Origin of the sequence: Aquibium sp. A9E412, from assembly GCF_030398335.1 — a bacterium.
GTDB lineage: Bacteria > Pseudomonadota > Alphaproteobacteria > Rhizobiales > Rhizobiaceae > A9E412.
The window spans coordinates 1-57,113 of record NZ_JAOAOP010000007.1 but is presented as its reverse complement, the minus strand read 5'-3'; the positions used below and the strand labels follow the sequence as shown (position 1 = coordinate 57,113).

The 57,113-nt window shown below is 72.6% G+C and carries 50 protein-coding genes (1 of these 50 running past the window's edge); 30 read left to right on the top strand and 20 right to left on the bottom strand.

Annotated elements, in window-relative coordinates:
• Both N1F89_RS05100 and speB read left to right on the top strand, forming a co-directional pair.
• On the top strand, positions 1-1,143 hold the 3' portion of the coding sequence (locus N1F89_RS05100) for a CoA transferase (protein WP_290082157.1). 123 nt of this gene lie to the left of the window's left edge; only the last 1,143 of its 1,266 coding nucleotides appear in the window; its start codon lies beyond the left edge, outside the window; it ends in the stop codon at positions 1,141-1,143.
• A 123-nt stretch (positions 1,144-1,266) separates the two neighbouring features.
• A complete protein-coding gene (speB, locus tag N1F89_RS05095; protein ID WP_290082154.1) occupies positions 1,267-2,211 on the top strand; it encodes an agmatinase in 945 nt (314 codons plus the stop codon).
• Positions 2,212-2,351: 140 nt separating this feature from the next.
• Here speB and N1F89_RS05090 read toward each other — a convergent pair whose 3' ends face one another.
• The 6 genes from N1F89_RS05090 to N1F89_RS05065 form a co-directional block, all read right to left on the bottom strand.
• The gene (locus N1F89_RS05090) at positions 2,352-3,338 is read right to left on the bottom strand and encodes an ABC transporter ATP-binding protein (protein ID WP_290082153.1); all 987 of its coding nucleotides are present in this window, start codon (positions 3,336-3,338) and stop codon (positions 2,352-2,354) included.
• Positions 3,335-4,345: an ABC transporter ATP-binding protein gene (locus N1F89_RS05085; RefSeq protein ID WP_290082152.1), complete on the bottom strand. Its 1,011-nt coding sequence runs from the start codon at positions 4,343-4,345 to the stop codon at positions 3,335-3,337. The genes N1F89_RS05090 and N1F89_RS05085 overlap by 4 nt, the downstream gene beginning before the upstream one ends.
• Complete coding sequence (locus N1F89_RS05080) at positions 4,342-5,229, bottom strand: ABC transporter permease (protein ID WP_290082150.1); 888 nt, start codon at positions 5,227-5,229, stop codon at positions 4,342-4,344. The genes N1F89_RS05085 and N1F89_RS05080 overlap by 4 nt, the downstream gene beginning before the upstream one ends.
• Complete coding sequence (locus N1F89_RS05075; RefSeq protein ID WP_290082148.1) at positions 5,226-6,203, bottom strand: ABC transporter permease; 978 nt, start codon at positions 6,201-6,203, stop codon at positions 5,226-5,228. The genes N1F89_RS05080 and N1F89_RS05075 overlap by 4 nt, the downstream gene beginning before the upstream one ends.
• 88 nt (positions 6,204-6,291) lie before the next feature.
• Complete coding sequence (locus N1F89_RS05070) at positions 6,292-7,899, bottom strand: ABC transporter substrate-binding protein (protein ID WP_290082146.1); 1,608 nt, start codon at positions 7,897-7,899, stop codon at positions 6,292-6,294.
• A gap of 249 nt (positions 7,900-8,148) precedes the next feature.
• Positions 8,149-9,090 carry a LysR family transcriptional regulator gene (locus tag N1F89_RS05065; protein WP_290082143.1) on the bottom strand — a complete coding sequence of 314 codons (942 nt, stop codon included), beginning with the start codon at positions 9,088-9,090 and terminating at the stop codon, positions 8,149-8,151.
• A 114-nt stretch (positions 9,091-9,204) separates the two neighbouring features.
• Here N1F89_RS05065 and N1F89_RS05060 point away from each other — a divergent pair, with 114 nt between their 5' ends.
• Positions 9,205-10,833 (top strand): amidohydrolase, encoded by a 1,629-nt coding sequence (locus N1F89_RS05060; RefSeq protein ID WP_290082142.1) that lies wholly within the window; start codon positions 9,205-9,207, stop codon positions 10,831-10,833.
• Positions 10,830-11,828, top strand: coding sequence for a GTP-binding protein (locus N1F89_RS05055; protein WP_290082140.1), 999 nt, complete (start codon positions 10,830-10,832; stop codon positions 11,826-11,828). Before N1F89_RS05060 ends, N1F89_RS05055 begins: the two co-directional genes overlap by 4 nt.
• Here the strand turns inward: N1F89_RS05055 and N1F89_RS05050 are convergent.
• The gene (locus N1F89_RS05050; RefSeq protein WP_290082137.1) at positions 11,756-13,222 is read right to left on the bottom strand and encodes a PLP-dependent aminotransferase family protein; all 1,467 of its coding nucleotides are present in this window, start codon (positions 13,220-13,222) and stop codon (positions 11,756-11,758) included. The two genes, N1F89_RS05055 and N1F89_RS05050, sit on opposite strands and share 73 nt — an antisense overlap.
• Before the next feature lie 242 nt (positions 13,223-13,464).
• On the opposite strand from N1F89_RS05050, the gene N1F89_RS05045 reads away from it, so the two are divergent.
• The 5 genes from N1F89_RS05045 (at position 13,465) to pta (ending at position 19,204) form a co-directional block, all read left to right on the top strand.
• Complete coding sequence (locus tag N1F89_RS05045; RefSeq protein ID WP_290082270.1) at positions 13,465-13,839, top strand: nuclear transport factor 2 family protein; 375 nt, start codon at positions 13,465-13,467, stop codon at positions 13,837-13,839.
• A 30-nt stretch (positions 13,840-13,869) separates the two neighbouring features.
• Positions 13,870-15,252 (top strand): FAD-binding oxidoreductase, encoded by a 1,383-nt coding sequence (locus N1F89_RS05040; RefSeq protein ID WP_290082134.1) that lies wholly within the window; start codon positions 13,870-13,872, stop codon positions 15,250-15,252.
• 46 nt (positions 15,253-15,298) lie between these two features.
• Positions 15,299-17,074 (top strand): sulfoacetaldehyde acetyltransferase, encoded by a 1,776-nt coding sequence (gene xsc, locus N1F89_RS05035; protein ID WP_290082133.1) that lies wholly within the window; start codon positions 15,299-15,301, stop codon positions 17,072-17,074.
• Between the two features lie 71 nt (positions 17,075-17,145).
• Entirely contained in the window at positions 17,146-18,177 is a 1,032-nt protein-coding gene (locus tag N1F89_RS05030; protein ID WP_290082130.1) for a putative sulfate exporter family transporter, read from the top strand.
• A gap of 16 nt (positions 18,178-18,193) precedes the next feature.
• Positions 18,194-19,204: a phosphate acetyltransferase gene (pta, locus tag N1F89_RS05025; protein ID WP_290082128.1), complete on the top strand. Its 1,011-nt coding sequence runs from the start codon at positions 18,194-18,196 to the stop codon at positions 19,202-19,204.
• Between the two features lie 4 nt (positions 19,205-19,208).
• Here pta and N1F89_RS05020 read toward each other — a convergent pair whose 3' ends face one another.
• The 9 genes from N1F89_RS05020 to N1F89_RS04980 all read right to left on the bottom strand — a co-directional run bounded on the left by N1F89_RS05020 (position 19,209) and on the right by N1F89_RS04980 (position 26,854).
• Positions 19,209-20,483: an MFS transporter gene (locus N1F89_RS05020; RefSeq protein WP_290082125.1), complete on the bottom strand. Its 1,275-nt coding sequence runs from the start codon at positions 20,481-20,483 to the stop codon at positions 19,209-19,211.
• Positions 20,484-20,699: 216 nt separating this feature from the next.
• Positions 20,700-21,392 (bottom strand): hypothetical protein, encoded by a 693-nt coding sequence (locus N1F89_RS05015; RefSeq protein ID WP_290082123.1) that lies wholly within the window; start codon positions 21,390-21,392, stop codon positions 20,700-20,702.
• Between the two features lie 195 nt (positions 21,393-21,587).
• Positions 21,588-22,397 carry a PRC-barrel domain-containing protein gene (locus N1F89_RS05010; RefSeq protein WP_290082120.1) on the bottom strand — a complete coding sequence of 270 codons (810 nt, stop codon included), beginning with the start codon at positions 22,395-22,397 and terminating at the stop codon, positions 21,588-21,590.
• A 114-nt stretch (positions 22,398-22,511) separates the two neighbouring features.
• Positions 22,512-23,120, bottom strand: a complete 609-nt coding sequence (locus tag N1F89_RS05005; RefSeq protein WP_290082117.1) for a Spy/CpxP family protein refolding chaperone — start codon at positions 23,118-23,120, stop codon at positions 22,512-22,514.
• A 94-nt stretch (positions 23,121-23,214) separates the two neighbouring features.
• The gene (locus N1F89_RS05000) at positions 23,215-23,868 is read right to left on the bottom strand and encodes an isoprenylcysteine carboxylmethyltransferase family protein (protein ID WP_290082115.1); all 654 of its coding nucleotides are present in this window, start codon (positions 23,866-23,868) and stop codon (positions 23,215-23,217) included.
• The gene (locus tag N1F89_RS04995) at positions 23,865-24,113 is read right to left on the bottom strand and encodes a DUF2933 domain-containing protein (RefSeq protein ID WP_290082113.1); all 249 of its coding nucleotides are present in this window, start codon (positions 24,111-24,113) and stop codon (positions 23,865-23,867) included. The genes N1F89_RS05000 and N1F89_RS04995 overlap by 4 nt, the downstream gene beginning before the upstream one ends.
• Positions 24,110-26,290, bottom strand: coding sequence for a copper-translocating P-type ATPase (locus tag N1F89_RS04990; protein WP_290082111.1), 2,181 nt, complete (start codon positions 26,288-26,290; stop codon positions 24,110-24,112). The genes N1F89_RS04995 and N1F89_RS04990 overlap by 4 nt, the downstream gene beginning before the upstream one ends.
• Positions 26,291-26,295: 5 nt before the next feature.
• On the bottom strand, positions 26,296-26,589 hold the full coding sequence (locus N1F89_RS04985; protein WP_290082109.1) for a DUF5676 family membrane protein: 294 nt from the start codon (positions 26,587-26,589) through the stop codon (positions 26,296-26,298).
• Between the two features lie 52 nt (positions 26,590-26,641).
• A complete protein-coding gene (locus N1F89_RS04980) occupies positions 26,642-26,854 on the bottom strand; it encodes a hypothetical protein (protein WP_290082108.1) in 213 nt (70 codons plus the stop codon).
• 248 nt (positions 26,855-27,102) lie between these two features.
• On the opposite strand from N1F89_RS04980, the gene arcD reads away from it, so the two are divergent.
• From arcD to arcC, 4 genes are read left to right on the top strand one after another with little or no spacing between them, the layout of a single operon-like run.
• Positions 27,103-28,581 (top strand): arginine-ornithine antiporter, encoded by a 1,479-nt coding sequence (gene arcD, locus N1F89_RS04975; protein WP_290082105.1) that lies wholly within the window; start codon positions 27,103-27,105, stop codon positions 28,579-28,581.
• Positions 28,582-28,607: 26 nt separating this feature from the next.
• Positions 28,608-29,834: an arginine deiminase gene (gene arcA, locus N1F89_RS04970; protein ID WP_290082101.1), complete on the top strand. Its 1,227-nt coding sequence runs from the start codon at positions 28,608-28,610 to the stop codon at positions 29,832-29,834.
• Between the two features lie 25 nt (positions 29,835-29,859).
• A complete protein-coding gene (gene argF, locus N1F89_RS04965) occupies positions 29,860-30,861 on the top strand; it encodes an ornithine carbamoyltransferase (protein ID WP_290082098.1) in 1,002 nt (333 codons plus the stop codon).
• A 2-nt stretch (positions 30,862-30,863) separates the two neighbouring features.
• Positions 30,864-31,796, top strand: coding sequence for a carbamate kinase (arcC, locus tag N1F89_RS04960; RefSeq protein WP_290082094.1), 933 nt, complete (start codon positions 30,864-30,866; stop codon positions 31,794-31,796).
• Between the two features lie 36 nt (positions 31,797-31,832).
• Here arcC and N1F89_RS04955 read toward each other — a convergent pair whose 3' ends face one another.
• Together N1F89_RS04955 and N1F89_RS04950 are read right to left on the bottom strand one after the other, a co-directional pair.
• A complete protein-coding gene (locus tag N1F89_RS04955; protein ID WP_290082092.1) occupies positions 31,833-32,654 on the bottom strand; it encodes a Crp/Fnr family transcriptional regulator in 822 nt (273 codons plus the stop codon).
• A gap of 174 nt (positions 32,655-32,828) precedes the next feature.
• Positions 32,829-33,164 carry a hypothetical protein gene (locus tag N1F89_RS04950; protein WP_290082090.1) on the bottom strand — a complete coding sequence of 112 codons (336 nt, stop codon included), beginning with the start codon at positions 33,162-33,164 and terminating at the stop codon, positions 32,829-32,831.
• 218 nt (positions 33,165-33,382) lie between these two features.
• Between N1F89_RS04950 and N1F89_RS04945 the strand changes: the two genes are divergently transcribed.
• Positions 33,383-33,727 carry a hypothetical protein gene (locus N1F89_RS04945; protein WP_290082087.1) on the top strand — a complete coding sequence of 115 codons (345 nt, stop codon included), beginning with the start codon at positions 33,383-33,385 and terminating at the stop codon, positions 33,725-33,727.
• A gap of 18 nt (positions 33,728-33,745) precedes the next feature.
• On the opposite strand, the gene N1F89_RS04940 is transcribed toward N1F89_RS04945, so the two are convergent.
• Positions 33,746-33,898 (bottom strand): hypothetical protein, encoded by a 153-nt coding sequence (locus tag N1F89_RS04940; RefSeq protein WP_290082084.1) that lies wholly within the window; start codon positions 33,896-33,898, stop codon positions 33,746-33,748.
• Between the two features lie 212 nt (positions 33,899-34,110).
• On the opposite strand from N1F89_RS04940, the gene N1F89_RS04935 reads away from it, so the two are divergent.
• The 12 genes from N1F89_RS04935 to N1F89_RS04880 all read left to right on the top strand — a co-directional run bounded on the left by N1F89_RS04935 (position 34,111) and on the right by N1F89_RS04880 (position 49,701).
• On the top strand, positions 34,111-34,824 hold the full coding sequence (locus N1F89_RS04935) for a CBS domain-containing protein (protein ID WP_290082082.1): 714 nt from the start codon (positions 34,111-34,113) through the stop codon (positions 34,822-34,824).
• A 79-nt stretch (positions 34,825-34,903) separates the two neighbouring features.
• A complete protein-coding gene (locus N1F89_RS04930) occupies positions 34,904-35,434 on the top strand; it encodes a c-type cytochrome (RefSeq protein WP_290082080.1) in 531 nt (176 codons plus the stop codon).
• Entirely contained in the window at positions 35,412-35,978 is a 567-nt protein-coding gene (petA, locus tag N1F89_RS04925) for a ubiquinol-cytochrome c reductase iron-sulfur subunit (protein WP_290082078.1), read from the top strand. The genes N1F89_RS04930 and petA overlap by 23 nt, the downstream gene beginning before the upstream one ends.
• Before the next feature lie 177 nt (positions 35,979-36,155).
• Positions 36,156-37,640, top strand: coding sequence for a trehalose-6-phosphate synthase (locus N1F89_RS04920; RefSeq protein ID WP_290082077.1), 1,485 nt, complete (start codon positions 36,156-36,158; stop codon positions 37,638-37,640).
• Between the two features lie 260 nt (positions 37,641-37,900).
• A complete protein-coding gene (ppsA, locus tag N1F89_RS04915; RefSeq protein WP_290082075.1) occupies positions 37,901-40,330 on the top strand; it encodes a phosphoenolpyruvate synthase in 2,430 nt (809 codons plus the stop codon).
• Positions 40,323-41,957, top strand: coding sequence for a trehalose-phosphatase (otsB, locus tag N1F89_RS04910; protein ID WP_290082072.1), 1,635 nt, complete (start codon positions 40,323-40,325; stop codon positions 41,955-41,957). The genes ppsA and otsB overlap by 8 nt, the downstream gene beginning before the upstream one ends.
• Positions 41,950-44,448 (top strand): glycosyl hydrolase family 65 protein, encoded by a 2,499-nt coding sequence (locus N1F89_RS04905; protein ID WP_290082070.1) that lies wholly within the window; start codon positions 41,950-41,952, stop codon positions 44,446-44,448. The genes otsB and N1F89_RS04905 overlap by 8 nt, the downstream gene beginning before the upstream one ends.
• Positions 44,445-45,473 (top strand): hydroxyacid dehydrogenase, encoded by a 1,029-nt coding sequence (locus N1F89_RS04900; protein ID WP_290082067.1) that lies wholly within the window; start codon positions 44,445-44,447, stop codon positions 45,471-45,473. Before N1F89_RS04905 ends, N1F89_RS04900 begins: the two co-directional genes overlap by 4 nt.
• 25 nt (positions 45,474-45,498) lie before the next feature.
• Positions 45,499-46,536, top strand: a complete 1,038-nt coding sequence (locus N1F89_RS04895) for a type II glyceraldehyde-3-phosphate dehydrogenase (protein ID WP_290082065.1) — start codon at positions 45,499-45,501, stop codon at positions 46,534-46,536.
• A 94-nt stretch (positions 46,537-46,630) separates the two neighbouring features.
• The gene (locus tag N1F89_RS04890) at positions 46,631-47,590 is read left to right on the top strand and encodes a 1-phosphofructokinase family hexose kinase (RefSeq protein WP_290082063.1); all 960 of its coding nucleotides are present in this window, start codon (positions 46,631-46,633) and stop codon (positions 47,588-47,590) included.
• Between the two features lie 34 nt (positions 47,591-47,624).
• Positions 47,625-48,560, top strand: a complete 936-nt coding sequence (locus tag N1F89_RS04885; RefSeq protein WP_290082060.1) for a DMT family transporter — start codon at positions 47,625-47,627, stop codon at positions 48,558-48,560.
• Between the two features lie 178 nt (positions 48,561-48,738).
• Complete coding sequence (locus N1F89_RS04880; RefSeq protein WP_290082058.1) at positions 48,739-49,701, top strand: M23 family metallopeptidase; 963 nt, start codon at positions 48,739-48,741, stop codon at positions 49,699-49,701.
• Positions 49,702-49,747: 46 nt separating this feature from the next.
• Here the strand turns inward: N1F89_RS04880 and N1F89_RS04875 are convergent, their stop codons facing one another.
• Complete coding sequence (locus N1F89_RS04875; protein WP_290082056.1) at positions 49,748-50,635, bottom strand: LysR family transcriptional regulator; 888 nt, start codon at positions 50,633-50,635, stop codon at positions 49,748-49,750.
• A gap of 107 nt (positions 50,636-50,742) precedes the next feature.
• Here N1F89_RS04875 and N1F89_RS04870 point away from each other — a divergent pair, with 107 nt between their 5' ends.
• From N1F89_RS04870 to N1F89_RS04855, 4 genes are all read left to right on the top strand, one after another.
• Entirely contained in the window at positions 50,743-52,317 is a 1,575-nt protein-coding gene (locus N1F89_RS04870; RefSeq protein WP_290082053.1) for an NADH-quinone oxidoreductase subunit L, read from the top strand.
• An 11-nt stretch (positions 52,318-52,328) separates the two neighbouring features.
• A complete protein-coding gene (locus N1F89_RS04865; protein ID WP_290082051.1) occupies positions 52,329-54,845 on the top strand; it encodes a DUF2309 domain-containing protein in 2,517 nt (838 codons plus the stop codon).
• 216 nt (positions 54,846-55,061) lie between these two features.
• Positions 55,062-56,165, top strand: coding sequence for an AbrB family transcriptional regulator (locus tag N1F89_RS04860; RefSeq protein WP_290082049.1), 1,104 nt, complete (start codon positions 55,062-55,064; stop codon positions 56,163-56,165).
• Between the two features lie 109 nt (positions 56,166-56,274).
• Positions 56,275-57,113, top strand: an 839-nt coding sequence (locus N1F89_RS04855) for a hypothetical protein (protein ID WP_290082047.1), incomplete at its 3' end; no start/stop codon positions are given.

The window sequence follows — 57,113 nt, the reverse complement described above, 5'->3', positions numbered from 1 at the left end:
GAGCGGCTGCCCGGCGGCGACGACACGCGCCGCGACGTCGTGCCCGGCGAGCCGGACAGCGAGGATTCCTTCGCCTTCATGATGATGAACCGCAACAAGCGGGGCATCGCGCTCGACCTGAAGACCGAGGGCGGCCGCGAGACGCTGCACCGGATGCTCGCCGGGGCCGACGTGATGGTGGAGAACTACCGCCACGACACGCTGAAGAAGCTCGGCTTCGACTACGAGACGCTGCGCCGGCGCTATCCGCGGCTGATCTACTGCGCGGTCTCCGGCTTCGGCCGCACCGGACCCTATGCCAGTCGCGGCGGCTTCGACCTGATCGCCCAGGGCATGTCCGGGCTGATGAGCATCACCGGCGAGGGCGAGGGCCGGCCGCCGGTCAAGGTGGGACCGCCGATCACCGACATCGCCGCCGGCATCCTGGCGGCGATGGGGGTGTGCGCGGCGCTGCACGAGCGCGGCCGCACCGGCCGGGGCCAGCTCGTCGAGACCTCGCTGTTCGAGGCCGGCATCGTGTTCACCTACTGGCACGCGGCGATCTGCTTCGCCACCGGCGACAATCCCGGCGCGCTCGGCTCGGCGCATCCGCTGAGCGCGCCCTACCAAGCCTACGAGACCGCCGACGGCTGGATCAACATCGGCGGCGCCAGCCAGGCCAACTGGCAGCGCCTGGTCGCGGTGCTCGGCGACGCGCGGCTGCGCGACGATCCGCGCTTTGCCAGCAATGTCGGGCGCATGGCCAACAAGGCGGCGCTCGACGAGATCCTCGTGCCGCTGCTGCGGGGCCGGCCGTCGGCCGCGTGGCTCGCCGCGCTCGAGGAGGCGGGCGTGCCGGCCGGGCCCATCCTGTCGGTGGCCGAGATGCTGCGGGACCCGCAGACGCTGGCGCGCGACATGGTGCGCCGGGTCGACCACCCGCTGCACGGCGCGGTCGACACGATCGGCTTTCCCGTCAAGTTCTCCGAGACGCCGGCCGCCATCGAGCGCGCCGCGCCGCTCTACGGCGAGCACACGCGCGAGGTGCTGGCCGCCTGCGGCTATACGGCGAAGCAGATCGAGGCGATGATCGCGGCGGGACACGCCGCCGCGTCGGAGCCGGACGCGGCGCAAGCGCGCGGCAAGGCAGCCGGCGGACGATAGCCGTCGCAGGCGAGGCGGGAACCGGTTCGCCGGTTACAAGACGGGTCGAAGACAATGCGCCGGCGCCGGTCGGCGACGCCGCGACAGGCGGAACGGCGCCAGCCCCCAAGGCGGAGACAGCCCATGCAGACGCGCTTCAACCAGCCGCTCGGCGGCAACGACATGCCCCGCTTCGCCGGCCCGGCGACGATGATGCGGCTTCCCGCGCAGGACACGGCGGCCGGTCTCGACGCCTGCTTCGTCGGCGTGCCGATGGACATCGGCGCGTCGAACCGCTCGGGCACGCGGCACGGGCCGCGCCAGATCCGCGCCGAATCGTGCATGCTGCGGCCCTACAACATGGCGACCGGCGCGGCGCCGTTCGAGCGGCTGCAGGTCGCCGACATCGGCGACGTGCCGGTCAACACCTTCGACCTGAAGAAGACGGTCGGCATCATCGAGCGCGCCTATGACGCGATCCTCGCGCATGGCGCGGTGCCGCTGACGATGGGCGGCGACCACACGCTGACCTATCCGATCCTCAAGGCGATGGCCAAGGTGCACGGGCCGCTCGCGCTCGTCCACGTCGACGCCCATGCCGACATCAACGAGGCGATGTTCGGCGAGGCGATCGCGCACGGCACGCCGTTCCGCCGGGCGCTGGAGGATGGCTGCCTCGACGCCGAGCGGGTCTACCAGATCGGCCTGCGCGGCACCGGCTATGCGCCCGACGATTTCGACTGGTCGCGCCGGCAGGGCTTCACCGTGGTGCCGGCCGAGGAGTGCTGGCACCGCTCGCTGGCGCCGCTGATGCAGACGGTGCGTGAGCGGCTCGGCGACCGGCCGGTCTATGTCAGCTTCGACATCGATTCGCTCGATCCCGCCTTCGCGCCGGGCACCGGCACGGTGGAGATCGGCGGGCTGACCACCTGGCAGGCGCTCGAGATCGTGCGCGGCTGCCGCGGCCTCAACGTCGTCGGCGGCGATCTCGTCGAGGTCTCGCCGCCCTACGACCCGAGCGGCAACACGGCGCTGATCGGCGCCAGCCTGCTCTACGAGATGCTGTGCGTGCTGCCCGGCGTCGCCTGACCCCGCGGGCGCGGGACGCGGCGCGCCGGAAGAAAAGCGAGAGCGTTTCCGGGCGAGGTGGAAACCGGGTCGCCGTCCGCAAGCGCGGCAAGACAACACGTTGGAGCCGGTCTGCGATTCCGTGAAGAAGCAGATGGGCCCTATAGCGGAAAGTGGCAGGCGACCTGGCTGTCGCCGACCGGGCGCAGCTCCGGTGCCGTGTCGCGGCAAGGCGCCGCCGCGCGCGGGCAGCGCGCGGCGAAGGCGCAGCCGGGCGGGATCGCCACCGGGCTCGGCGGGTCGCCGCGCACCACCGCATCGCGCCGGTAGCCGGCACTCTTGCGTCGCGCCAGCGACGGCGCGGCGGCCAGCAGAGCGGCGGTGTAGGGATGGCGCGGCGTGCGAAACAGCGCCGCGCGGCCGGCATGCTCGACGATCCGCCCGAGATACATCACCGCGATGTCGTCGCACAGGAACTGCACGACGCCGAGATCGTGCGAGATGAACAGGTAGGACAGGCCGAGCTCGTCCTGCAGGCGGCGCAGCAGGTTGAGGATCTGCGCCTGGATCGCCACGTCGAGCGCCGACACCGGCTCGTCGCACACGACCAGCCGCGGATGGGTGGCGAGCGCCCGGGCGATCGACACGCGCTGCCGCTGGCCGCCGGAAAACTGGTGCGGGAACAGCGCCATCTGGTCGTCGCGCAGGCCCACCAGGCGGAACAGCTCGCGCACCCGCTCGTCGCGCTCGCGGCTGGCCGCGCCGACCGCCATCAGGTCGAGCGGCTCGCGCACGATGGCGCCGACCCGCTCGCGCGGGTTGAGCGAGGAGTAGGGATCCTGGAAGACGATCTGCAGATGGCGGCGGGCCCGGCGCATCGCCTCGGGCGGCAGGGTGAGCAGGTCGGTGCCGTCGAACAGCACCCGGCCGCCGGCCGCGCGCGTCAGGCGGATGGCGGCCATCGCCGTCGTCGTCTTGCCGGAACCCGATTCGCCGACCAGGCCGAGCGTGCGGCCCGGCGCCAGCGCGAAGGAGACGCCGCGCACCGCCTCCAGATGCGGCCGCGGCGCGAACAGGCGCGGCCGCGGCAGCGCGAAGCGCACCGCCAGGTCGCGCACGTCGAGGATCGGCTGCACGGTCGCACTCATGTCGCCTGCGCCGCGGTCACGTGGCAGGCGACGCCGTGCCGCCGGCCGGTCAGCGGCGGCCGCTCGCGGCGGCAACGCGGCTCGGCCAGGGAGCAGCGGTCGGCGAAGGCGCAGCCGTCGCCGATCAGGTGCAGCGGCGGCACGACGCCGGGGATCTCGCTGAGCGCCGGCGGCCGGCCGTCGGGCGCCGCCTTGCCGAGCACGGGAATGCAGTCGATCAGGCCGCGCGTGTAGGGATGCAGCGGCCGGTCGAGCACGTCGTCGGCCAGGCCCTGCTCGACGATGCGCCCGGCATACATCACCGCCACCCGGTCGGCCATCTCGGCGATGGCGCCCATGTCGTGCGTGATCAGCATCAGCGCCACGCCGAACTCGTCCTGGATGCGGCGCATCAGCTCGAAGATCTGCGCCTGCACGGTGACGTCGAGCGCCGTCGTCGGCTCGTCGGCGATCAGCACCTTGGGCCGGCACGAGATCGCCATGGCGATCATGACGCGCTGGCGCATGCCGCCCGACAGCTCGTGCGGATAGGCCGTCGCGCGCCGCTCGGCATCGGGAATGCCGACGGTCCTGAGCAGCGCCACCGCCTCCCGGCGCGCCGCCTGGCGGTCGATCTCGCGGTGCAGCAGGATCGCCTCGGCGATCTGCGCGCCGACGGGAAACACCGGGTTGAGGCTCGTCATCGGTTCCTGGAAGATCATCGCGATGTCGCGGCCGCGCAGCCGGCGCAGCTCGGATTCGGCAAGCCGCGCGATATCGCGGCCGGCAAAGTCGATCCGCCCGCCGGTCAGCCGTCCCGGCGGCGCGGGGATCAGCCCCATCAGCGCCAGCGCCGTGATCGACTTGCCGCAGCCCGACTCGCCGACGATGCCGAGCGTCTCGCCGGCGGCAAGCGAGAAGCTGACGCCGTCGAGCGCGGTCACCGCGCCCTGGCGGGTGTCGAAGGCGACGTGCAGGTCCTCGACCTGGAGCAGCGGCGTCGCGCCGTCCGGCGAAACCGCGCTCATCGCTGCCTCAGCTTCGGGTTGAAGGCGTCGTTGAGGCCGTCGCCGACCAGGCTGACGGCGAGCACGGTGAGGAAGATCGCCAGGCCGGGAAAGGTGACCGGCCACCAGGCCTCGAGGATGTAGGCGCGGTTGGCGCCGATCATCAGGCCCCAGGACATGGTGTTGGGATCGCCGAGGCCGAGAAACGACAGTCCCGCCTCGAACAGGATCGCCACGCCGACCGTCAGCGTCGCCGAGACGATCAGCGGCGGCAGCGCGTTGGGCAGGATGACGCGGCCGATGATGCGGCCGTTGCGGGCGCCGACCGCGCGCGCGGCGGTGACGTATTCGAGCTCGCGGATGCGCAGGAACTCCGCCCGCGTCAGGCGCGCCGTCTGCGGCCAGGAGACGACGCCGATCGCCACCGCGATGGTCGTCAGGCTGGGCGAGAACAGGGTGACCAGAACCATGGCGAACAGCAGCGCCGGCAGCACCTGGAAGAACTCGGTCAGCCGCATCAGCAGGTTGTCGATCCAGCCGCCGAAGAAACCGGCCAGGGCGCCGACCGTGATGCCGATGGCCACCGTGATGAGCGCGGCCGCGGCGCCGACGGCGAGCGTCGGGCCGCCGCCCTTGAGCAGGCCGGCGAGGATGTCGCGGCCGATATAGTCGGTGCCGAGCGGCACGCCCTCGGCCTCGCCGGGGGCGGCGAGCGGCGCCCAGACGATCTCGTAGGGATCGGCCGGGTGGAAGAGCGTGCCGTAGCCCACCGCGGCGACGATCGCTCCGAGCAGCACCAGGCCGAACAGCGCCGGCCGGTTGCTGCGGAACATGCGCCAGGCCTCGCCGAACGGGCTGACGGGACGGGCCGGCGCGGCGGCCGGGCGTTCGGTCACGGCGCTCATGCGCGGCGGCCCTCCTGGTCGATGCGCGGATCGGCGAGCCGATAGGACAGGTCGGTCAGCAGGTTGGCGACGATCACCATCAGGGCGGAGAAGAACAGCACGCCGAGCAGCAGCGGATAGTCGCGCCGCAGGATCGATTCGAAGGCGAGCCGCCCCATGCCCGGCCAGTTGAACACCGTCTCGACCAGAAGCGCGCCCGAGATCAGGTTGCCGAACTGCAGGCCGGCCACTGTCAGGATCGGCAGGACGGCGTTGCGCAGGGCGTGCTTGAAGACCACGCTGCGCTCGCGCACGCCCTTGGCGCGCGCGGTGCGCACATAGTCGGCGCCCAGCACCTCGATCATCGCGGCGCGCGACAGCCGCGCATACTGCGCCAGGAAGATGATGCCGAGCGTGAGCGCCGGCAGCACCAGGTGATGGGCGACGTCGAGCGCGTAGTCGAACGCGTTGCCGTCGAAGCGGGCGCTGACCATGCCCTCGACGGGAAACAGCGGCAGCATCGAGGCGAACAGGATGGTCAGCATGATGCCGGTCCAGAACACCGGCGCAGCGTAGCCGACCGTCGACAGCACCGCCACGGTGGCCGACAGCCAGCCCTGCGGCCGGCGCGCCGCCAGCACGCCCATGAAGACGCCGAGGCCGATGGCGAAGAGCTGCGCGGTCAGCACCAGCAGGATGGTCGGGCCGATGCGCGCGGCGATCAGCGCCGTGACCGGCTGGTTGAAGTAGTAGGACTGGCCGAGGTCGCCGCGCAGCACGTCGGCCAGATAGATGCCGAGCTGCACCAGGATCGGCTTGTCGAGGCCGTACTCGCTGCGGATGCGGGCGAGGATCTCCTCGCTGGCGCCGCCCATCTCGCCGGCGATCACCGCCGCGGCGTCGCCCGGCGCCAGGCGAATGAGCAGGAAGTTGAGCACCACGACGCCGACGAGCAGCGCCAGGCCGAACAGGAGACGCTTCAGGACAAACAGCACGGCGGCCTCGTCTGGCGGTCGGCTGGCGGGCGCGCGGCGGCGCGTGACGGCCGCCGCCCGGGCGGCGCGGCCGTCATCGTCCGGCCGCTCAGGGCGCTTCCTTCCAGTAGAGCTCGTCCATCGACTGGATGACGCCCCAGATGCTGTCCGGCATGTTGCCGAGCCGCGTGTCGTAGGCGGTGTGATAGGGGATCACGTTGATCGGGTAGAGCGGCAGCTCCTCGGCCACGATCATCTGGAACTCGTCGTAGAGCGCCTTGCGCTTCTCCGGGTCCTGCTCGAGCGCGGCGCGCGCCAGGATGTCGTCCACCGTCTGGTTGGCGTATTGCTGGGTGTTCGACCAGATGACGCCCTCGCGGATGTTCGAGGACAGGTAGGTGCGGTGCACGCCGATCACCGGGTCGCCCCAGTTGAACACGCTGTCGAGGGTGAGGTCGAAGTCGTAGGTCGACACGCGCTGCGCCCAGGTGGGGAAGTCGGGCGAGGCGCGCACCTCGATGCCGATGCCCACCTTGGGAAGCTGCGAGCGCAGATACTCGGCGATGTTCTTCTGCTGCTCGCCGCTGCCGGGGATGTAGTCGACGGTCAGGCTGAAGCGGGTGCCGTCGGCGCCCTCCGGATGGCCCGCCTCGTCGAGCAGCGCGCGCGCCTTGTCGAGGTCGACGTCATAGGCCGGGATGCCGGGGTTGAAGAACGGGCTCGACTCGATGATCGGGCCGCGCTGCGCCTTCGACACGCCGCGATGCAGCGCGTTGACGATGAAGTCGCGGTCGACGGCGTAGGCGATCGCCTGGCGCACGCGCACGTCGTCGAGCGGCGGCTCGCCGGTGTTGAAGGCGAGCCAGTTGAGCGCACCGATGCCCTCGTAGCCCTTGTCCGTCACGGCGAACTTCTCGTTCTCCTGCAGCCGGCGGATGTTCTGCGAGCTGGTCAGGAAGGGCAGGATGTCGGCCTCGCCGGCCTCGAGCGCCAGCACCATGGCGCTGGGGTCGGGCACGATGCGGATGACGATGCGGTCGAGATAGGGCCGGCCGTCGATGAAGAAGTCGTCGTAGCGCTCGAGCGTGATCTGCCGGCCGGGCTCGAAATCGGCCAGGCGGAACGGGCCGGAGCCGATCGGCGCGGAGTTGGCCGGATGCGACTGGATGTCCTGGCCGTCGCCATAGACGTGCTCGGGAATGATCGGCAGCAGCGCCGACGACATGGCCAGAAGCAGCGCGGGATGCGGCTGCGACAGGCGGATCACCGCGGTCCGCTCGTCCGGCGTCTCGACGGCGGAGACCGGCGCGAACATGGTCTCGAAGGGGTGGTTGTCGCGCACCGTCTCGATGGAGAAGCGCACGTCCTCGGAGGTGACCGGCTCGCCGTCGTGGAAGGTCGCGCCCTCGACCAGGCGCACCGTCACCGACAGCCCGTCGTCGGAGGTCTCCCAGCTTTCGGCCAGATAGGGCTGCGGCTGCCAGTTGTCGTCGTATTTCAGGAGCGAGGCGAAGATCTGCGTGCCGGGCACGGCCGTGGCGATGCCCGACTGCACGGCCGGGTTGAGGTGGCGCGGCGCCTGCGTCGAGGTGATGACCACCGATCCGCCGGGCGTGATCTCCTCGGCGTCAGCCGGAGCGGAGACGAGCGGCAGGCCACCGAGCGAGGCGGCGGCCGACAGGACCGAGCCGAGAAGCAGACGTCTGGTGAGGTGCATGGTCGACCATCCCATTGTTCGAAGTGCAGGTTCCCGGCATTCTTGTCTTGTTTGCCGCCTGGCAATGTATCGGAAGGCCAAACATCGCAAAAACATGTTTTATGAGCGAAAAAGCTCAGAAAAATAGTGTGAGCGCTCTGCCGCCCGCGCGCGCCGGCGCCGGAACGCGGGCCCGCCCGGCCACGCGATCGTGGGTCATGCTCCCGATCTCGAACGACCTTCGCGAGGACGGGCGAGGCCGCCCGGCCGTCAGACCGGCAGCACCAGCGGCGCGAAGACGTCGTCGTCCTTGAGCCGCCGGCAGTGGTCGAGGAAGGCGCGCACGATGCGCGGCTGGCGCACGCCCTTGAGGGTGACGAGGCCGTAGTCGGGATTGCCGACATTGTCGGCGATGGGGCGCGAGACGAAGCCCGAGCCCGCCTCGCGGTCGAGCGCGCGGATGTTGAGGATCGAGAAGCCGAAGCCGCCGGCCACCAGCGCGCGCACGATCTCCGACGAGCGTGTCGAGTGGGCGATGCGCGGCTCCAGCCCGTGGGCGCGGAACAGGCCGAGGAAGTAGTCGGTGGTGAAGGGCAGGTCGAGCAGCACCATCGGCCGCTCGGCGAGCTCGGCCAGCGTGACGCGCCGGCGCGCGGCCAGCGGGTCGTCGGCGCTGAGCACGGCGTGCGGCCGGGCCGTGAACAGCCGCGTGAAGGCGACGTCGCAGGGAAACGTCTTCTTGTGGTCGCCGACGATGCCGAAATAGGTCGCCGCCACGTCCACCTTGCCGGAAAGCAGCGAGTCGCTGACCGTCATCAGGTCGCCCTCGAGGATGTCGATGCTGACGCCCGGATAGTCGCGCGCGAAGCTGCGCAGCATCAGCGGCAGCACGTGCGGTGCGGTGGTGACGTAGCAGCCGATGTGCAGCTTGCCGCGCGGATCGCCCTTGATCGAGCGCAGGTCGCTCTCCAGGTGGCGCGCCTGCTCCAGGAAGCCGCGCACATGCTCGAGCGCCTCGCGGCCGACGGGCGTCGTCACGATGCCCTTGGCCGGGGTGCGCACGAAGATGTCGAAACCGAGCTCGTTCTCCAGCGCGTCGATCGCCGCGGTCACCGAGGATTGCGAGATCGACAGCTCGCCCGCCGCATTGGCGATCGAGCCGGTGCGGCCGGCGGCGTCGACATAGCGCAGCTGCTTCAACGTGAACCGCACGGGCCGCACCCTCCTTGCGCAGGAAAATAGCTGTTTCAGCCGCCAAAATTCCATTTTTCGACGCAAGTAGCCCCACGCTAGCCTGGCTTTGTCAAGTCAGCGAAGGGGGGAGGCATGAGCGAGACCGTCGTCTACCGGGCGCGCAAGATCATCACCATGGACGTCAACCGCCCGGCGGCGACGCATGTCGCGGTGCGCGACGGGCGCATCCTCGCCGTCGGCGGGGCGGACGTCGCCGCTCCGTGGGGCGCGGCGCGCGACGACGCGCGCTTCGCCGACGCGGTGCTGATGCCGGGCTTCGTGGAGGGCCATGCGCACATGATGGCCGGCGCCATGTGGCAGTACGTCTATGCCGGCTACCAGGACCGGCACGACCCCGACGGCGTGCTGTGGCCGGGGCTGACTTCCATCGAGGCGGTGATCGACGGGCTGTGCGAGGCGGAAGCGCGGCTCGCGGACGGCGCGGCGCTCGTCGCCTGGGGCTTCGACCCGATCTTCCTGCCGACCGAGCGGCTCAACCGCCGCCATCTCGACGCGGTGTCGACCGTGCGGCCGATCGTCGTCATGCATTCCAACTTCCACCTGATGACGGTCAACTCCGCCGCGCTGGCGCTGGTCGGCTACGACCGCGACACCGCGGTGGAGGGCGTCTTCAAGGGCGCCGACGGCACGCCGACCGGCGAGCTGCAGGAGATGGCCGCGATGTTCCCGCTGCTCAGGCGGCTCGGCATCGACTTCCGCGCGCTGTCGCGCCAGCCCGACAGCGTCCGCGCCTTCGCCCGCACCGCGCAGCGCGTCGGCGTGACGACCTCGGCCGACCTGATGGCCGAGCTGCCCGACGACGACGTGGAGACGCTGCTCGCGCTGACCGGCGAGGCCGACTTCCCGCTGCGCATCGTGCCGGCCTTGAACGGCATGAGCGACACGCCCGAGCGCGTCGCCGAGCGGGCGCTGGCGCTGCGGGCGCGCAGCGGCGACCGGCTGCGGCTCGGCGCCGTCAAGCTGATGACCGACGGCTCGATCCAGGGCTTCACCGCACGGCTCAAATGGCCGGGCTATCTCGAGCGCAGCGAGAACGGCATCTGGAACACGCCGCCGGCGGCACTCGAGGCGATGGTCGAGCGGCTCAACGCGGCCGGCGTGCAGATGCATATCCACGTCAATGGCGACGAGGCGTCCGAGGTGGCGATCGCGGCGCTGGAAAAGGCGCTCGCCGCGCATCCCGGCGGCGACCACCGGCACACGCTGCAGCACTGCCAGATGGCCGATGCGGCGCAGTTCCGCCGCATGGCGGCGCTCGGCCTGTGCGTCAACCTGTTCGCCAACCATGTGTGGTATTTCGGCGACCAGCACGTCGAGCGCACGCTCGGGCCCGACCGCGCCGGACGCATCGATGCCGCGCGCACGGCGCTCGACCACGGCGTGCCGCTGGCCATCCACTCCGACGCGCCGGTGACGCCGATGGCGCCGCTGTTCACCGCCTGGTGCGCGGCGACGCGCAGGACGCCGCAGGGCCGCGTGCTCGGCGCCGCGCAGCGCATCACGGTCGATGAGGCGCTGCACGCCATCACGCTGGGCGCCGCCTACACGCTGAAGCTCGACCACGAGATCGGCTCGATCGAGACCGGCAAGCGGGCCGACTTCGCCGTGCTCGACGACGATCCGACCGCCGTCGCCGTCGACGCGCTCAAGGACATCGGCGTGCGCGGCACGGTGCTCGGCGGCCGGGTCTTCGCGCCATGAGCGGCGGCCTGCCCGTCACCGTCGTGACCGGCTATCTCGGCGCCGGCAAGACGACGCTCATCAACGACCTGCTGGCGCAGCCGCACGGCCGGCGCATCACGGTGCTGGTCAACGATTTCGGCGAGATCGCCATCGACGAGGCGCTGATCGTGTCGCGCAGCGGCGACACCATCGCGCTCGCCAATGGCTGCCTGTGCTGCTCGCTGGGCGACGACCTGTTCGACGCGCTCGACCGCATCCTCAGCGCGCCGGCGCTGCCCGACCATCTCGTCATCGAGACGAGCGGCGTGGCCGATCCGCGCCGCGTGACGCAGATCGCGCTCGCCGAGCCGATGCTCGCCGCGCACGGCACCGTCACCGTGGTCGATCCGCTCAACCTGGCCGCGACGCTCGACGACGCGCTGCTCGCCGACACCGTGCGCCGCCAGCTTGCCGCCGCCGATCTCGCCGTCGTCTCCAAGGCGGCGCTGTGCGACGCGGCGGCACTCGACCAGGCCTGCGCGCTGGCCGCCGGCCATCTGCCGGCGCGCGCGCCGGTGCTGGTGGCCGGCCGGACGGTGCCGGCCGAGGTGCTGCTCGACCGGCTGATTGAGGCCGGCGGCGCCGCGCCCGGCGCATCCGGGGACGCGGCGCATCCGGCCACCTACCGGAGCTGGAGCTATGCCGGCGACCGGCGCATCGCGCGCGCCGCGCTCGACGGTCTGCTGCGGCGCGACGATCTCGGCATCTACCGGCTCAAGGGCTTCGTCGGCCTCGACGACGGCAGCACGGTGCTGGTGCAGAAGGCGGGCGGCCGGGCGACGGTGGAGCCGGCCGCGGCGGCCGTCGGCAGCCGGCTGGTGGCGATCGGCGCGGCGGGTGCGCTCGACCCCGCCGCGCTCGAGCGTCTCTGGCGGTCGCTGTCGGTCGCGGATGCGGGGCCTCAGGCCGTCTCCAGCGCCTCGGCGACCAGCCGCACGCCGGCGGCAATGCGCCCGGCGGGGATCGACGAGTAGGCCATGCGGAAATAGCGGCACGGGCCGTCGAGCTCGGCGAAGAAGGGCGAGCCGGATTCGATCAGCACGCCGCGGTCGCGCAGCCGGTCGGCGAAGGCGTCGGCGTCGAGCCCCTGCGGTCCCTCGATCCAGAACGACGTGCCGCCGAAGCTCGACTGGCCGGCCACCGTCAGGCCGTGCGCGTCGAGCGCGCTGGCCATCGCCGCGTGGCGCCTGGAATACTCCAGCCGCATGCGCCGCATCAGGCTGTCGTAGTGGCCGAGCGCCAGGAAGTTCGCCACCGCGCGCTGCAGGTGACCCGGCGGATGGCGCAGCATCAGCGCGCGCAGCGCCCGCGCCTCGCGGATCAGCCCCGGCGGGCCGACGAGATAGCCGAGCCGGAGGCCGGGAAACAGCGACTTGGAGAAGCTGCCGACATAAAGCACCCGGCCGCGCCGGTCGAGCGAGCGCAGGGCCGGCGAGGGCGGCTCCAGGAAGCTCATCTCGAACTCGTAGTCGTCCTCCACGACGATGAAGTCGCGCTCCTCGGCCAGCTCGAGCAGCCGCTTGCGACGCTCCATCGGCATGCGCACGGCGGTCGGCGACTGGTGGCTCGGCGTGACGAACACCGCGTCGACCTCGTCGGGCAGCCGCTCGGGCGGCAGGCCGCCCTTGTCGACGGTGACCATGGTGACGTCGGCGCCGCTCAGCCGCAGCGCGGCGTGGATGTCGGGGTGGCACGGCGTCTCGCAGGCCGCCTTCCGGGTGCCGTCGAGCAGCAGCTGGATGACGATCCACAGCGCGTTCTGCGCCCCGACGGTGACCAGGATCTCGTCCGGCCCGGCCTGGATGCCGCGCCGCGGCAGCGTGTGCGAGGCGATGTAGTGGACGAGCTGCATGTCGTCGGCGGCGGCGAAATCGCCGGCCATGAACTCGAAGTCGAGCCGCGCCAGCGCGCTGCGCGTGCAGTCGCGCCAGGCCGCCAGGTCGAACAGCGACATGTCGGTCTGGCCGTACAGGAAGGGATAGGGATAGCTGCGCCAGTCGAGCGGCTTGCGGATCGGCTTGGCGATCGCGAACGGTCCGCGCAGGCGGGCCGCCCAGTCGAGATCGCGCTCGGGGCCGCCGGTCGCCGCCGCCGCCAGCCGGGCGACCGGCGCGGTGGCGGAGATGCGGAAGGCGCTGCGCTCGGCGGTCTCGATGTAGCCCTGCGAGACGAGCTCCTGGTAGGCGAGCGACACGGTCAGGCGCGACACGTTGAGATGGCGCGCCAGCCGCCGCGTCGAGGGCAGCCTGGCGCCGGGGCCGAAGCGGCCGGCCAGCACGCCAGACACGACCGCCTCGCGGATCTGCGCCTGCAGTCCGCGCGGCCGCGCCTTGTCGATCAGGAACACGTCCTCCGAAATCGCCTGCACGCGTCTCTCCTGGCACGGGGGAATCTGGACATATCACAAGCACAAGCTGGCTATAAATCAAGCGTCGCTCCCCTCCTAATGTCGGCCCGCCGCCGGACACCCGAATGCGCGGGGCCGGCACCCCTTGCCGAGCGCCTGCGGGGCGGGCCGCCCGGCGTGCCGGGCCGGCGTCCGGCGATCGAAGAAACACGCACGAAGAAGCAGAGACACAGCCAATGACCGCAGCCACGAGCGAACGCACGCTGACCGAGAGCGACCTCACCGACCTGTTCGACGCCTTCAACCGGCACGACATCGACGGCGTGATGAAGCACTTCGCCGAGGACTGCGTGTTCGACACGGTGGCGGGGCCGGAGGTGCACGGCACGCGCCACGAGGGCGCGGCGGCCATCGCGCGCGCCTTCGAGGGTGTGTGGCAGGCGATGGCGGACGCGCACTGGGCGCAGCAGGGCCACTTCGTGCACGGCGACCGGGCGGTCTCGGAATGGACCTTCTCCGGCACGGCCGCCGACGGCAGCCGCATCGAGGCGCAGGGCGTCGACCTGTTCCGCGTGCGCGACGGGCGCATCGTGCACAAGCAGGCGTTCCGCAAGCAGCGGCCGCCGCTCGGCGCCTGAGGCGCGGACCCGACGGAACCGGTGGTTACGATGCAAATGCAACAGCTCGTCGCGCCTCTGCCCTACGATCCCGGCTATGATCCGCTGCTCGACCGGGGGCCGGGCGAGAACCGCGCCTACTGCCCGACCTACTGGATCGACACCGCCGGTCCGCCGCCGGCCGACGACGGCCGGATCGCGGGCGACGTCGACGTCGACGTGGCGATCATCGGCTCCGGCTACACCGGGCTTTCGACCGCCATCCACCTGGCGCGCGAGCACGGCATCAAGGCGACGGTGCTCGAGGCCAACGGTGTGGCCTGGGGCTGCAGCACGCGCAACGGCGGCCAGGCGCAGATCTCGTCGGGCCGGCTGAAGCGCTCGCAGTGGATCGCGCGCTGGGGCCTCGACGTCGCCCGGCGCATGCATGCCGAGGTCGCCGAGGGCTTCGAGCTGTTCCGCTCGCTGATCGCCGAGATCGACTGCGAGCCGCAGGACGGCGGCCATCTGTACATCGCCCACAAGCCGTCGATGATGCCGGCGCTCGAGGCCGAATCGCGGCTGCTCAACGAGACCTTCGGCTATCCGACCCGCATCATCGGCCGCGAGGCGCTGCATGCGGAGTATCTCGGCGACGCCGAGGCGGCGGGCGCCATGCACGAGCCGGACGGCATCGGCGTGCATGCCGCGCGGCTCGCCTTCGGCTACCTGGCGCTCGCCCGGCAGCTCGGCGCCCGGGTGCACACGGCAAGCCCGGTGATCGGCTGGCAGACGCGCGCCGGCGTGCACCACCTGACCACGCCGGGCGGCACGGTGCGCGCGCGCGCCGTCGGCGTGGCCACCGCCGGCTACACGGCGCCGGGCATGCACCCGCTGACGCGCCACCGGCTGATGCCGATCCTGTCGAACTCCGTCGTCACCCGCGTGCTGACCCCGGAGGAGCGCGCCGCGTGCGGCCTCAAGACCCACATGGTGCTGACCGACACGCGCACCTTGCGCCACTACTACCGGCTGTTGCCGGACGGCCGCCTGCAGATCGGCAGCCGCAGCGCCGTCCACGGCCGCGATGCGGCGAACCCGCGCCATCTGGCGCTGCTGCTCGAGGGGCTCTACCGCAAGTTCCCGGCGCTGCGCGGCGTCGACATCGACTATTCCTGGTGGGGCTGGGTCGACGTCAGCCACGACATGATGCCGCGCATCTGCCGGCCCGACCCGGCGCAGGCGATCTTCTACGCCATGGGCTATGGCGGCAACGGCGTCATGTACTCCGCCCAGGCCGGCCGGCGCATGGCCGGCATGATCGCCGGCGCGGATGTGCCGGACCTGCCGATCTTCACCTCCGCGCTGCCGCATCACGGGCCGCTGACGCCGTTTCGGCGCATCGGCCAGCGCATGATGTATGGCTGGTACCATCTCAAGGACGAGCGGCTTTGACGGCGGCTCCGCGCCGCCACGACAACGCAGACAAGGGAACGCAGCAATGAAAATGAACACCGAGGAAGCCTTCATCAAGGTCCTGCAGATGCACGGCATCCGCCATGCCTTCGGCATCATCGGCTCGGCCATGATGCCGGTGTCGGACCTGTTTCCCAAGGCCGGCATCACCTTCTGGGACTGCGCGCACGAGACCAACGCCGCGCTGATCTGCGACGGCTATTCGCGCACCACCGGCAAGATGGCGATGGCCATCGCCCAGAACGGCCCCGGCGTCACCGGCTTCGTCACCGCCATCAAGACGGCCTACTGGAACCACACGCCGATGCTTCTGGTGACGCCGCAGGCGGCCAACAAGACGATCGGCCAGGGCGGCTTCCAGGAGGTCGACCAGATGGCGCTGTTCGAGGAGATGGTGTGCTACCAGGAGGAGGTGCGCGACCCGACGCGCGTGGCCGAGGTGCTCAACCGGGTGATCGAGAAGGCCTGGCGCGGCTCGGCGCCGGCGCAGATCAACGTGCCGCGCGACTACTGGACCCAGGTGATCGACATCGAGCTGCCGCAGATCGTGCGCCTCGAACGGCCGTCGGGCGGCAGCGAGGCGATCGCCGAGGCGGCGCGGCTCCTGTCGGAGGCGAAGTTCCCGGTGATCCTCAACGGCGCCGGCGTGGTGATCGGCAACGCCATCGCCGATTCCCAGGCGCTCGCCGAGCGGCTCGACGCGCCGGTCGCCTGCGGCTACCAGCACAACGACGCCTTCCCCGGCAGCCATCCGCTCGCCGTCGGCCCGCTCGGCTACAACGGCTCCAAGGCGGCGATGGAGCTGATCGCCGAGGCCGACGTGGTGCTGGCGCTCGGCACCCGGCTCAACCCGTTCTCGACGCTGCCCGGCTACGGCATCGACTACTGGCCGAAGCAGGCCAAGATCATCCAGGTCGACATCAATGCCGACCGCATCGGCCTGACCAAGAAGGTCTCGGTCGGCATCTGCGGCGACGCCTCCAAGGTGGCGCGCCAGATCCTCGCCCAGCTCTCGCCAACCGCCGGCGACGCCGGCCGCGAGGAGCGCAAGGCGCTGATCCATCAGCGCAAGTCGGCCTGGCTGCAGATGCTGTCGTCGCTCGACCACGAGGAGGACGATCCCGGCACGGTGTGGAACCAGGAGGCGCGCGCGCGCGACGCCGACCGCATGTCGCCGCGCCAGGCCTGGCGGGCGATCCAGGCGGCGCTGCCGCGCGAGGCGATCATCTCGACCGACATCGGCAACAACTGCGCCATCGGCAACGCCTACCCCTCCTTCGAGGAGGGCCGCAAATACCTGGCGCCGGGCATGTTCGGGCCGTGCGGCTACGGCTTTCCCTCGATCATCGGCGCCAAGATCGGCTGCCCGGACGTGCCGGTGGTCGGCTTCGCCGGCGACGGCGCCTTCGGCATCTCGATGAACGAGATGACCTCGATCGGCCGCGACGACTGGCCGGCGGTGACGATGGTGATCTTCCGCAACTACCAGTGGGGCGCGGAAAAGCGCAACACGACGCTGTGGTACGACAACAACTTCGTCGGCACCGAGCTCAACCCGCGCTTCTCCTACGCCAAGGTGGCGGAGGGCTGCGGCCTCAAGGGCGCCGTCGCGCGCACCCAGGAGGAGCTGACGGCCGCGCTCGGCAAGGCGATCGAGGACCAGGCGAAGGGTGAGACGACCTTCATCGAGGTGATCCTCAACCAGGAGCTCGGCGAGCCGTTCCGTCGCGACGCCATGAAGAAGCCCGTGCCGGTGGCCGGCATCGACCCGGCCGACATGCGCGAGCAGATGCCGCTCTGAGCGGGACGGAACGCGCCGGGGCGGGCGCCGGCCCGCGCCGGCGCGCCGCGGCCATGCGCGAAGCAGGTGCGATGACAGCTCCCTTTCCAGACCGCGGCCGCGCGGCGGCGCGGCTTGCGCGCCCCGCAGCGCGCATCGCGCCCGGCCTCCTGGTGTGCGCGACGGTGGCGCTCGCCGCGCAGTTCCTGGCCGACCACTACGGCGCGCCGGCCATGCTGATGGCGCTGCTGCTCGGCATCGCCTTCCACTTCGTGGCCGAGGAGGCGCGGCCGGCGCCCGGCATCGCCTTCACCGCGCGCTCGGTGCTGCGGCTCGGCGTGGCGCTGCTCGGCGCGCGCATGAGCGTCGAGCTCGTCGCCGGCGTCGGCGCGCCGACCATCGCGCTGGTCGTCGGCGCGGTGGCGGCGACCATCCTGTTCGGGCTCGTCGGTGCGCGGCTGCTCGGCCGCGGCTGGCGGCTGGCGCTGTTGACCGGCGGTTCGGTGGCGATCTGCGGCGCCTCGGCGGCGATGGCGATCGCCGCAGTGCTGCCGCGCAACGAGCATTCCGAGCGCAACCTGACCTTCACCATCATCGGCGTCACGGTGCTGTCGACCGTGGCGATGATCGTCTACCCGATCCTGGTCGGCTGGCTCGGCATGGACGACCGCGCGGCCGGCGTCTTCATCGGCGCCACCATTCACGACGTCGCCCAGGTGGTCGGCGGCGGCTTCTCGATCTCCGACACCGCCGGCGAGACGGCGACGCTGGTCAAGCTGATGCGCGTGACGCTGCTCGCGCCGGTGGTCATCGTCTTCTCGCTGGCGCTGCGCGGCATGGCCGCCGAGGCCGGCGACAAGCGGCCGCCGCTGGTGCCGGGCTTCGTCGTCGGCTTCGTTGCGCTCGCCGCGCTCAACTCGCTCGGCCTGGTGCCGGCGGCGATCGGCGCGCTGCTCGTCGACCTGTCGCGCTGGGCGCTGCTGTTCGGCATCGCCGCCGTCGGCATGAAGACGTCGCTCAAGAGCGTGCGCGACGTCGGCGGCGCGGCGATCGTGCTGATCGTCGCCGAGACGCTGTTCATCGCGCTCTTGATCGCCGGCGGGCTGCACGTGATCGGCCCGTGACCCGAGGGAGGCAGCCATGAAGCCGCTCGACCGTCTCATCGAACGCGCCAAGGCGGCGCCGCGCCGCATCGTGCTGGCCGAGGGCGCCGACCCGCGCGTGCTCGCGGCCGCCGTCAGGGCCGAGCGCGACGGGCTGGCCGAGCCGCTGCTCGTCGGCGACCGGACGGCGATCACGGCGGCGCTGGCGACGCGCGGCGCGCGGCCCGACCGCTTCCGCATCGAGGACCCGGCGGACTCCGCGCTCACCGAGCGCTTCGTGGCGCGCTATCTCCACCTGCGCTCGCGCAAGGGCGCCAGCGAGGCCGATGCGCAGGCCGCGATGGCCGACCCGATGGGCTTCGCCGCGATGATGGTGCGCGAGGACGAGGCCGACGGCATGGTGGGCGGCGCCGTCGCCACCACCGCGCACACCGTGCGCGTGGCGCTGCAGATCATCGGCCGGGCGCCGGAGGCGAAGCTCGTCTCCAGCTTCTTCCTGATGATGCTGTGCGCGCCGGAGCACAAGAAGAAGGGCGCCTTCCTGTTCGCCGACTGCGGCCTGGTCGTCGAGCCGGACGTCGACCAGCTCGCCGACATCGCGCTCGCCACGGCGCGCTCCTGCCGGGCGCTGATCGGCGAGGCGCCGCGCGTGGCCATGCTGTCGTTCTCCACCATGGGCAGCGCGGCGCATGCGCGCATCGACCGGGTGCGCGCGGCGACCGAGAAGGTGCGCGCCGCCGCGCCGGAACTGGCGATCGACGGCGAGCTGCAGTTCGACGCCGCCTTCGTGCCGGGCGTCAGCAGCGCCAAGGCGCCGGGCTCGATGACGCGCGGCGAGGCCAACGTCTTCATCTTCCCCAACCTCGAGGCCGGCAACATCGGCTACAAGATCGCCCAGCGCATCGGCGGGGCGATCGCCATCGGGCCGATCCTGCAGGGGCTGGCGCGGCCGGCCAACGACCTGTCGCGCGGCTGCGACGCCGACGACGTCTACGCGATGATGGCGGTGACCGGCGTGCAGGCGCAGGACGCGGCGGCCGGCGGCTGAGGGGTCAGCCGCGCGTGTGCGTCTCGGTCATGGCGAGCGCGAGCCACAGGCCGGAGCCGGCCATGGCGAGGCCGGTCAGCCAGAAGCCGGCGGCAAGCGCGCCCGACAGGTCGGCGGCGAGCCCGATCGCCAGCGCGCCGACCGCGTAGCCGAGGTCGCGCCAGAAGCGGTAGACGCCGAGCGCGGAGCCGCGCCAGGCGGGGTGCGCGCGGTCGCCCATCGCCGCGATCAGTGTCGGGTAGAGCAGCGCCATGCCGACGCCGATGACGGCGGCGATCAGGCTCCACGCGGCGAGCGAGCCGACGAGCGGGAAGGCGACAACGCCGGCCGCGCAGACGAAGAAGCCGGTCACCGTCGGCGGCTTGCGGCCGATGCGGTCGGACAGCGGCCCGGTCCACAGCTGGCTGGCGCCCCACACGAGGCCGTAGACGCCGGTCACCCAGCCGATCTCGATCAGGCTGGCGCCGCGGCCGACGAGATAGACGGGCACCAGCGCCCACATCAGCGCGTCGACGAACTTTTCCACGCAGCCGGCCTGGGCGAGCGCCTGGAAGGTGCGGTCGCGCCAGGTGACGAGCGCGAAGACGGTCGCCGCGCCCGGCGCTGCCGGCGCCTCGGCATAGACGGGCGGCGCGCCGTCGGCCGCGCCGGCGCCGTGCCGCGCCGCCTCGGCGCGGGCGAAGCCGAGCGTCTCGGCGAAGGCGAGGACGGCGGCCGCCAGCGCCAGCAGGACGACCGTCAGGCCGAACACGAACAGGCTGAGGCGCGGGTCGAACCAGGTGGCGAGGTAGCCGGTCGCCAGCCCCGCCAGCGCCACGCCGCCATAGCCGGCGAACTCGTTGATGCCGGTCGCCAGGCCGCGCTCGCCGGCGCGCACGATGTCGAGCTTGGCCGTCACCGTCATCGACCAGCAGAAGCCCTGGTTGACGCCGAGCAGCACGTTGGCGGCGACGATCCAGCCCCAGGACGGCGCCCACAGGATCATGAAGGGGATGGGCAGCGCGACGATCCAGCCCCAGATCAGCACGCGGCGCCGGCCGACGCGCTCGGAGACGTGGCCGGAGACGAAGTTCATCGCCGCCTTGACGGCGCCGAAGGAGACGACGAAGGCGACCAGCGCGGTGGCCGAGCCGGCCGGCACGCCGAACTCGCTCTCGGCCAGCGCCGGCAGCACGGTGCGCTGCAGGCCGATCGTCAGGCCGACGAGAAAGACCTGCAGGAGCTGCTGCAGGAAGATCGCCAGGTTGGCGCGGATGCCGAGTGCGTGGCCGTCGTTCAAGCGGGTCTCCCGGAGGCTGCGCGGCGGGCCGCCCGCGGCACCGGCCTTCGGGGCCACCCTATAGAGCGTTTGCAGGCGAAGTGGAAACCGCTTCGCGGTTCGCACGCGTCAAAACAACCACTTGGAGCCGATCTGCGATTCCGCGAAAAGCGGACCGGCTCTGGGCGCGCCGCCGTGCCGGCGAAAGACCGCAGCCCCGCCCGCGGGCACGCCGGCTCAGCGGCCGGACCGGTAAGCGGCCGGCAGCTCGGCCGGGGAAAGATCGCGCGCGCAGCCCATGCAGAACGGCTTCGCCGCGCCCGGCCGGCGCGGGCGGCGACCGGGCGCGCAGGCCTCGCAACAGCGGATGCCGCGCGAATCGGCGATGGCGATGTCGCCGATATCGGCGGACAGGAGCGCCGACACGTCGACCCGGCACACGCCCGGCTCGCGCAGCAGGCGGCGGTAGAGCTGGTGCGGCGTCCACACCAGATAGGTGCGCCCCAGCATGTGCGCGGCGAGCGCGGCACAGGTCATCATCGCGCGAAGCTGGCTGGAATGGCCGGGAACGCCCTCGCGCACCATCAGCACGTCGCCCGACGCACCCCAGCGCAGGAACTTGGCCGCCGCCTCTTGCGGCACCGTGGCGACCAGCAGCCGGGTCCACCACGGCTCGAACACCGTCCACTCGCCGGTCGGCTCGGGGCGCAGCGCGAAGACGTGCTTGTGGCGGCGGTGCACGAAACGGTGCCAGAACTGGCGGTCGATCGGCGGCACGAAGCAGACGAGCCAGCTCGCCGCGGCGAGCGGCACCAGCGAGCCGTCCGGCGCGAGCCGCAGCGTCTGTGTCGGCAGGGCCAGCGCGGCGCGCTCCGCCTCGCGCAGCGGCGCGCGGTGGCGCCGGACCATGGTCTCGAGCAATCGTTGCACGGCGCGGCCTCTCGAGCGTTTCCAGGCGAGGTGGATACCGGTTCGCCGTCCGGAAACGCGGCAAAACAGCAAGTCAGAGCCGGTCTGCGATTCCGTGAAGAGCAGAACGGCTCTCGTGTGGTGGCGCCGTCGGCGCGACAGGCCGCAGCCGGCGGGCCGGAGGCGGCGCCGCTCTTGCCGGCGCCGCCGTGCGTGTCAGCCGCCGTCGGCGGCGAGCGCGTCGTCCCAGTAGCGCGTCAGCGCGCGCCGCCAGGCCGCGTCGGCCGTCGCCTCGAAGCCGGTCCGGTCGACCGTCGGTGCGGCGTCGACCGCCGCCTCGCTGGCGTCGAGCACGTAGATGCGGTGGTCGCCGGTCGCACGCAGGTCGCTCCAGCGCAGCGCGACGAGCTTGCGGCCGATGCCGAGAAAGCCGCCGCGCGCGGCCAGCACATAGACGATGTCGGCGCCGTCGGGGCTGAAGACGACGTCGTCGATCTCGCCGAGCCGGGTGTCGGCGAGATTGCGCACCTGCGCACCGATCAGCACGTCCGCGCGCATCAGGTGATCCATTCCGGCGACCGGGCGGGCGGCGGCGAGATGCGCCTGCCGCCAGGCGGTGCGCAGCATCGGATCGTCGGCCTCGCTGCCGTAGAGCGCCTGATGCTCGGTGAACACGCGCTGCATCGAGGCGAGGAGACGGCCGCACGCCGCCTCGTCGCCCTCCCAGGCATAGACATAGGCGGCCTCGCGCAGCGCCCGCATCTTCTGGCGCGGCGTGCCCTCGAGGCCCCAGACATAGGGGTCGCCGGGCTCTCCGGCGCCGGCGAAGCCGGCCGGCGGCAGCACGCCGAAGCCGGTGCGGGCGAGCTTGTCCTCGAAGGCCTGCATGTCGGCGAGGCAGGTCCGCGCGACGCCGGTGCCGGGCGCCGCGCCGGTCGCCAGGGTTTCGGCGTCGGCCGCCGCGGCGGGTGCGGCGCCGCCCGCGGCGGCGAGCATCAGCGCGGCAAGAAGCGGTCGTCGTGTCATCTCGCGCCTCCTTTCGGGCTGTCGGTCGTGGTCGACGGGAAGACCGGCGGCGGCGGCTGCCGGGCCGGGCTTCCGGCCTTGGAGCGGGGCTGCGAAGCCCCGCCCGGTGCGGGCTCACATGGCGCCGCAGTGCATGCCGATCAGCAGGTCGGCGGTCTCCTTCTGCTCCTCGCTCAGCGTCTCGTAGAGCGCTTCGGTGGCCGGCTGCATCGCCTTCAGCGCGGCGACCATCGTCTCCATGCCCTCGATGCGCGCCTGCATGCGCTCGACCGCGCTGCCGTCGCCCATCGCCTCGAGCATCGTCTCGCGCATGTCGCGCATGGCGTCGAGCCGGCCGCGCATGGCCTCGGCATAGGCGTCCCAGGCCTCGGCCTGCGCGTCGGTGATGGCGAGCTCGGCCTTCAGATAGGCGAGGCGGCCGTCGGCCATCGCCTCCATGCGCGCGAAGCGGCCGGCCGGGCCGCGACCCATCATGCCGGGGCCGCCCGCCGCCCGGTCGCCCATCGCCTGGTTGCCCATCATGCCGTAGCCGCCGTAGCCGCCCATCATGCCGGGGCCCATCATCATGCCCATCATCGGGCAGCCGCCGCCCATCATGCCCATGCCCATGCCCATGCCCATGCCGAAGCCGCCGCCGCCGGGCCCGGAATGGGCGAGGGAGGGGGCGGCCGCGGCGACGTTGACGGCAAGGGCGAGGGCGGCGGTGGCGAACATCCTGCTCATGGCTTCGATCCTTTCTTTGGCTGTCATCCGCGGCGCGGATCGGGGCAGTCTAGCCGGGCGGCCGGCGCCGTCCTTGACACAGATTAGGTTCGCGTCAGCCAGGGCGGTTGGCGAGGCCGGCGAGCCGCGGCAGGAAGGCGGGCACGCGCCGGGCATAGTCGGCATAGGCGGCGCCGAAGCGCGCCTCGGCCTCGCGCTCCTCGCTGCGCGCCAGCCGCACGTACATGACGACCAGCACCGGAAACATCAGCACCGTCAGCAGCGTCGGCCACTGCACGAGAAAGCCGAGCATCACCAGCACGAAGCCGGCATATTGCGGATGGCGCAGATGGGCGTAGGGACCGCCGACGGCGAGCCTGCCGGCGCGCTGTGCCGCATAGAGCACGCGCCAGGCGGCCGCGATCAGCCAGAAGCCCGCGCCGATCAGCGCCAGGCTGAGAAAGTGGAACGGGCCGAAATGGGGGTTGGCGGTCCAGCCGAACAGCATCTCGACGAGGTGGCCGGACTCGTGCGCGAACCAGTCGATGCCGGGCTGCCGGCTCTGCAACCAGCCCGACAGGAGGTAAAGGGTGAGCGGAAAGCCGTACATCTCGGCAAACAGCGCCACCAGAAAGGCGCTGAAGGCACCAAAGGAGCGCCAGTCGCGGCCCGTTCGCGGCCGGAAGAAGCTGAAGGCGAACAGGATGAAGACCGCCGTGTTGACGGCGACCAGCAGCCACAGACCGTAGGCCTGCGGCGCGGCGTTCACCGTCCGCTCCGGCCGCCGCCATGGCCGCCGCCATGACCACGATGCATGAAGAGATGGATGCCGACGCAGGCCAGAAGCACGGCGATCAGCAGGCCGTCGGCGCTCAGCAGGTGGACCCGGTGCTCGTAGGCGAGCAGCAGGCCCGCCGCGGCGACGAACGCGAGCAGCAACACGCCGCCCGGCGTTCGCAGCGGCCCCCCGGCCGGCGGCGGGCGCCGGCCGGAAGGCGGATCGCGGTCGCTCATGCGATGCTCCTTTCGGGCGATTGCGCGGCCGCGGCCGCCTCGGCGTCGGCCGCGGCCGCCGTGCTGGCGACCAGCTTCTTCGCCCGCTCGAGGAGCTGCGCGTTGACCGCCACGATCACCGTGCTGAGCGACATCAGCGCCGCACCCATGGCCGGCGTGAGCAGGAGCCCCCAGGGATAGGCGACGCCGGCGGCCAGCGGCAGGGCGAAGGCGTTGTAGCCGGTCGCCCACAGCAGGTTCTGCACCATCTTGCCGTAGGTCGCGCGCGACAGGGCGAGGATGGCGAACACGTCGCGCGGGTCGGAGCGCACCAGAACGACGTCGGCCGATTCGATGGCCACGTCGGTGCCGGCGCCGATGGCGATGCCGAGATCCGATTCGACCAGCGCCGGCGCGTCGTTGACGCCGTCGCCGATCATCGCCACGGCAAGCCCGCGTGCCTTGACCTCCTTGACCTTCTCCACTTTCTGGTGCGGCAGCACCTCGGCGAAGTAGTCGTCGAGACCGAGCTTGCCGGCGACCGCGCGGGCCACCGGCCCGGCATCGCCGGTCACCATCATGCACTGCAGGCCGAGCGCCTTGAGCCGGGCGACCGCCTCGTAGGATTCGGGCCGCACCACGTCGGCGAGCGCGATGGCGGCGGCGGGCACGTCGTCGACCAGCAGATGCACCACCGTGTTGCCCTCCTCGGCCAGGCGCGCGACGTCCGGATCGTCGACGGCGATGCCGTGCTCGCGCAGATAGCCGGGGCTGACCACGCGCACGGTGCGGCCGTCGCTCAGCGCCTCCGCACCCTTGCCGGTGATCGAGCGGAACTCCGTCACCGCGGCCGGCGCGACGCCGCGGTCGGCCGCGCCGCGCACCACGCCCTGGGCGATCGGATGCTGCGAGCGGCTTTCCACGCCGGCGGCCAGCGCCAGCGCCTCGCCGGCGTCGAAGCCGCCGAGCGCCACGATGCCGGCGATGCCGAAGCGGCCCTCGGTCAGCGTGCCCGTCTTGTCGAACAGCACCGCGTTGAGGTTGCGGGCGCGCTCGAAGGCGGCCCGCTCGCGGATCAGCAGCCCGTTCTGCGCGGTCAGCCGGGTGCTCACCGCAACGACCAGCGGCACGGCGAGGCCGAGCGCATGCGGACAGGCGATCACCATCACCGTGACCATGCGCTCCAGCGCGAACTCGAAGCCCTGGTCGGCGACGACCCAGAACGCCAGCGTGCCGGCACCGCCGACGAGCGCGATATAGGTCAGCCAGCGGGCCGCGCGGTTGGCCAGATCCTGGGTGCGCGAGCGCGATTCCTGCGCCTGCTTGACCATGTCGATGACCTGGCTGAGATAGGTCTGGTCGCCGGTCTTCTCGACCTCGAGCGTGACCGATCCCTCGCCATTGACCGCACCGCCGACCGCCTCCCGGCCGGCGCCCTTGTCGACGGGGCGCGACTCGCCGGTCAGCATCGCCTCGTTGAAGCTCGAGCGGCCCTCGACGATGAGGCCGTCGATCGGCACCTTCTCGCCCGGCTTGACGAGCAGCCGGTCGCCCGGCCGAAGCGTGTCGACCGGGACGTCCTCGACGCTGCCGTCGGCGGCGACGCGGTGCGCCGTCGTCGGCAGCAGGCGCACCAGCGCCTCGAGCGCGCCGGAGGCGCCCATCACCGACTTCATCTCGATCCAGTGGCCGAGCAGCATGACGTCGATCAGCGTCACCAGCTCCCAGAAGAACACCTTGCCGGACAGGCCGAAGACGACGGCGCTCGAATAGAAGAAGGCGACCGAGATGGCGATCGCGATCAGCGTCATCATCGCCGGCTGGCGGTCGGCGAGCTCGCGGAACAGCCCTTTCAGGAACGGCCAGCCGCCGTAGAAGAAGACGACCGCCGACAGCGCGAACAGCACGTAGATCGAGCCGGGGAAGGCGAGCGCCTCTTCCAGCCCGAGAAAGCTCTGGATCATCGGCGACAGGGCGAGCACCGGCACGGTGAGGGCGAGCGAGACCCAGAAGCGCCGGCGGTAGTCGACGATCATGGCGGCGTGGTCGTGGCCGCCATGGCCGCCTCCGCCACGGTCGTTGCCGCTCGTCGCGCCATGCCGGCCTTCGTGGCCGGCATGGGTCTGGTGCCCGGCGTCGCTCGCCTTTTCCTCGCGGCCGGCGGCGGCCGCATCGGCCGGTTTGCGGTTGGCAGCCATCGCGCTCACCGCGCCGCGAACAGGTTGTAGAGCGGCGCGAAGACCAGCGCGATGTACCAGCCATAGGCATAGCTCAGCACGAGCCCGAGCAGGAAGCTCGGCCAGGTCAGCCAGGTGAAGCCGGGCAGGAGCTGCAGCCAGGATTCGTACATCGCCTGGCCGGGAAAGACGAGGTCGAAGGCGACGCACAGCAGGTAGGTGATGAGCAGGAAGAGCCCGAGGCTGTTGCCGAGCGCATAGATCGGAATGCGCGGCGCGGCGGCGGACTTGCTCGTGCCGGTGTGGACGTTCTCGGCCATGGGTCCGGTCCTTTCGTTGCGGGTTGCGGTTCGGGCCGCCGGCGCGGCGGCCTCAGTCGGTGTCGAAGCGGCCGGTCAGCACCGGCCCGGCCGGCAGGCGGGGCCGCAGCCGGCGCTCCAGGGCGCGGGCCTCGGCCTCCATGCCGATCCAGCGCAGCTTGCGGATGCGCTTGACGAGCGCGTCGCCGGTCGCCGTGTCCGCGGCGGACGGCGCAAGCGCGGCGGACGCCCGCTCGGCGAGGGTGGTCTTGGTTCGACAGGTCATCGGCGGAACTCCCGGTTTGGCCGCCCCGTGCGGCCGGTCTCGGCCGGCCGGGCCACGAGGGCTGTCACCGGGCAGTCAAGCGTGCGCGCGCCGCGCCCGCCTTAACCGGCGTTAAAGAGTCGCGACGCGGGCGCCGCAGCGTCCGTGCCGATCTTCGTTCCTCTTAATCTCCGTCAAAGACGGCGCCGCGCGACTGCCGTCTACTCCCGCCCGACGCGAGAAGTCCGTCATGAAGGGGAGTTGCCACCATGACCGATCAAACCGTTTCCGCCCCGGCGGCCGTGCAATCGCGCTCGGCCAAGCTCGGGCTCACCGCGCTGATCGCACTCGTCGTCGGCTCGATGATCGGCGGCGGCGTGTTCAGCTTGCCGCAGAACATGGCCGCCGGCGCCGCGCCGGCCTCGGTGCTGATCGCCTGGCTGATCACGGCGGTCGGCATGCTGGCGCTCGCCTTCGTCTATCAGGGGCTTTCGACGCGCAAGCCGAACCTCGATTCGGGGCCCTACGCCTATGCGCGCGCCGGCTTCGGCGACTTCATCGGCTTCAACAGCGCCTGGGGCTACTGGCTCAGCGCGTGGATCGGCAACGTCTCCTACGCGGTGCTGATCTTCGGCGCGCTCAGCTACTTCTTCCCCACCTTCGGCGACGGCAACACCTGGCAGGCGATCGTCGGTGCCTCCGTCATGCTGTGGCTGGTGCACGCGCTCATCATGTTCGGCGTGCGCGAGGCGGCGATCGTCAACGTCATCACCACCATCGCCAAGCTGGTGCCGATCCTCATCTTCATCGTCGCCATCCTGTTCGCCTTCAACGCGCGCAACTTCACGCTGGATTTCTGGGGCGCCGGCATTCCCGAGCTCGGCACGCCCGATCTCGGCAGCGTGCTCGCCCAGGTGCAGAGCACCATGCTGGTCACGCTGTGGGTGTTCATCGGCATCGAGGGGGCGAGCGTCGTCTCGGCGCGCGCGGCCAACCGCGCCGACATCGGCCGCGCCACGGTGATCGGCTTCCTGACGGCGCTCAGCGTCTACGTGCTGGTGTCGCTGCTGTCGTTCGGCGTGATGAGCCAGCCCGAGCTCGCCGGCCTGCCCGACGCCGCCTCGATGGCCGACGTGCTGGAGCGCGTGGTCGGCCCGTGGGGCTCGGTGCTGATCCGCGTCGGCCTCGTCATCTCGGTCGCCGGCGCCTTTCTGAGCTGGACGCTGTTCGCCGCCGAGATCCCGTCGGTGGCGGCCGGCGAGGGGATGATGCCGAAGCTGTTCGCCAAGGCCAACGACAAGGGCTCGCCGGCCGGCTCGCTGTGGATCACCAACATCCTGGTGCAGATCTTCCTGATCGTCACCTACTTCTCCGAGAGCACCTACACGGCGCTGTTCTACATCGCCTCGGTGGCGATCCTGGTGCCCTACGTGTTCTCCGGCGCCTATGCGCTGAAGCTGGCGCTGTCGGGCGAGAGCTACGCGGCCGGCGATCGGCGCACGCGCGACATGTGGATCGGCCTGATCGCCACGCTCTACGGGATCTGGCTCGTCTATGCCGCCGGCCCGGCCTACCTGCTGATGGCCGCGCTGCTCTACGCGCCGGGCATGATCTTCTACTGGATGGTCAAGCGCGAGCGCGGCGAGCGGCCGTTCACCGCCGTGGAGGGCGCCATCGCCGCCGGCCTGCTCGTCGCCGCGCTGGTTGCCGCCTGGCTGATGTGGACCGGCGCCATCAGCCCGCTCTGAAACGCACGAACCGCGAGGAAAAAACCATGTCCCTGACCTATGGAGTGCATTCCGAGGTGGGCCGGCTGCGGCGGGTGCTGGTGCACCGGCCCGGCACCGCGCTCGCCCGCCTCACCCCGGCGAACCGCGAGGCGCTTTTGTTCGACGACATCATCTGGGTGAAGCAGGCGCGCGTCGAGCACATGACCTTCGTCGATGCGATGCGCCATCGCGGCGTCGAGGTGGTGTTCCTGCGCGAACTGCTCGAGGAGACGCTGCGCGACCGGCAGGCGCGCGGCTGGCTCCTCGACCGGCGCGTCAACGAAGACACCGTCGGCGTCGGGCTGGCCGGCGAGCTGCACGCGCATCTGATGGAGATCGACGCCGAAACGCTGTCGTCGAGCCTGGTCGGCGGCATGAGCCGGGCGGAGCTGCCGGTCGCCGGCAACGGCGTCCTGGCGCCGATCCTCGACGCGCAGGACTTCGTGCTGCCGCCGCTGCCCAACCACCTGTTCACGCGCGACACCACCTGCTGGATCTACGGCGGCGTGACGCTCAACCCGATGCGCTGGAACGCGCGGCGGCTGGAGACGCTCAACCTGGCTGCCATCTACCGCTTCCACCCCGACTTCCGCGACGCCGGCTTCCAGGTCTGGTGGGGCGACCCCGACCGCGACCACGGGCTGGCCACCTGCGAGGGCGGCGACGTCATGCCGATCGGCAACGGCACGGTGCTGATCGGCATGGGCGAGCGCACCACGCCGCAGGCGGTCGGCCAGATCGCGCGGGCGCTGTTCGAGGCCGACGCGGCCGAGCGGGTCATCGCCTGCCAGCTGCCGCGGGCACGTGCCACCATGCATCTCGACACCGTGTTCACCTTCTGCGACCGCGACCTGGTGACGGTGTTCTCGGAGGTGGTGGACGGCATCCGCGCCTACAGCCTGCGGCCGGGCGAGCACGCCGGCACGGTCGACACGCGCGCCGAGGAGCGGCCGTTCCTCGAGGTGGTGGGCGAGGCGCTCGGCCTGTCGCGGCTGCGCGTCGTGCGCACCGGCGGCGACGCCTACGAGGCCGCGCGCGAGCAGTGGGACGACGGCAACAACGTGGTGGCGGTCGAGCCGGGCGTGGTGATCGGCTACGACCGCAACGTCCACACCAACACGCTGCTGCGCAAGGCCGGCGTCGAGGTCATCACCGTGCCGGGGGCCGAGCTCGGCCGCGGCCGCGGCGGCGGCCACTGCATGACCTGCCCGCTGATCCGCGACCCCGCATGACCCGCCAGCCGAAACGAGAGCACCGATGCCCGTGAACCTGAAGGGACGCAGCTTCCTCAAGCTGCTCGACTTCTCGCCCGACGAGATCCGCTTCCTGCTGCGGCTCGCCGCCGCCCTCAAGCAGGCCAAGTATGGCGGCTACGAACAGCCGCGGCTGAAGGGCAAGAACATCGCGCTGATCTTCGAGAAGGATTCCACGCGCACGCGCACCGGCTTCGAGGTCGCCGCCTACGACCAGGGCGCGCACGTCACCTATCTGGGGCCGACCGGCAGCCAGATCGGCCACAAGGAATCGATCAAGGACACCGCCCGCGTGCTCGGCCGCATGTATGACGGCATCGAGTATCGCGGCTTCGGCCAGGACCGCGCCGAGGCGCTCGCCGCCCATGCCGGGGTGCCGGTCTACAACGGGCTGACCGACGACTTCCATCCCACGCAGATCCTCGCCGACCTGCTGACCATGCGCGAATACACCCACAAGCACCTGTCGGACGTCGCCTTCGCCTTCGTCGGCGACGCCGGCAACAACATGGGCACCTCGCTGATGATCGGCGCGGCGCTGATCGGCATGGACGTGCGGCTCGGCGCGCCGCGCGCCTGCTGGCCGGAGGAGGCGCTCGTCGCGCGCTGCCGGCAGATCGCGGCGGAAACCGGCGGGCAGGTGACGCTGACCGAGGACGCCGAAGCCGTCGTCGCGGGCTGCGACTACGTCTACACCGACGTGTGGGTGTCGATGGGCGAGCCGGAGGCGGTGTGGGCCGAGCGCATCCGGCTGCTCGAGCCCTACCGGGTGACCGGCGAGCTGATGCGTGCCACCGGCAACGCGCACGCCAAGTTCATGCACTGCCTGCCGGCCTTCCACAACCGCGACACCGAGGTCGGCGAGCACATCTTCCAGACGTTCGGCCTGGACAGCATGGAGGTGACGGAGGCGGTGTTCGAATCGTCCGCCTCGGTGGTGTTCGACCAGGCGGAAAACCGCATGCACACGATCAAGGCGCTGCTCGTCGCCACGCTGGGGTCGTGAGCATGCTGGTCGTCATCGCGCTCGGCGGCAACGCGCTGCTGCGCCGCGGCGAGGCGCCGACGGCGGAGAACCAGCGCGCCAATGTGCGCCGCGCCGCCGCCGCCATCGCCGCGGTGGTCGAAGCCGGCCACCGCGTCGTCATCTGCCACGGCAACGGGCCGCAGGTCGGGCTGCTGGCGCTGCAGGGCGCGGCATACCGGCCCGACGAGGCCTATCCGCTCGACGTCCTGGGGGCGGAGACGGAGGGCATGATCGGCTATCTGATCGAGCAGGAGCTGGAGAACGCGCTGCCGCACGGGCCGCGCGTCGCCACGCTGCTCACCCAGGTCGAGGTCGACCCGCGCGACGCCGCCTTCCTCGCGCCGTCGAAGCCGATCGGCCCGGTCTATCCGAAGGCCGAGGCGGAGGCGCTGGCGGACCGGCGCGGCTGGATCGTGGCGCCGGACGGCGACGGCTTCCGCCGCGTCGTCGCCTCGCCGCGGCCGCTGGCGATCCCCGATCTCGGCATCATCCGGCTGCTCGTCGAGCAGGGGGTGATCGTGATCTGCGGCGGCGGCGGCGGCATTCCCGTCGTGCGCCGCGACGACGGCGGCCTGGTCGGCGTCGAGGCGGTGATCGACAAGGACCGCGTCGGCGGCCTGCTGGCGCAGGGGCTCGCTGCCGACGCCTATCTCATGCTGACCGATGTCGATGCGGTCTACCGCGACTGGGGCACGCCGCGGCAGCGGCCGATCGCGCAGGCCTCGCCGGATGCGCTCGACGGCGCGGACTTTCCCGCCGGCTCGATGGGGCCGAAGGTGGAGGCGGCCTGCGCCTTCGCGGCGGCGACCGGCGGGCTGGCCGGCATCGGTGCGCTCGACGACGCGCTCGCCATCCTCGAAGGCCGGGCCGGCACCCGGGTGGTTGCCGAGGCCGGCGCCGGCGACGCCCGCTGACGGGCATCATGCCCGCCGGGGCGACGCCGCTCCGGCTCAGGCGACCGCGCGCACGCGCGGCGCCAGTGCCGCGCTCCAGCCGTCGTCCGCCATGCCCTCCTGCGCGGTCCACTGCATCAACAGGTGCGGGTCGATGCCCGCCACGTCGACCAGCCGGTCGGGGTCGAGGATGCGCAGGCGGCGATAGTGGAACTCCGCGATGCCGTCGTGGCGCAGCTCGCGCAGCACGCGGTTGACGTGCACGCCGGTCAGCCCGGTGGCGTCGCCGATGTGCTCCTGGGTCAGCGGCAGCTGCATCTCCTCCACGCGATGGCCCGGCCACTGCGCCCGCGCCCGGATGAACAGCTCGAGCAGCAGCTGGGCGACGCGCTCGCGCGCGCGATGGCGGCCGATGCTGGTGAGATGGCCGTAGGTCAGGCTGCGGTCGCGGGCGATCAGCCCGGCCAGCGTGACGGCGACGGCGGGATGATCGCCGAACAGCCGGTCGAGATTGTCGCGCGGGATGACGCACACCACCGCGTCGGTCAGCGCCTGCACGCCATAGGTGGCGGGCACGCCGCGCACCGGGTGGAAGCCGAGCATGGCGCCCGGCAGGGCGAAATGCAGGATCTGCTGCCGGCCGTCCTCAAGCAGGTGGTAGAGATAGACCCAGCCGTCGACGACGTTGTAGACGGCGTCGCTGCGCTGGCCGATGCCGAACAGGTCCTGGCCGGCGGCGATGTGCCGGTCGCACGACTTGTAGGCGGCCACCGCCGGCGGCATGCCGGGCCGCGCGGTCTGGCAAAGCCCGTCGACGCGGGCGCGGCAGCGCGTGCAGTCCGCGGCCGGGGGTGTGGGGCGAGGGGGAGAAGTCGCCATATCGCGTCTCCTTGGGGTGTCGGTCGCATTCACATGGGATGAGCCTCGTTTGTCGGGCTGACCGAAGCCGTCGTCCGGCATGCGGCATGCCGGCCGTCCGCTCCGCGGGAGCGGTCCGCAAGGCGGAAACGAAAGACGGCGTGCCGCGCCCGCGGGCGCCGGCGATCGGTCAGCTCAGGCGACCGGTCGGGGGACGGGCGGATCGCGCTCCAGATCGATCATCGGCCGGTCGCGCTCGTTGGCAGGCTTGCCGGTCGCCGGACGGCCCATGGCGCGGTGCAGCGCGGTCCTTTCCGATGCGACGGGAATCTGCGAGCAGACCAGGTGGTGGCACTGCGGCGTGCGCTCGCTGCCGGCCGTCTCGACCAGAGCGGCGGGCAGCAGCGCCGCCTCGACCGCCGAGAGCGCCGTCGTGCCCTCCTCGGGCGCCAGGCCGGAGTCGGGGCCCTGCAGGCTCAGTCCCGTGAGGACGGCCGCGAGCAGAAGCAGGGCAGCGAACAATCGCATCATGCGCCTTCACCGAGCGTGACGCCAAAGCACGATGGCATTGGCACGAACGTGGATGATAGGCGAACGGACCGGCAGCGCAATTGATCCAGGTCAAGGGCGGCGCGTGGCTGCCCCTGCGAAAGGATGAGGGTGCGCGGGCGCCCTGTTTGATCGAGCTTAAAGCGCGGGGGCGGCCGGCGGCGCAATCTCGCGGCGCGAAACCACAGGCTGCGATGCTCATGGCCGATCCCCTCGTCCCGGATGTCCCGCCCCAACGGCTCGCCGTCACCGTGATGACGGCGGCCGCCGGGCCGACGCTGTGTCCGTTCTTCGGCAAGTGCGAGGCCCTGCTCCTGGTCGAGGGTCCGGGCGGGCCGACCCGCTATGTCGCCAACGAGGCGCGCACGGCGGCAGCGCTCTGCCGGCTGGTGGTGCGCCTGCGGGTCGGCGGTCTGGTGTGCGGCTTCATCCCCGAGCCGGCGCGCCGGCGCCTGACCAGCGCCGGCGTCGATGTGCGGCTCGGCACGCCGACGCTGTCGGTCGACGCGCTGATCGCCTGCTTCTGCGAGCTGCCGCACGCCTGACGGCGGCCGGCGCGTGCCTCACGGGGCGCGTGGCGGCCGGCGCGGGGCGCCGCGCCGCGCGCGGTAGCGCAGCGCGACCGGGCGCAGCCCGCCGAGATGGCGCAGCAGCGCCCAGGCGAAGGCCGACGCGATCAGCATGGCGGCAATGGCGAGGGTGAGGGCGACGGCCATGGCGGGCCTCCTTCCAGTCTCGTTGCCGGTTTTCGGGTTGCGGCGACGGCCGGCGAGGAGCCGGCAACGCCGTCGATCCGGCAAGACTAGCGCGGCGATCCGGCCGGCACATTAACGTGCGTCAAAGACACCGCGGTCGTTTCGGGCCAGATTGACGGCCGGGCCGGACACGAACGGCACCGGCCCGACGGAAACGGACAGGGAGCCCGAGAATGCTGCAAGCGCGTGACGTGATGACCCGCGAGGTGGTGACCGTGCAGCCGCAGACGCCGGTGCGCGAGGTCGCGCAGCGCCTCGTCGAGCGGCGCATCAGCGCCGTGCCGGTGGTCGACGGCGACGGCCGGCTCGTCGGCATCGTCAGCGAGGGCGACCTGATGCGCCGGCCGGAAACCGGCGCCGAACGGCGGCGTTCGTGGTGGCTGTTCCTCGTCGCCGATGCCGCCGACCAGGCGCGCGACTACGTCAAGACGCACGGCACGACCGCCGCCGACGTGATGACGCGCGACGTGGTCGCCGTGGCGGAGGATACCGACCTGGCGGAGATCGCCACGCTGCTCGAGCGCAACCGCATCAAGCGCGTGCCGGTGCTGACCGACGGCCGGCTCGTCGGCATCGTCAGCCGCGCCAATCTGCTGCACGGGCTGGTCGCGGCGACCGGCGGCGCACGCTCCGAAGCGGCGCCCTCGGGCGACGACCTCGCCGTCCGGCAGGCGCTGGAAGAGGCGATCGCCGAGACCGGCGTGCGGCGCGAGTTCCTCAACATGGTGGTGAGCGACGGCGTGGCGCAGATCTGGGGCGCGGTGGAGAGTGCCGCCGAGAAGCAGGCCGTGCAGGTCGCCGCCGAGCGCACCGCCGGCATCACGCGCGTGGAGAACAATGTCGGCGTCCTGTCGCCCATGGTGCGCAGTGTGCTGTGGGCGGAATGAGGCCGGCACGGCCGGCCGCCCGGTCCGGTTGCGGCGTGCCGTGCATGCCGCGCCGGGCCGCAGCCGAAGGAGACCGGACATGCAGACCCCCAGTCAGACCCCCAGCCGCAGAAACGCCGCCGGCCGACCGGCGCTCGCCGGCGCGGCAGCGCTCGTGCTGGCCGTGTTCGCCGGGTCGCCGGCCGCCGCCGACCGGCACGCCGACGCACCGCTGCTCGTCAGTCCCGGCCTGGTGATGCCGGAGATGGACGCCGCGCGCGGCGCGGCGCTGTTCGCCGGCAAGGGCTGCGTGGTGTGCCACGCGGTCAACGGGATCGGCGGCGACGATGCCACGCCGCTCGACGCGGCCGGGATGGCGCTGCCGATGAACCCCTTCGCCTTCGCCGCGCGCATGTGGCGCGGCGCCGAGGCGATGGTCTATCTGCAGCGCGAGGAGCTCGGCGCGCAGATCGAGCTGAGCGGCCAGGAACTGGCCGACATCATCGCCTTCGCGCACGACCCCGCCGCCCAGGCGACGTTCGCGGCGTACGACATCCCGCCGGCGATCCGCGACCTGATCGCGCACGATGCCGGCGAGGACGACGATCATGACGCGGCGGACGGCGACTGAGCCGGCTCGCGGCGCGGCGCCGCCGGAGGATCGCGGCCGGCGCGACTTCCTCTATCTCGCCACCGGCACGGCCGCGGCCGTCGGCACGGGACTGGCGCTGTGGCCGTTCGTCGACAGCCTGCGGCCGGGCGCCGACGTCACCGCCCTGTCGACGGTCGAGCTCGACCTGACGCCGATGGAGCCGGGCGAGCGGCTGACGGCGGTGTGGCTCGGCCGGCCGGTGTTCGTGGTGCGGCGCACGCAGGCGCAGATCGCCAGCGCGCGCGCCGACGACGACAATTCCGAGCTGATCGACCCGGCGACAGACGCCGAGCGGGTCCAGCGACCCGAATGGCTGGTCGTCATCGGCGTGTGCACCCATCTCGGCTGCATCCCGCTCGGCCAGAAGGACGGCGATCCGCTCGGCCGGCACGGCGGCTGGTTCTGCCCCTGCCACGGGTCCGTCTACGATCTGGCCGGGCGGGTACGGCGCGGCCCGGCGCCGCGCAATCTCGATCTGCCGCCCTACGGCTTTTCCGGCGAGGCGCGGCTGCGCATCGGTTGAGCCGGCGCGGGAACGAAGTGGACCTGCCGCGCGTTTTTTGATGCAACCCGTGATATCATTAACCGAGATCAAGGCAGCGGGCTGCGCGGACGGATAGGGATGCACGAGAGGCGGCAGGCGGGCCATGCCCGCAACGAAGCCGCCCGCAGCCCATGTCCTTGTCGAGGAGGAGCAGCCATGAGCCGCGTCGCGATCGTTTCGAACCGTCTGCCGCCGATCGATCGCGCCAAGGCGTCGGCCGGCGGTCTCGCCACGGGGCTGGGGGCGGCGCTGAACGAGCTCGGCGGCACCTGGATCGGCTGGGACGGCCGGCCGGACTGCGCGGCCGGCGACCGGCTGCGTTTCCACACGGCGGGCGCCTACAAGGTCGCAGCGCTGCCGCTCAGCCAGGCGGAGTGCGACGGCTACTATCTCGGCTTCGCCAACCGCACGATCTGGCCGCTGTTCCACGGCCGCACAGACCTTCTGCGCTACGACCCGCAGGAGTTCGCCACCTATCGCGCCGTCAATGCGCGCTTCGCCCGCGCCGTGGTGGAGGCGGCGGCCGACCACGACTGCGTGTGGGTGCACGACTACCACTTCTTCCTGCTGGCGCGCGAGCTGCGCCGGCTGGGCATGACGGTGCCGGTCGGCTTCTTCCTGCACATTCCCTTCCCGTCGCCCGACGTGCTCGAGGCGCTGCCCGGCCATCGCGCGCTGGTCGAGGCGCTGGCCGCCTACGACCTGGTCGGCTTCCAGACCGAGAACGACCGGCGAAACTTCGCCGCCTATGTCGGGCAGCGGCTCGGCTGGCGGGTCGACGCCGACGGCACGGTGCATACGCCGGACGGCCGCTTCTCGGTCGGCGTGTTTCCCATCGGCATCGACACGGCGCGGTTCGCCGAGCTGGCCGCCGAAGCCGGCGACAGCCGCGCCGACGGCGCCCTCAGGGCGGCCTTCGCCGAGCGGCTCGGCATGATCGGCGTCGACCGGCTCGACTACACCAAGGGGCTGCCGCAGCGCCTCGACGCCTACGAGCGGCTGCTCGAGACGGCGCCGGAGCTGCGCCGCCGCATCTTCCTCTTGCAGATCGCCGCGCCCTCGCGCGAGGACATCCCCGAATATGCCGAGCTGAAGCGCGCGCTCGACATCAAGTCGGGCCGCCTCAACGCCCGCTTCGGCGAGCTCGACTGGACGCCGGTGCGCTACATCAACCGCGCCTTCGGCCAGCAGCGGCTCGCCGCGCTCTACCGGCTGAGCCGGGTCGGCCTGGTGACGCCGCTGCGCGACGGCATGAACCTGGTCGCCAAGGAGTATGTCGCCGCGCAGGACCCGGCCGATCCCGGCGTGCTCGTCCTGTCGACGTTCGCCGGCGCCGCCGAACGGCTGTCGGGGGCGCTGCTGGTCAACCCCTACGACGTCGACGGTCTCGCCCGGGCGATGCGCCGGGCGCTGGCGATGCCGCACGCGGAGCGGCGCGCGCGCTGGGCCGAGATGATCGCAGAGCTGCGCGCGCACGACGTGCACCGCTGGCGGCGCGACTTCCTCGCCGCCCTCGTCTCCGCCGGGATGGCGCGCGCGGTGCCGGCGCGGCGGCAGGTGCCGGTGCTCGCCTTCTCGCGGCAGGGCCGCGGCGACGGACGCGCCGAGGCGCGGACGGACGCGGCGCGCCGGGCGCTGTAGGGCGCGGGGCGGCCGGGCGGGCGCGCCCGCCGCCGCCCGCATGCGGCAGGATCGCCGGGACGGCCCGTGCGGCCATGCGGGAGCCGCGGCGGGTCCGCGCGCGCGGCCCGTGCGGTGGCGCGCCGGGAGCGCGGCAGGGAGCGCGAATGCCGCCCCCTTAACCGAGATCAAAGACCCCTGCGGGCCGGCCGGCCAGGATGGCGGCCAGTCCTCCGCCGGCCGCCGGCGGCGGCCGCGACATCCCCCGCACGGAGACCGACATGAGCGACAGCGCAACCCCCGTGATCCGCTTCGAGGAGCTCGGCCGGCAGGACGTGCCCCGCGTCGGCGGCAAGAACGCCTCGCTCGGCGAGATGGTGCGCAATCTCGGCCGTCAGGGCATCGCCGTGCCGCCGGGCTTCGCCACCACCGCCGACGCCTACTGGCGCTTCATCGAGGCGAACGGGCTGAAGACGGTGATCGCCGAGGCGATGGGCGCGCTCGAGGCCGGCAAGGCGAGCCTGAAGGAGACCGGCGAGACGGTGCGCCGCGCGGTGCTGCGCGGCGACTGGCCGCGCGACACGGCCGAGGCGATCACCGAGGCCTACCGCCGGCTGTCGCGCGAGGCGGGCGCGGCCGACACCGACGTCGCGGTGCGCTCCAGCGCCACGGCGGAGGACCTGCCCGACGCCAGCTTCGCCGGCCAGCAGGAGAGCTTCCTCAACGTGCGTGGCGAGCGCGCGCTGCTCGAGGCGTGCCGGCGCTGCTACGCCTCGCTGTTCACCGACCGGGCGATCAGCTACCGCGAGGCCAAGGGCTTCGGCCATCTCGACGTGGCGCTGTCGGTCGGCGTGCAGAAGATGGTGCGCTCCGACACCGGCGGCGCCGGGGTGATGTTTTCCATCGACACCGAGACCGGTTTCGACAAGGTGGTCGTCATCAACGCCGCCTGGGGCCTCGGCGAGAACGTGGTGCAGGGCGCCGTCGATCCCGACGAGTACCAGGTCTTCAAGCCGCTGCTCGGCGACGCCGGGCTGGTGCCGATCGTCGAGAAGAAGCGCGGCGGCAAGCAGATCAAGATGATCTATGCCAGCCAGGGCGAGCGCGCGACGCGCAACGTGCCGACGTCGCTCGCCGAGCGCAACGGCTTCGTGCTCGACGACCGGGAGATCCTGCAGCTCGCCCGCTGGGCCGTCGCCATCGAGGCGCATTACGGCATGCCGATGGACATGGAATGGGCCCGCGACGGCGAGAGCGGCCGGCTCTACATCGTCCAGGCGCGGCCCGAGACGGTGCAGGCGCACAAGGAGGCCGGCGTGCTGCGCACCTACCGCATCAGCGGCAAGGGGCGCACGCTGGTCGAGGGGCTGGCGATCGGCGACGCGGTGGTCGCCGGCCGCGTCAGCCTGCTGCGCAGCGCCCGCGACATCGACCGCTTCGTCGACGGCTCGGTGCTGGTCACCGGGACGACCGACCCCGACTGGGTGCCGATCATGAAGCGGGCGGCGGCGATCGTCACCGACCACGGCGGGCGCACCTCGCACGCCGCCATCGTCAGCCGCGAGCTCGGCCTGCCGGCCGTCGTCGGCACCGGCAACGCGACCGAGCTGCTGCACGACGAGCAGGAGGTGACGGTGTCCTGCGCGGAGGGCGACGAGGGCTTCGTCTACGAGGGCACGGCCACGTTCGCGGCCGAGGCGCTGTCGCTCGACGACGTGCCGGACACCGACACCGCGGTGATGCTCAACATGGGCAACCCGGCCGCCGCCTTCCGCTGGTGGCGGCTGCCGGCCGACGGGGTCGGGCTGGCGCGCATGGAGTTCGTCGTCGGCAACCACATCAAGGTGCACCCGATGGCGCTCGTCCACTACGACGCGCTGCGCGACGAGGCCGCCAAGGCCGAGATCGAGGCGCTGACGCGCGGTTACGAGGAGCGCACCGACTATTTCGTCGAGCGGCTGGCGCGCGGCCTGGCGCGGATCGCCGCCGCCCAGCACCCGCGCCCAGTCATCGTGCGCATGAGCGACTTCAAGACCAACGAGTATGCCGGGCTGATCGGCGGCGCGGAGTTCGAGCCGGCCGAGGAGAACCCGATGATCGGCTTCCGCGGCGCGGCACGCTACTACTCGCCGCGCTACCGCGCCGGCTTCGCGCTGGAATGCCGCGCCATCCGCCGGCTGCGCGAGGAGATGGGCTTCGCCAACGTGGTGGTGATGGTGCCGTTCTGCCGCTCGCCGGCCGAGGCCGACCGGGTGCTCGCGGTGATGGCGGAGAACGGGCTGAAGCGCGGCGACGGCGGGCTCGAGATCTACGTGATGTGCGAGATCCCCTCCAACGTCGTGCTCGCCGACGCCTTCGCCGAGCGCTTCGACGGCTTCTCCATCGGCTCCAACGACCTGACCCAGCTCACGCTCGGCGTCGACCGCGATTCCGACGCGCTGGCCGGCCTGTTCGACGAGCAGGACGAGGCGGTCAAGTGGATGATCCGCCGCGTCATCGAGTCGGCGCGCCGGCACGGCACCAAGGTCGGCCTGTGCGGCCAGGCGCCGAGCGACCACCCCGCCTTCGCCGAATTCCTCGTCGAGTGCGGCATCAGCTCGATCTCGGTCAGCCCGGACAGCTTCCTCGCCGTCAAGCGGCATGTCGCCGAGGCCGAGGCGGCCGCGCGCGGCACCGCGCCGCGCCGTGCGGAGGGCGGCGGCGATGGCTGAGACGACGCCGGCCGGCCCTGGCGAGGCGCGGCGCGCCGCAGCCGCCGCCGTGCCTGGCGGCGCGGGCGTGCGGCTGGCCGACTTCGATGCCGCGATCTTCGATCTCGACGGCGTCGTCACGCGCACCGCGCGGCTGCACGCGGCGTCCTGGAAGCGGCTGTTCGACGCCTATCTGGCCGAGCGGGCCGAGCGCACCGGCGAGCCGTTCCGCCCCTTCGATCTCGTCGAGGACTACGCCCGCCACGTCGACGGCAAGCCGCGGCAGGACGGCGTCGCCGCCTTCCTGCGGTCACGCGGCATCGTGCTCGAGCCGGGCACGCCCGACGATCCGCCCGAGCGCGAGACCGTCGCCGGTCTCGGCAAGCGCAAGAACCGGCATTTCCGCGCCGCGCTGGCGCGCGACGGCGTCGCGGTGTTCGACACGACGGTCGCCTTCATCGGGCGGCTGCGCCGGCGCCATGCCGGCACCGCGCTCGTGTCGTCGAGCCGCAACGCGCGCGCGGTGCTCGCCGCGGCCGGTCTGGAAGATCTGTTCGACGTCGTCATCGACGGCAACGACCTCGCCCGGCTCGGCCTGAAGGGCAAGCCGGCGCCCGACCTGTTCCTCGAGGCGGCGCGCCGGCTCGGTGCCGAACCCGGGCGCGCGATTGTCTTCGAGGATGCCGTCAGCGGCGTCGAAGCCGGCGCGGCCGGCGGTTTCGGCCTCGTCGTCGGGCTCGACCGGCAGGGCCGCGCGGCCGCGCTGAAGGCGGCCGGCGCCGACCTGGTGGTCGACGACGTCGCCCGGCTGCACGTGCGCGACAAGCCCGCCGCGCCATGCCGCATGGCGCAAACGGTGGAACACGCGCTCGAGCGTTTCGGCGCCATCGCGGCGCGGCTCGCCGGCCGCCGGGCGGCGGTGTTCCTCGACTACGACGGCACGCTGACGCCGATCGTCGCGCGGCCCGAGCTGGCGGTTCTGGAGCCGGCCATGCGCGCGACGGTGGAGCGGCTTGCCGGCGTCGCGACGGTGGCCATCGTCAGCGGTCGCGACCGCGCCGACGTGCAGCGCCTCGTCGGGCTCGACGGGCTCGTCTATGCCGGCAGCCACGGCTTCGACATCGCCGGGCCGGACGGCCTGCGCATCCGCCACGAGGAGGGCGCGGCCTTCGAGGCGGAGATCGCGGCCGCCGCGAGGCGGCTCCAGACGGACCTCGCCGACATCGACGGCGTGCTGGTCGAGCCGAAGCGCTTCGCCGTCGCCGTGCACCACCGGCAGGTGGCGGCCGGCGACGTCGGTGCCGTCGAGGCGGCGGTCGACGCCGCCGCGGCGGCGATGCCCGCGCTGCGCAAGACCTACGGCAAGAAGGTCTTCGAGCTGCGCCCGCGGCTCGACTGGGACAAGGGCCGCGCGGTTGCCTGGCTGATCGAGGCGCTGGGGCTCGGCGACGCGGTGCTGCCCTTCTATCTCGGCGATGACGTGACCGACGAGGACGCCTTCGCGGCGCTCGGCGAGAGCGGCATCGGCATCCTGGTCGGCTGCCCGGAGCGCGAGACGGCGGCGCGCTACCGGCTCGACGACACGGCCGAGACGCGGCGCTTCCTCGCCCGGCTCGGCGCCACCTTGGAGGCGGCGCGCGATGGCTGACTGGACGCTCGTCTACGAGGGCTTCGACCCGGAGCGCGAGGGCCTGCGCGAGGCGCTGTGCACGCTCGGCAACGGCGTCTTCGCCACGCGCGGCGCGGCCGAGGAGGCGGAAGCCGACGCGGTCCACTATCCCGGCACCTATCTGGCCGGCGGCTACAACCGGCTGACGACCGACATCGCCGGCCGGGCGATCGAGAACGAGGATCTGGTCAACCTGCCCAACTGGCTGCCGCTCAGCTTCCGGCCCGAGGGCGGCGACTGGCTCAACCTGCGGCGCATGGACGTGCTCGACTACCGCCAGGTGCTCGACATGGAGAACGGGCGCCTGGAGCGGCGCATGCGCGTGCGCGACGGCGCCGGCCGGGTCACCACGCTGCACGGCCGCCGGCTGGTGCATATGGGCCTGCCGCACCTGGCGGCCCTCGAGCTGACGCTGACGGCGGAGAACTGGTCGGGCGCCATCGAGCTGTGCTCGGCGATCGACGGCCGCGTCATCAATGCCGGCGTCGAGCGCTACCGCCAGCTCAACGCCAAGCATCTGCGGCCGCTGGAGACGGCGGCGGCCGGCGACGACGCGATCGTGCTGGTCGCCGAGACCGTGCAGTCGCACCTGCGCATCGCCGAGGCCGCGCGCACCCGCGTCTTCCGCGACGGCGAGCCGGTCGCGGTCGAGCGGACGCTGGCCGAGGAGGAGGGCTACGTCGCCGAGCACCTCGCGCTGGCGGTGGCGGCGGGCGAGCCGGTCGCGGTCGAGAAGGTGGTGGCGCTGTTCACCGGGCGCGACCGGGCGATCTCGGAGCCGCGGCTGGCCGCCGTTAAGGCCGTCGGCGAGGCCGGCCGCTTCGCCGAACTCGCCGCCTCGCAGGCGCGCGCCTGGCGGTTCCTGTGGGGCCGCTGCGACGTCGCGGTCGACGGCCGCGCGCGCACCCAGATGGCGCTCAGGCTGCACATCTTCCACCTGTTGCAGACGGTCTCGCCCAACACGCTGGAGCGCGACGTCGGGGTGCCGGCGCGCGGCCTGCACGGCGAGGCCTATCGCGGCCACATCTTCTGGGACGAGCTGTTCATCTTTCCCTTCCTCAACTACCACATCCCGCAGGTCACCCGGGCGCTGCTCGCCTATCGCTACCGCCGGCTGCCGGAGGCGCGCCGGCTTGCCCGCGCCGCCGGCTTCGCCGGGGCGATGTATCCCTGGCAGAGCGGCTCGAGCGGCCGCGAGGAGAGCCAGGTGCTGCACCTCAACCCGCGCTCGGGGCGCTGGACGCCGGACAACACGCACCTGCAGCGCCACGTCAGCGCGGCGATCGCCTACAATGTGTGGCGCTACTGGCAGATCACCGGCGACCGCGACTTCCTGGTGTGCGGCGGCGCCGAGATGATGATCGAGATCGCCCGCTTCTGGGCCAGCATCGCGACCCTCGACGAGGCGTCCGGGCGCTACCGGATCCGCGGCGTGATGGGGCCGGACGAGTTTCACGACCGCTATCCGTGGAGCGAGACGCCGGGCGTCGACGACAACGCCTACACCAACGTGATGGCGGCATGGGTGCTGCGCCAGGCGGCAGGGGTGCTCGACCATGTCGGCGCCGAGCGGCGCGCCGAGCTGATGGCGCTGCTCGCGCTCGACGAGGCTGAGATGGCCGGCTGGCTGGAGATCGGCCGGCGCATGCGCGTGGTCATGCGCGAGGACGGGCTGATCGCGCAGTTCGACGGCTACGACCGGCTCGAGGAGCTCGACTGGGACGGCTACCGGGCGAAATATGGCGACATCCAGCGTCTCGACCGCATCCTCGAGGCGGAGGGCGACACCATCAACCGCTACAAGGCCTCCAAGCAGGCCGACGTGCTGATGCTGTTCTACCTGTTCTCCTCCGACGAGCTCGCCGCGCTGTTCGCCTGGCTCGGCTACGACTTCGCGCCCGAGTCGATCGCCCGCAACATCGACTACTATGTGCGGCGCACCTCGAACGGCTCGACGCTGAGCCGCATCATCCATTCCTGGGTGCTGGCGCGCGGCGACCGGCCGCGCTCGCTGCAGCTTCTCGCCGAGGCGCTGGAAAGCGACCTGTCCGACATCCAGGGTGGCACCACGGCGGAAGGCATCCATCTCGGCGCCATGGCCGGCACGGTCGACCTGGTGCAGCGCGGCCAGACGGCGCTCGAGATCCGCGACGACATGCTGTGGCTGAGCCCGTGCCTGCCGGAGAACCTGCAGGGCCTGCGGCTCAGGCTGCTCTATCGCGGCTTCTGGCTGGAGCTCGACATCGGCTGCGAGCAGGTGCGCATCGCCGCGCCGAACGGCTGGGGCGGGCCGGCGCGCATCGGCGTGCGCAACCGGGTTTTCGATTTCCAGGGCGGCGACGTGCTGACCTTCGATTGCCATCTGGCCGACGGCGGCTTCCGGCCGCAGCCGGAAAGCGCCAGGCGGACGCGCGGCACCGCGATGCCGGAGGAGGACGCGGCGGACGGCCGCGCGGCGGGTCGGCGATGAAGGTCGTCGCCTTCGAGACCGAGCCGCACGAGGCCGGCCTGCTGGCCGGGCTGGAGGCGCGTCATGCCGTGCGGCTGGTCGAGGAGCCGCTGCGCGCGGCCAATGCGGCGCGCTTCGCCGATGCCGAGATCATCTCCACCTTCCTCCATTCGAGCCTCGACCGGCGCGTGCTGGAGCGGCTTGCCGCCCTGCGGCTGATCGCGACGCGCTCGACCGGTTTCGACCACATCGACCTCGCCTATTGCCGGGCGCGCGGCATCGTGGTGAGCAACGTGCCGAGCTATGGCGAGGCGACGGTCGCCGAGCACGTCTTCGCGCTGCTCTTGACGATCAGCCACCGCATGCGCGAGGCGGCGGAACGGGCGCGCAACGGCCCCTTCTCGCCGCGCGGGCTGGCCGGCTTCGACCTGGCCGGCAAGACGCTCGGCGTCGTCGGCACCGGCCGCATCGGCCGCCACGTGGTGCGCATCGCGCGCGGCTTCGACATGACCGTCGTGGCCTGCGATGCCGCGCCCGACGCCTGGCTCGCCCGCCGCCTCGGCTTCCGCTACGCGGCGCTCGATGCGGTGCTGGCGACGGCCGACATCGTCACGCTGCACGTGCCGGCGACGCGGCAGACGGACGGGCTGATCGACGGCAGGGCGCTGGCGCGCATGAAGCCCGGCGCGGTGCTGATCAACACGGCGCGCGGCAGCCTGGTCGACCCGCATGCGCTGATCGCGGCGCTGAATGACGGCCGGCTGGCGGCCGCCGGCCTCGACGTGCTGCCCGACGAGCCGGGCATCCGCGAGGAGGCGGAGCTGATCTGCTCGATCTACTGCGACCGGCACGACCTGAAGAGCCTGGCGGCGAGTCACGTCCTCCTGCGCATGCCCAACGTGGTGGTGACGCCGCACAGCGCCTTCAACACGCGCGAGGCGGTGGCGCGCATCGCCGGCACCACGCGCGACAACATCGCGGCCTTCCTCGAGGGCCATCCGCAGAACGTGGTCGCCGCCGCGCCGCCGGGCGCCGCGCCGGCCTGAGCACAGCAAACGGGGAGAGCCAGCCATGCCAAGGGAGCGCATCCGGGTCGCCGTCAACGGCTACGGCGTGATCGGCAAGCGCGTGGTCGACGCCGTCGCCGCGCAGGACGACATGCAGGTGGCCGGCGTCGCCGACGTCGGCACCGACTGGCGCATGCAGGTGGCGGCCGCGCGCGGCCACGCGCTGTTCGCCGCCGCCGGCGAGCGCGCCGCGGCGATGCGCACGGCAGGCCTGCCGGTCGCCGGCACGCTCGACGACCTGCTCGGCGTCGCCGACGTGGTCGTCGACTGCACGCCGAAGGGCGTCGGCGCGGCCAATGCCGAGACCTATCGTGCGCGCGGCGTGAAGTTCGTCGTGCAGGGTGGCGAGGCGCATGCGGTGACCGGCCATTCCTTCGTCGCCGAGGCCAGCTACGCGGGCGCCATCGACCGCGCGGCGACGCGGGTCGTCTCGTGCAACACCACGTCGGTGGTGCGCACGCTGACTGCGCTCAAGCGCGCCGGCCTCCTGGCGCGCGCTCGCGGCACGCTGATGCGCCGCGCCACCGACCCGTGGGAGAGCCATCGCGGCGGCATCATGAACACGCTGGTGCCCGAGGACACGATCCCCAGCCATCAGGGGCCGGACGCGCGCACCGTCGACCCGGCGCTCGACGTCGTCACCATGGCGATCAAGGTGCCCGAGACGCTCGCCCATCTGCACGCCTGGTCGGTGCAGCTCAGCCGGCCGGCGGAGCGCGACGAGGTGCTGGCGGCGCTGCGCGCCTCATCGCGCATCGCCATGGTGCGCATGGCCGACGGCCACGCCGCCATCAACACCGTCAGGGAGATGATGGCCGACGTCGGCCGGCCGCGCGACAGCCTCTACGAGGTGGCGCTGTGGGAGGACCTGGTCACCGTGGAGGGCGACGAGGCGTTCTACGTCTACATGGTCGACAACCAGGCGATCGTCGTTCCCGAGACGGTCGACGCGATCCGCGCGCTGACCGGCCGCGAGCGCGACGCCGCCGCCTCGATCGCCGCCACCGATGCCGCGCTCGGCGTCGGCCGGCCCTTCGCATGACGGCGGGCGCGGCTTTGACCGCGCGCCGGGCGCGGCGTATGCCGGCCCGGTCCGCGGCCGCCTCGGCGTGGCCGCATGCAGAGGAGCAGCAACGGTGACCGCGATCCTGACCGTGACGATGAACCCGACCATCGACGTCTCGGCGGCGACGGAGACGGTGGCGCCGGTGCGCAAGCTGCGCTGCAGCGACGTGCGCCGCGATCCGGGCGGCGGCGGTATCAACGTGGCGCGCGTCGTCAAGCGGCTCGGCGGCGCGGTGAGCGCGCTCTATCCGACGGGCGGGCCGACCGGCCGTCTGCTCAACCGGCTGGTCGAGGCCGAGCAGATCGCCGGGCTGACCGTCGAGGTGGCGGCCGACACGCGCGAAAGCTTCACCGTGCTCGAGACGGCGAGCGGCGAGCAGTACCGCTTCGTGCTGCCGGGGCCGGAGCTGGCCGAGGCCGAATGGCAGGCCTGCCTGGCGCAGCTCGCCGCACCGGGCGCGGCGCCGCCGGCCTTCCTGGTGGCGAGCGGCAGCCTGCCGCCCGGCGTGCCGGACGACTTCTATGCCCGGCTCGCCGAGGCCGCCGACGCGGCCGGCAGCCGCGTCATCCTCGACACCTCGGGGCCGGCGCTCGCCGAGGCGCTCGACTACGGCGTCTATCTCGTCAAGCCCAATCTGCGCGAGCTCGCCGACCTGACCGGCCGGCGGCTCGACGGCGAGGCGGACTGGAGCGCGGCGGCGGCCGAGATCGTGCGCTGCGGCCGCGCGTCGGTCGTCGCGCTGACGCTCGGCGAGCGCGGTGCGCTGCTGGTCACGCGCGACAGGTGGCTGCGGGCGGAGGCGCCGGCGGTCGACGTGGCGAGCGCGGTGGGCGCCGGCGACAGCTTCCTGGCCGGCCTGGTCTGGCGGCTGGCCGAGGGCGGCGACCTGGAGGACGCCTTCCGCTACGGCGTGGCCGCCGGCAGCGCGGCGCTGCTGACGCCGGGCACCGATCTCGCCCAGGCCGCCGACATCGCCCGGCTCTACGCGGCCGTGCGGGTGGAGGCGCTGGCGCCGGCCGACGGGCCGTGACGGCGCGGCGCGCGGCCGCCCGGTGGCGCCGGCGATGACGCCCGGCGACGCGCTGCGGCTCGTCGCCGTCATGGTGCTGTGGGCGGCATGCTACCCGCTGATCGCCGCCGGCCTCGACCTGGCGCCGCACGTCACCTTCGCCGCGCTGCGCGCGGCGATCGCCGGCGCGGTGCTCGTCGCGCTCGGCCTCGCGCTCGGCCGCCGGCTGCCGGCCGGCCGTGCCGCCTGGGGCCTGGTCGCCATTGCCGGGCTCGGCGCCACCGGCCTCGGCTTTCTCGGCATGTTCCACGCCGCGGAGTTCGTCGCGCCGGGCATCGCCACGGTGGTCGCCAACACGCAGCCGATCCTCGCCGCCGTCCTGGCGCACGCCGTCCTGGGCGAGCGGCTGGGCGCGGCCGGCTGGCTCGGCCTCGCGGCCGGTTTCGCCGGCATCGCGCTGATCGCGTGGCCGGGCCTGGCGGCCGGCGTGGAAGGCGCGGTGCTCGGCCTCGGCTACGTCATGCTGGCGGCCGCCGGCGTATCGGTCGGCAACATCGCCATCAAGCGCCTGGCCGGGCGCAGCGATCCGGCGATGGCGATGGGCGCGCAGCTTCTCGTCGGCGCCGTGGCGCTGGCGCTGCTCGCGGGGCTGACCGAACGGCCGGCCGCGCTCGCATGGAGCGGCGAGTTCGCGCTCGTCGTCCTGACGCTGGCGCTGTTCGGCTCCGCGCTCGCCTTCTGGCTGTGGGCGGCGGCGCTGCGGCGCGTGCCGCTCAACCGTGCCAACGCCTTCACCTTCCTGGTGCCGATCCTCGGTCTCGCCATGGGCGCGGCGTTCTACGGCGAGCGGCTCGGGCTGCCCGAGGCGGCGGGAGCCGCGCTGGTCGTCGCCGGGATCGCGCTGGTGCAGCGCGACGGCGGGCGGCGGCTTGACGCGACCCCGGCCGATGCCCCAACACCGCGTGCAACGCGTCCGCCTCCGCCGCGTTAGGTCACGACGCCGAAAGGGAAAGCGGTTCGCGCTCGACCGGATGGTCCATCTGGTCGATTTCGCCGCATGTCTGCGACGCCGGTGAGCCCCGGCGGCGGCGACGTGCCCCAGACGGCGGAACACGCGGACCGGCCGCATGCGGCTGCCGGTCTGCCGCCAAGCGCCGGGAGAAGGGCCGATGCTGACGGTCTTCGTCATCGCCTTGCAGATCGTCTTGCCGCTCGCCCTTCTGGTCTGGCTGGCCTTCGCGCCGGCCGCCAGCCTGACCGGCCTGGCGCTGCAGGCGGCCGGCGTCGGGTTGTTCCTGCTCGCGCTGGCGCGCATCGCGATGTGGACGGTGCCGCCGTGGTGGACGCCCTATCTTTACGGCATCCTGTGGCTGCTGATCGTGCTCCGGCACGTGGCGGCCGGCGGCCTGGCGGCGCGGCCGCTGTGGCCGTCGGCCGCCTGGGGCTGGGCGGGCGCCGGGCTGGCGCTGGCGCTCGCCGTGTTCGGCGGCTGGTTCTCCGGCATGGCCGTGCTGGCACGCGCCGCGCCGCCCGTCGCCACGGTCGACATCGCCAATCCGCTCGGCCCCGGCCGCTACGTCGTCGGCCACGGCGGCTCGCGCGGCATCGTCAACGCCCATCTCAAGGTGCTCGACACCACCGTCGCGCGCCATGCCGAGTGGCGGGGCCAGGCCTACGCGGTCGACCTGTTCGCCGTCGACCGCCTCGGCCTGCGCGCCGACGGCTGGCGGCCGCGCGACCCGGCGCGCTACGCGATCTTCGACCGCCCGGTCCATGCGCCCTGCGCCGGCAAGGTGATCGGCGCGCGCAACGACCTGCCCGACATGCCGGTGCCGGACATGGACGCGGAGAACCTGCTCGGCAACCACGTTCTGCTGCGCTGCGCGGAGGCCGTCCTGCTCTTCGCGCATCTGCGCCAGGGCAGCGTGGGCGTGGCAGCCGGCGAGACCGTGGCGCGCGGCGCGCTGCTCGGCCGCGTCGGCAATTCCGGCAACACGTCGGAGCCGCACCTGCACCTGCATGCCCAGCGTCTGTCGGCCACCCGCGCGCCGGTCGCCGGCGCGCCGCTGGCGCTGCGCATCGACGGCCGCCGGCTGGTGCGCAACGACCGGCTGGTCGGACGCGACTGGTGAGGCGCGCGAGCGGTGCTCCACCCATCGGCGGTTGGCGAGCACCGTCTCACGCCGCGGCGCCGTCGGCGCTCAGCACCTCGCGCAGCAGCGGGTTGGGGAAGCGGCGCGCCTGGGTGACGGCGTAGAAGGCTTCCGAGAGGCCCGGCAGCCGCGTCGCCTCGACCAGCCGGCCGGAGGCCAGTTCGTCGCGCACCACGATCGGCGGCACCACCGCCAGCCCGACGCCCTCGCGCGCCAGAAGCCGCATCATCGCCATGTCGTCGACCTCGGCGGCGACCCGCGGGCGCACGCCCAGCCGGTCGGCCATCGCGTCGAAGCCGACGCGCACGCCGCTTTCGGCCGTCGGCAGGATGAGCGGCTCGCGAGCCAGCAGCTCGGCCAGGGCGCGGTCGGAGCCGACCCGCTCGGGCACGCCGACCAGGCTGACGCGCTGCTCGGCCAGCCGGTGGGCGATCCACGGCGCGGCGCCGTCGGCCGGCGGCGCGCGGTTGACCAGCACGACGTCGAGGCGCAGCGCCTCGAGCGCCTGCAGGAGGTCGCCATAGGCGCCCGAGGACAGCACCACCTCGACGTCGTCGCGGCCGAGGACCGGGCGCAGGAAGGCGATCTGAAAGTTGCGCGACAGCGTCGCCAGCGCGCCGACGCGCAGCACGCGCCGGGCGCCGCTGCCGGTCTCGCGCAGCGTGCCGACGAGCTCGTCGCCGGCGGCGAAGATGGCGTCGGCATGGTCGAGCGCGATGCGGCCGGCCTCGGTCAGCACAAGGCTCTTGCCGCGCCGCTCGAACAGCGCGTGGCCGAGCTGCGCCTCGAGCTTCTGGATCTGCGTCGACAGCGCCGACTGCGAGACGTTGAGGCGCGCGGCGGTGCGGGTGAGGTTGCCCTCATGCGCCACCGCCCAGAAGTAGCGCAGGTGGTTGTAGTTGAGCGCGGCCATGACGGTTCGTTCCTTTTTTGAGAACGATACCATCCAAACAATGAATTTTATAGATCGAATTTCGGCTGCTATCTCCGCCGCACCGCTCGTTCACGCCGGAGGTCCGCATGAGCCCGATCGTCGCCCTCGTTCCGCTTGCCGCGCCCGCGCTGCTGGTCGCCGCCGCGCTCCTGGCCTATGCCTCGCCGGGCCCGCGTCCGCGCCGTGCGTTGGCAGCCGCGCAGGGGGCGGCGCTCGCCGCGCTGGCGCTCGCCGTCGCCGCCGCCGTCGGCCTGCTGCTCGCCGGGCCGGCCACCTCGGCGCTGATCGGCGCCGGCGGCATCGGCCTGTCGGTCCGGCTCGACGCGCTCAGCGCGACGCTGTTCGCCCTCGTCGGCTTCCTCGGCGCGATCGTCGTCGCCTATTCGCGCCGCTATCTCGACGGCGAGGCGCGCCAGGGCGCCTTCACCGGGCATCTGTGCCTGACGCTCGCCGCCGTCCTGCTCTTGGTGCTGTCGGGCAACCTCGTCCAGCTCGTCGCCGCCTGGATCGCCACCAGCGCGGCGCTGCACCGGCTGCTGCTGTTCTACGGCGAGCGGCCGAAGGCGGCGCTTGCGGCGCGCAAGAAGTTCCTCACCGCGCGGCTCGCCGACGCCACGCTGATCGTCGCGGCGGTGGTGATCGGGGTGCAGTTCGGCACCACGGACATCGCCACGATCCTCGAACGCGCGGCGGCCGCCGATGGCGCGCCGGCCGGCGTCGGCCTCGCCGCCGTGCTCGTCGCCGTCGCCGCGCTGGTGAAGTCGGCGCAGTTTCCCGCCCATGGCTGGCTGCCCGAGGTGATGGAGACGCCGACGCCGGTCTCGGCGCTGCTGCATGCCGGCATCATCAATGCCGGCGGCTTCCTGGTCATCCGCTTCGCCGACGTGATGGTGCTGTCGGCCGCCTCGCTGCATATCCTGGCGCTCGTCGGCGGCTTCACCGCGCTGTTCGGCGCGGCCGTCATGCTCACCCAGACGAGCGTCAAGGTCTCGCTCGCCTGGTCGACGGTGTCGCAGATGGGCTTCATGCTGCTGCAGTGCGGCCTCGGCCTGTTTGCGCTCGCCCTGCTGCACATCGTCGCCCACTCGCTCTACAAGGCGCACGCCTTCCTGTCGTCGGGCAGCGTGGTGGAGATCGCCCGCGCCTCCTTCGTGCCCGACCGCACGCCGCCCGGTCTCGGCGCGACGCTCGCCAGCCTGGCGCTGGCCGTCGCGCTCTATGCCGGCGTCGGCTGGACCTTCGGCCTGTCGCCGGCGGCCGCGCCGCAGGCGCTGGCGCTCGGCGCCATCCTGGTGATGGCGCTCACGCTGCTCCTGTCGCAGGCGGCGGCCGGCGCGTCGAGCGGCCCGGTGATCGGCCGCACGGCGGCCGCGGCCGGCGCGGTGTCGGTCGCCTACTTCGCGCTGCATGCCGGCGCCGGCGCGCTCTATGCCGGCGTCGTGCCGCCGCCGCCCGCCGCCGACGCGCTCGGCTACGCGATCATGGCGCTGGCCGTGGTCTCCTTCGCGGCGGTGACCGTGCTGCAGATCGTCGAGCCGTCGCGCGCCACCGCGCCGTTCTGGCGGGCTGCCCGCATCCATCTCGCCAACGGCCTCTACGTCAACGCCGCCTTCGACCGCCTGATCGGCGCGCTCGACCGCCCCGCCGCCAGCCCCAAGTGAGGAACCCCGCCATGAACGCGCCCTTTTCGCATCCCCGGGCGGCCGAAGCGGCCGCGCCCTCGGCCCCGACCATCCACACCGCGGCCGAGGCGGCCGGCCGGCGCATCGCGCCGGTGTGGCCGCTGCGGACCTTCGTCGCCGTCAACCCCTTCCTCGGGCTCGCCGGGCAGCGCTTCGAAGAGGCCGCCGAGACCTTAGCCGCCACCGCCGGGGCGCGGCTGACGATGCCGCGCGCCTTCTATCGCGCGGCGATCGCCGACGGCCGCATCACCGCCGACGACCTCGCCGCGGCGCTGGCCGAGCGCGAGCTGCCCGGCCTGCCGCGCGACGCCGCCGCGCTGGCGGCGGCCGCGAACGAGGCCGACGCCGCCCCGCCGCCGCCGATCCAGACCGTCGCCGACGTCGCCGGCGCGCTCGCCGGCAAGGACTGGGCGGGCTTCGTCGTCGACCAGGTGTCGGCCTTCGCCGCCGAGCAGTTCGACGAGGGGCAGGCGGCCTGGGTGACGCCCGACCGCGACGGCGACCTCTACCGGGCGTGGCGGCGGCGGGCTCTCGTCGACCGCACGCCGGAGGTGATGGGCCTTGCCGGCTTCCGCGCGGCGGTGGCGCGGCTGCCGCAGGATGCCGATGCGCTGCTGGTCGAGGCGGTGCGCCGGCTCGGCCTGCCGCCGGCTGGCCTCGAGCGCTATTTCCACCGCCTGCTGATGAGCGTCGGCGGCTGGGCCGCCTATGCGCGCTGCCGCGTCTGGCAGGCCGAGCTGGCCGGCGGCAGCGACGGCGCGCTGACGGCGCTGCTCGCCGTGCGGCTGGCGCACGAGGCGGTGCTGCACGCGCTGTTCGCCGACCGGCCGGGCTTTGCGGAGACCTGGCGCTCGGCGCGCGCGCGGGCCGCCGAGCCGGCGGCGCCGTCGCGCGCGCTCGCCGTCGACGCGGCTTTGCAGCGCGCGCTGGAAAAGGCGTGGCAGCGCCGGCTCGCCGACCGGCTCGGCCAGCCGGCCGCGCCGGCGGCGGCCGGCCGCGCCGCGGTGCAGGCGGCGTTCTGCATCGACGTGCGCTCGGAGGTGTTCCGCCGGGCGCTGGAAAGCGTGGCGCCGGAGATCGAGACGATCGGCTTCGCCGGCTTCTTCGGCTTTCCGATCGAGTACGTGCCGCTCGGCCAGAGGCAGGGCGGGGCGCAATGCCCGGTGCTGCTGACGCCGGCCTTCACCGTGTGCGAGAGCGTGCGCGACGCCGACGCGCCGGAGGAGGCGGGCATCCTGCGCCTGAGGCTGGTGCGGCGGCGCGCCGGCCGCGCCTGGAAGGCGTTCAAGCTGGCCGGCGTCTCCTCCTTCGCCTTCGTGGAAAGCACCGGGCTTGCCTATCTCGGCAAGCTGGTGGGCGACGCGTTCGGCTTCTCGCGCACCGTGCCGCATCCGGCGGCCGAGGGCCTCGACCCGGCGGTGCGGTCGCGGCTGGCGCCGCGCCTGGAGCCTGGCGCGCTGGCCGGCCGCGCCACCGGCATGGCGCCGGCCGCCCGACTCGACGCCGCCGAGGCGGTGCTCAAGGCGATGTCGCTGACCTCGGGCTTCGCCCGCCTCGTGCTCCTGGCCGGGCACGGCTCGACCACGGTCAACAATCCGCATGCCAGCGGGCTCGACTGCGGCGCCTGCGGCGGCCACACGGGCGAGGCCAACGCGCGCGTCGCGGCGGCCGTGCTCAACGATCCGGCCGTGCGCAACGGGCTGCGCGAACGCGGCATCGCGGTGCCCGACGACACCGTCTTCGTCGCCGCGCTGCACGACACGACCACCGACACGGTGCGGCTGTTCGACACCGAGGCGCTGCCGGCCGGCCACGCCGCCGACGTCGGCGCGCTGCAGGCGCGGCTCGACGCGGCCGGCCGGCTGGCGCGCGCCGAGCGCGCGGCGCTGCTCAACCTGCGGGCCGGGCGGCCGGTCGACCCGCAGGTGCTGGCGCGCAGCCGCGACTGGTCGGAGGTGCGGCCGGAATGGGGGCTGGCCGGCTGCGCCGCCTTCATCGCCGCGCCGCGCGCGCGCACCGCCGGGCGCGATCTCGGCGGCCGCGCCTTCCTGCACAGCTACGACTGGCGCCAGGACCGCGACTTCGCCACGCTCGAGCTGATCATGACCGCGCCGATGGTGGTGGCGAGCTGGATCAGCCTGCAATATTACGGCTCGACGGTCGACAACCGCGTCTTCGGCAGCGGCAACAAGGTGCTGCACAACGTGGTCGGCACCGTCGGCGTGCTGGAGGGCAATGGCGGCGACCTGCGCACCGGGCTGCCCTGGCAGTCGCTGCACGACGGCGAGCGGCTGGTGCACGAGCCGCTGCGGCTGACGGTCGCCATCGAGGCGCCGCGCGAGGCGATGAGCGCGGTGATCGCACGCCATCCCGGCGTGCGCGCGCTGGTCGACAACGGCTGGCTGCACCTCTTCGCGCTTAACGGCGATGGCCGCCTCGCCTGGCGCTATGCCGGCGACCTCGCCTGGCAGGAGATGCCGGCGGGCGCGACGGCCGACGCCGCCTGAAACGCCGGGCCGGGGATGCCCGCGCCGCCGGTGCCGGCGGCGCGGAGGTCTGCCGCCTCCGCGTCGGCCGCGGCGGCAAGGTGCGGCGGGCGGCCTCGCCCGGCGACGCAGACTTGCGGCAAAATCAACTGGATAGGTCGCGACGGCGGGCAAAAACGCTTCACACGTTTCGGCATCATGGTCTAAGGAGGGGCCTCTCGATCCGAAGCATTTGCCATGTCTGGAGACCGAACGTCGGCGGAACGGCGCCGCCCCCTGCGTGCGCTGGCCGAGCGGCGGCGGCCGCTCCTGCGCGCGGCGCTGGCGCTGGCGCTCGGCACGGCGGGCGGCGCCGCCTTCGCCTGGCTCGACATGCCGCTGCCCTGGATGCTGGGGGCGATGGCGCTGTCGACGCTCGCCGCGCTGCTGTCGCTGCCGGTCTCCTCGCCGATGGCCGTGCGTCCGCCGATGAGCGCGGTGCTCGGCGTGCTGCTCGGCGCGGCCTTCACGCCCGAGCTGTTCTCGCAGGTGCTGCGCTGGGGGCCGACGATCGCCGGCCTCGCCGTCTTCGTCGCGACGGCGGGCGCGGCCGCCACGCTCTACTTCCGCTACGTCGCGCGCATGGACTGGACCACCGCCTATTTCGCCGGCATGCCCGGCGGGCTGGTCGAGATGGTGCTGGCGGCCGAGGACCGCGGCGGCGACACGCGCACCATCGCGCTGATCCATTCGGCGCGCGTCTTCCTCATCGTCTTCGCGATTCCCTTTCTCGTCGGCATCCTGGAGGGCGGGCTGCCGCGCGGCGGCGGCTTCTCCAAGCTCGAGCCGGGCGGCTTCGGCCTCGCCGATCTCGCCTGGCTCGTCGGCTGCGCGGCGGGCGGGCTGTGGCTCGGCCGGCGGCTGCGGCTGCCGGCCGCACCGCTGATGGGGCCGCTGATCCTGAGCGCGGCCGCGCACGGCGCGGGGCTGACCACCTTCGTGCCGCCCGACAGCCTGGTGGCGACGGCCCAGGTGGTGATCGGCACCACGATCGGCTGCCGCTTCCTCGGCACGCCGGCGCGCCGCATCGTCGTGGTGCTCGCCTATTCGCTGGGCGCCACGGCGATCTTCGCCGCCTTCACGCTCGCCTTCGCCTTCGCGCTCGGCTGGCTGACCGGCATGCGGCCGGCGCCGATCGTGCTCGCCTATTCGCCCGGCGGCGTCGCCGAGATGGGCCTGATCGCGCTGGCGCTGCAGGTCGAGATCGCCTTCGTCACCGTGCATCACATCCTGCGCCTGATCATGGTCATGGCCTTCGCGCCGGCGCTCTTTCGCCTGCTCGGGCCGAAGCGCGGCGGCTGAAACCCGCCGCGCGGATCGCCGAAAGGTTGCCGTAACGTCAAATACAACTGGACGTTGAATACGCCCCGGTGTACTCTGCCTGTCCGTTCCGACAGTCAGGGAGGCTCGCATGGCGAAGGGCGGGAACAAGCAGGGCGGTGCGCGCGCCAGGAAGAGCGCCGACCGCGACGACGACACCGCAACGGGCGCCGCGCCGCCCGGCTGGCGTCCGCCGGTCACCACGCGGCAGAAGGACGCGGCCGATCTCGACTGGTCGCGCACCTATCACGTCAACTCCGTCGAGGCGTTCGTCAACGGCCTGTTCGGCCTCTACTCCGGCGTGTTCGAGGACTTCCTCGACGATGCCGGCAAAAAGGCCGAGCTCGGCGAGACGGTGCTCTATCAGGTGCGCGAGCCGGCGCATCTGCGCTTCGAGATCAAGAAGCTCGGACCCAACGAGTTCGAGGTGCGCGGCGCCCATTTCGCGACGCCGTCCGGGGTCAACATCTGCGTCGGATTCGATCCGCTCGACGCACAAGGGGGAGGAAGACAAGCCATGTACTACAACGCGCCATTCACCACCACCGGCACGCCGACGACGACAACCTGGGGTACGCCCACCACGACGACGGGCACGCCGACGACGTCCACCTGGGGCACGCCGACGACGACGACGGGCACGCCGACGACCTCGACCTGGGGCACGCCGACCACGACGACCGGCACGCCGACCACCTCCACCTGGGGCACGCCGACGACGACGACCGGCACGCCGACCACCTCGACCTGGGGCACGCCGACGACGACGACCGGCACGCCGACCACCTCGACCTGGGGCACGCCGACCACGACGACGGGCACGCCGACGACCTCGACCTGGGGCACGCCGACGACCACCACCGGCACGCCCACGACGTCCACCTGGGGCACGCCGACGACCACCACCGGCACGCCCACGACGTCCACCTG

Bases quoted from the DNA above. Each gene is read 5' to 3' on its own strand.
- N1F89_RS04905 (WP_290082070.1), top strand. From the start codon at position 41,950: ATGGCTGACTGGACGCTCGTCTACGAGGGCTTCGACCCGGAGCGCGAG.
- N1F89_RS04945 (WP_290082087.1), top strand. From the start codon at position 33,383: ATGGCCGATCCCCTCGTCCCGGATGTCCCGCCCCAACGGCTCGCCGTC.
- N1F89_RS04985 (WP_290082109.1), bottom strand. From the start codon at position 26,589: ATGGCCGAGAACGTCCACACCGGCACGAGCAAGTCCGCCGCCGCGCCG.
- petA (WP_290082078.1), top strand. From the start codon at position 35,412: ATGACGCGGCGGACGGCGACTGAGCCGGCTCGCGGCGCGGCGCCGCCG.
- N1F89_RS05040 (WP_290082134.1), top strand. From the start codon at position 13,870: ATGCAAATGCAACAGCTCGTCGCGCCTCTGCCCTACGATCCCGGCTAT.
- N1F89_RS04870 (WP_290082053.1), top strand. From the start codon at position 50,743: ATGAGCCCGATCGTCGCCCTCGTTCCGCTTGCCGCGCCCGCGCTGCTG.
- N1F89_RS04900 (WP_290082067.1), top strand. From the start codon at position 44,445: ATGAAGGTCGTCGCCTTCGAGACCGAGCCGCACGAGGCCGGCCTGCTG.
- pta (WP_290082128.1), top strand. From the start codon at position 18,194: ATGAAGCCGCTCGACCGTCTCATCGAACGCGCCAAGGCGGCGCCGCGC.
- ppsA (WP_290082075.1), top strand. From the start codon at position 37,901: ATGAGCGACAGCGCAACCCCCGTGATCCGCTTCGAGGAGCTCGGCCGG.
- N1F89_RS04940 (WP_290082084.1), bottom strand. From the start codon at position 33,898: ATGGCCGTCGCCCTCACCCTCGCCATTGCCGCCATGCTGATCGCGTCG.
- N1F89_RS05080 (WP_290082150.1), bottom strand. From the start codon at position 5,229: ATGAGCGCCGTGACCGAACGCCCGGCCGCCGCGCCGGCCCGTCCCGTC.
- N1F89_RS04880 (WP_290082058.1), top strand. From the start codon at position 48,739: ATGCTGACGGTCTTCGTCATCGCCTTGCAGATCGTCTTGCCGCTCGCC.
- speB (WP_290082154.1), top strand. From the start codon at position 1,267: ATGCAGACGCGCTTCAACCAGCCGCTCGGCGGCAACGACATGCCCCGC.
- N1F89_RS04885 (WP_290082060.1), top strand. From the start codon at position 47,625: ATGACGCCCGGCGACGCGCTGCGGCTCGTCGCCGTCATGGTGCTGTGG.
- N1F89_RS04990 (WP_290082111.1), bottom strand. From the start codon at position 26,290: ATGGCTGCCAACCGCAAACCGGCCGATGCGGCCGCCGCCGGCCGCGAG.
- arcC (WP_290082094.1), top strand. From the start codon at position 30,864: ATGCTGGTCGTCATCGCGCTCGGCGGCAACGCGCTGCTGCGCCGCGGC.
- N1F89_RS05055 (WP_290082140.1), top strand. From the start codon at position 10,830: ATGAGCGGCGGCCTGCCCGTCACCGTCGTGACCGGCTATCTCGGCGCC.
- N1F89_RS04950 (WP_290082090.1), bottom strand. From the start codon at position 33,164: ATGATGCGATTGTTCGCTGCCCTGCTTCTGCTCGCGGCCGTCCTCACG.
- N1F89_RS04930 (WP_290082080.1), top strand. From the start codon at position 34,904: ATGCAGACCCCCAGTCAGACCCCCAGCCGCAGAAACGCCGCCGGCCGA.
- N1F89_RS04865 (WP_290082051.1), top strand. From the start codon at position 52,329: ATGAACGCGCCCTTTTCGCATCCCCGGGCGGCCGAAGCGGCCGCGCCC.
- N1F89_RS05085 (WP_290082152.1), bottom strand. From the start codon at position 4,345: ATGAGCGCGGTTTCGCCGGACGGCGCGACGCCGCTGCTCCAGGTCGAG.
- arcA (WP_290082101.1), top strand. From the start codon at position 28,608: ATGTCCCTGACCTATGGAGTGCATTCCGAGGTGGGCCGGCTGCGGCGG.
- N1F89_RS05030 (WP_290082130.1), top strand. From the start codon at position 17,146: ATGACAGCTCCCTTTCCAGACCGCGGCCGCGCGGCGGCGCGGCTTGCG.
- arcD (WP_290082105.1), top strand. From the start codon at position 27,103: ATGACCGATCAAACCGTTTCCGCCCCGGCGGCCGTGCAATCGCGCTCG.
- N1F89_RS05010 (WP_290082120.1), bottom strand. From the start codon at position 22,397: ATGACACGACGACCGCTTCTTGCCGCGCTGATGCTCGCCGCCGCGGGC.
- N1F89_RS04920 (WP_290082077.1), top strand. From the start codon at position 36,156: ATGAGCCGCGTCGCGATCGTTTCGAACCGTCTGCCGCCGATCGATCGC.
- N1F89_RS04995 (WP_290082113.1), bottom strand. From the start codon at position 24,113: ATGAGCGACCGCGATCCGCCTTCCGGCCGGCGCCCGCCGCCGGCCGGG.
- N1F89_RS04875 (WP_290082056.1), bottom strand. From the start codon at position 50,635: ATGGCCGCGCTCAACTACAACCACCTGCGCTACTTCTGGGCGGTGGCG.
- xsc (WP_290082133.1), top strand. From the start codon at position 15,299: ATGAAAATGAACACCGAGGAAGCCTTCATCAAGGTCCTGCAGATGCAC.
- N1F89_RS05005 (WP_290082117.1), bottom strand. From the start codon at position 23,120: ATGAGCAGGATGTTCGCCACCGCCGCCCTCGCCCTTGCCGTCAACGTC.
- N1F89_RS04860 (WP_290082049.1), top strand. From the start codon at position 55,062: ATGTCTGGAGACCGAACGTCGGCGGAACGGCGCCGCCCCCTGCGTGCG.
- N1F89_RS04980 (WP_290082108.1), bottom strand. From the start codon at position 26,854: ATGACCTGTCGAACCAAGACCACCCTCGCCGAGCGGGCGTCCGCCGCG.
- N1F89_RS05070 (WP_290082146.1), bottom strand. From the start codon at position 7,899: ATGCACCTCACCAGACGTCTGCTTCTCGGCTCGGTCCTGTCGGCCGCC.
- N1F89_RS05090 (WP_290082153.1), bottom strand. From the start codon at position 3,338: ATGAGTGCGACCGTGCAGCCGATCCTCGACGTGCGCGACCTGGCGGTG.
- argF (WP_290082098.1), top strand. From the start codon at position 29,860: ATGCCCGTGAACCTGAAGGGACGCAGCTTCCTCAAGCTGCTCGACTTC.
- otsB (WP_290082072.1), top strand. From the start codon at position 40,323: ATGGCTGAGACGACGCCGGCCGGCCCTGGCGAGGCGCGGCGCGCCGCA.
- N1F89_RS04895 (WP_290082065.1), top strand. From the start codon at position 45,499: ATGCCAAGGGAGCGCATCCGGGTCGCCGTCAACGGCTACGGCGTGATC.
- N1F89_RS05060 (WP_290082142.1), top strand. From the start codon at position 9,205: ATGAGCGAGACCGTCGTCTACCGGGCGCGCAAGATCATCACCATGGAC.
- N1F89_RS04935 (WP_290082082.1), top strand. From the start codon at position 34,111: ATGCTGCAAGCGCGTGACGTGATGACCCGCGAGGTGGTGACCGTGCAG.
- N1F89_RS04955 (WP_290082092.1), bottom strand. From the start codon at position 32,654: ATGGCGACTTCTCCCCCTCGCCCCACACCCCCGGCCGCGGACTGCACG.